At 56.7% G+C, this 57,671-nt stretch carries 49 protein-coding genes, 3 tRNA genes and 1 riboswitch (2 of these 53 running past the window's edge); of the genes, 27 read left to right on the top strand and 25 right to left on the bottom strand.

What is annotated here, in order from left to right; all coding sequences use genetic code 11:
- The 3 genes from U2949_RS03365 to rnr form a co-directional block, all read right to left on the bottom strand.
- Positions 1–998, bottom strand: partial view of a cystathionine gamma-synthase family protein gene (locus tag U2949_RS03365; RefSeq protein ID WP_321286145.1) — the 5' portion only. Its footprint begins 238 nt before the window's first position; only the first 998 of its 1,236 coding nucleotides appear in the window; it begins with the start codon at positions 996–998; the stop codon falls past the left edge of the window.
- Between the two features lie 158 nt (positions 999–1,156).
- On the bottom strand, positions 1,157–1,903 hold the full coding sequence (gene rlmB / locus U2949_RS03360; RefSeq protein ID WP_026483443.1) for a 23S rRNA (guanosine(2251)-2'-O)-methyltransferase RlmB: 747 nt from the start codon (positions 1,901–1,903) through the stop codon (positions 1,157–1,159).
- A 69-nt stretch (positions 1,904–1,972) separates the two neighbouring features.
- Positions 1,973–4,450, bottom strand: a complete 2,478-nt coding sequence (gene rnr, locus U2949_RS03355; protein WP_321286143.1) for a ribonuclease R — start codon at positions 4,448–4,450, stop codon at positions 1,973–1,975.
- Positions 4,451–4,558: 108 nt separating this feature from the next.
- On the opposite strand from rnr, the gene U2949_RS03350 reads away from it, so the two are divergent.
- Positions 4,559–4,643 (top strand) — tRNA-Leu (locus tag U2949_RS03350).
- A 498-nt stretch (positions 4,644–5,141) separates the two neighbouring features.
- On the opposite strand, the gene U2949_RS03345 is transcribed toward U2949_RS03350, so the two are convergent.
- From U2949_RS03345 to U2949_RS03335, 3 genes are all read right to left on the bottom strand, one after another.
- Entirely contained in the window at positions 5,142–5,396 is a 255-nt protein-coding gene (locus U2949_RS03345; protein WP_026483445.1) for a heavy-metal-associated domain-containing protein, read from the bottom strand.
- A 246-nt stretch (positions 5,397–5,642) separates the two neighbouring features.
- A complete protein-coding gene (locus U2949_RS03340) occupies positions 5,643–6,920 on the bottom strand; it encodes an MFS transporter (RefSeq protein WP_035274673.1) in 1,278 nt (425 codons plus the stop codon).
- A gap of 70 nt (positions 6,921–6,990) precedes the next feature.
- Positions 6,991–8,373 (bottom strand): M20 family metallopeptidase, encoded by a 1,383-nt coding sequence (locus U2949_RS03335; RefSeq protein ID WP_321286139.1) that lies wholly within the window; start codon positions 8,371–8,373, stop codon positions 6,991–6,993.
- A gap of 152 nt (positions 8,374–8,525) precedes the next feature.
- Here U2949_RS03335 and U2949_RS03330 point away from each other — a divergent pair, with 152 nt between their 5' ends.
- Complete coding sequence (locus U2949_RS03330; RefSeq protein ID WP_321286137.1) at positions 8,526–9,404, top strand: LysR family transcriptional regulator; 879 nt, start codon at positions 8,526–8,528, stop codon at positions 9,402–9,404.
- A gap of 133 nt (positions 9,405–9,537) precedes the next feature.
- Here U2949_RS03330 and U2949_RS03325 read toward each other — a convergent pair.
- Positions 9,538–9,622 (bottom strand) — tRNA-Leu (locus tag U2949_RS03325).
- 153 nt (positions 9,623–9,775) lie between these two features.
- Positions 9,776–9,869, top strand: a riboswitch (SAM-I-IV-variant riboswitch).
- 117 nt (positions 9,870–9,986) lie between these two features.
- Here U2949_RS03325 and U2949_RS03320 point away from each other — a divergent pair.
- Positions 9,987–10,331 carry a hypothetical protein gene (locus U2949_RS03320; RefSeq protein ID WP_321286136.1) on the top strand — a complete coding sequence of 115 codons (345 nt, stop codon included), beginning with the start codon at positions 9,987–9,989 and terminating at the stop codon, positions 10,329–10,331.
- Here U2949_RS03320 and U2949_RS03315 read toward each other — a convergent pair.
- On the bottom strand, positions 10,328–11,128 hold the full coding sequence (locus U2949_RS03315; RefSeq protein WP_321286134.1) for a siderophore-interacting protein: 801 nt from the start codon (positions 11,126–11,128) through the stop codon (positions 10,328–10,330). The genes U2949_RS03320 and U2949_RS03315 overlap by 4 nt on opposite strands.
- 2 nt (positions 11,129–11,130) lie before the next feature.
- The gene (locus U2949_RS03310; protein WP_022983141.1) at positions 11,131–11,703 is read right to left on the bottom strand and encodes a PadR family transcriptional regulator; all 573 of its coding nucleotides are present in this window, start codon (positions 11,701–11,703) and stop codon (positions 11,131–11,133) included.
- Between the two features lie 162 nt (positions 11,704–11,865).
- On the opposite strand from U2949_RS03310, the gene U2949_RS03305 reads away from it, so the two are divergent.
- Positions 11,866–11,950, top strand: a tRNA-Leu gene (locus U2949_RS03305).
- 332 nt (positions 11,951–12,282) lie between these two features.
- On the opposite strand, the gene U2949_RS03300 is transcribed toward U2949_RS03305, so the two are convergent.
- From U2949_RS03300 to U2949_RS03290, 3 genes are all read right to left on the bottom strand, one after another.
- Positions 12,283–13,356 (bottom strand): NAD(P)/FAD-dependent oxidoreductase, encoded by a 1,074-nt coding sequence (locus U2949_RS03300; protein WP_086061321.1) that lies wholly within the window; start codon positions 13,354–13,356, stop codon positions 12,283–12,285.
- Positions 13,357–13,366: 10 nt separating this feature from the next.
- Positions 13,367–15,346, bottom strand: a complete 1,980-nt coding sequence (goxA, locus tag U2949_RS03295) for a CTQ-dependent glycine oxidase GoxA (protein ID WP_026483453.1) — start codon at positions 15,344–15,346, stop codon at positions 13,367–13,369.
- Between the two features lie 199 nt (positions 15,347–15,545).
- Positions 15,546–16,226, bottom strand: coding sequence for a prepilin peptidase (locus U2949_RS03290; protein WP_407654154.1), 681 nt, complete (start codon positions 16,224–16,226; stop codon positions 15,546–15,548).
- A gap of 225 nt (positions 16,227–16,451) precedes the next feature.
- On the opposite strand from U2949_RS03290, the gene U2949_RS03285 reads away from it, so the two are divergent.
- Positions 16,452–18,485, top strand: a complete 2,034-nt coding sequence (locus U2949_RS03285; protein ID WP_321286130.1) for a DUF4139 domain-containing protein — start codon at positions 16,452–16,454, stop codon at positions 18,483–18,485.
- An 8-nt stretch (positions 18,486–18,493) separates the two neighbouring features.
- On the opposite strand, the gene U2949_RS03280 is transcribed toward U2949_RS03285, so the two are convergent.
- Positions 18,494–19,369 carry a LysR substrate-binding domain-containing protein gene (locus tag U2949_RS03280; protein ID WP_026483456.1) on the bottom strand — a complete coding sequence of 292 codons (876 nt, stop codon included), beginning with the start codon at positions 19,367–19,369 and terminating at the stop codon, positions 18,494–18,496.
- Between the two features lie 140 nt (positions 19,370–19,509).
- Between U2949_RS03280 and U2949_RS03275 the strand changes: the two genes are divergently transcribed.
- The 6 genes from U2949_RS03275 to U2949_RS03250 all read left to right on the top strand — a co-directional run bounded on the left by U2949_RS03275 (position 19,510) and on the right by U2949_RS03250 (position 26,313).
- A complete protein-coding gene (locus U2949_RS03275) occupies positions 19,510–20,586 on the top strand; it encodes a putative 2-aminoethylphosphonate ABC transporter ATP-binding protein (protein WP_026483457.1) in 1,077 nt (358 codons plus the stop codon).
- Entirely contained in the window at positions 20,573–22,381 is a 1,809-nt protein-coding gene (locus tag U2949_RS03270) for a putative 2-aminoethylphosphonate ABC transporter permease subunit (protein ID WP_321286127.1), read from the top strand. The genes U2949_RS03275 and U2949_RS03270 overlap by 14 nt, the downstream gene beginning before the upstream one ends.
- 46 nt (positions 22,382–22,427) lie before the next feature.
- Positions 22,428–23,258, top strand: coding sequence for a phosphonoacetaldehyde hydrolase (gene phnX, locus U2949_RS03265; protein ID WP_035274674.1), 831 nt, complete (start codon positions 22,428–22,430; stop codon positions 23,256–23,258).
- A 37-nt stretch (positions 23,259–23,295) separates the two neighbouring features.
- The gene (locus U2949_RS03260; protein WP_009458898.1) at positions 23,296–24,315 is read left to right on the top strand and encodes a putative 2-aminoethylphosphonate ABC transporter substrate-binding protein; all 1,020 of its coding nucleotides are present in this window, start codon (positions 23,296–23,298) and stop codon (positions 24,313–24,315) included.
- Positions 24,315–25,445, top strand: coding sequence for a TIGR03364 family FAD-dependent oxidoreductase (locus U2949_RS03255; RefSeq protein ID WP_257722704.1), 1,131 nt, complete (start codon positions 24,315–24,317; stop codon positions 25,443–25,445). Before U2949_RS03260 ends, U2949_RS03255 begins: the two co-directional genes overlap by 1 nt.
- Positions 25,446–25,770: 325 nt before the next feature.
- On the top strand, positions 25,771–26,313 hold the full coding sequence (locus tag U2949_RS03250) for a GNAT family N-acetyltransferase (RefSeq protein WP_321286125.1): 543 nt from the start codon (positions 25,771–25,773) through the stop codon (positions 26,311–26,313).
- A gap of 166 nt (positions 26,314–26,479) precedes the next feature.
- Here U2949_RS03250 and U2949_RS03245 read toward each other — a convergent pair whose 3' ends face one another.
- On the bottom strand, positions 26,480–26,722 hold the full coding sequence (locus tag U2949_RS03245; RefSeq protein WP_321286123.1) for a hypothetical protein: 243 nt from the start codon (positions 26,720–26,722) through the stop codon (positions 26,480–26,482).
- Positions 26,723–26,868: 146 nt separating this feature from the next.
- Here U2949_RS03245 and U2949_RS03240 point away from each other — a divergent pair, with 146 nt between their 5' ends.
- The 4 genes from U2949_RS03240 to U2949_RS03225 all read left to right on the top strand — a co-directional run bounded on the left by U2949_RS03240 (position 26,869) and on the right by U2949_RS03225 (position 29,380).
- Positions 26,869–27,531: a dienelactone hydrolase family protein gene (locus U2949_RS03240; protein WP_026483463.1), complete on the top strand. Its 663-nt coding sequence runs from the start codon at positions 26,869–26,871 to the stop codon at positions 27,529–27,531.
- Between the two features lie 6 nt (positions 27,532–27,537).
- Complete coding sequence (locus U2949_RS03235; protein ID WP_003799391.1) at positions 27,538–27,762, top strand: DUF3820 family protein; 225 nt, start codon at positions 27,538–27,540, stop codon at positions 27,760–27,762.
- 99 nt (positions 27,763–27,861) lie between these two features.
- On the top strand, positions 27,862–28,569 hold the full coding sequence (locus U2949_RS03230; RefSeq protein ID WP_009458889.1) for a glutathione binding-like protein: 708 nt from the start codon (positions 27,862–27,864) through the stop codon (positions 28,567–28,569).
- 319 nt (positions 28,570–28,888) lie between these two features.
- A complete protein-coding gene (locus U2949_RS03225) occupies positions 28,889–29,380 on the top strand; it encodes an OsmC family protein (RefSeq protein ID WP_321286120.1) in 492 nt (163 codons plus the stop codon).
- Positions 29,381–29,386: 6 nt separating this feature from the next.
- Here the strand turns inward: U2949_RS03225 and U2949_RS03220 are convergent, their stop codons facing one another.
- Positions 29,387–30,253, bottom strand: a complete 867-nt coding sequence (locus tag U2949_RS03220; RefSeq protein ID WP_321286118.1) for a pirin family protein — start codon at positions 30,251–30,253, stop codon at positions 29,387–29,389.
- A gap of 79 nt (positions 30,254–30,332) precedes the next feature.
- Between U2949_RS03220 and U2949_RS03215 the strand changes: the two genes are divergently transcribed.
- Entirely contained in the window at positions 30,333–30,980 is a 648-nt protein-coding gene (locus U2949_RS03215; protein ID WP_321286114.1) for an alpha-ketoglutarate-dependent dioxygenase AlkB, read from the top strand.
- A gap of 11 nt (positions 30,981–30,991) precedes the next feature.
- Here U2949_RS03215 and U2949_RS03210 read toward each other — a convergent pair whose 3' ends face one another.
- Complete coding sequence (locus U2949_RS03210; protein ID WP_026483468.1) at positions 30,992–31,780, bottom strand: deaminated glutathione amidase; 789 nt, start codon at positions 31,778–31,780, stop codon at positions 30,992–30,994.
- 1,188 nt (positions 31,781–32,968) lie between these two features.
- On the opposite strand from U2949_RS03210, the gene U2949_RS03205 reads away from it, so the two are divergent.
- Positions 32,969–34,141, top strand: a complete 1,173-nt coding sequence (locus tag U2949_RS03205) for an MFS transporter (RefSeq protein WP_051316259.1) — start codon at positions 32,969–32,971, stop codon at positions 34,139–34,141.
- A gap of 213 nt (positions 34,142–34,354) precedes the next feature.
- Here the strand turns inward: U2949_RS03205 and U2949_RS03200 are convergent, their stop codons facing one another.
- Complete coding sequence (locus tag U2949_RS03200; RefSeq protein ID WP_257722710.1) at positions 34,355–35,551, bottom strand: MFS transporter; 1,197 nt, start codon at positions 35,549–35,551, stop codon at positions 34,355–34,357.
- 96 nt (positions 35,552–35,647) lie between these two features.
- Between U2949_RS03200 and U2949_RS03195 the strand changes: the two genes are divergently transcribed.
- The 3 genes from U2949_RS03195 to U2949_RS03185 all read left to right on the top strand — a co-directional run bounded on the left by U2949_RS03195 (position 35,648) and on the right by U2949_RS03185 (position 37,952).
- A complete protein-coding gene (locus U2949_RS03195) occupies positions 35,648–36,412 on the top strand; it encodes an AraC family transcriptional regulator (protein ID WP_009458871.1) in 765 nt (254 codons plus the stop codon).
- A gap of 28 nt (positions 36,413–36,440) precedes the next feature.
- Positions 36,441–37,643: a benzoate/H(+) symporter BenE family transporter gene (locus U2949_RS03190; protein WP_051316261.1), complete on the top strand. Its 1,203-nt coding sequence runs from the start codon at positions 36,441–36,443 to the stop codon at positions 37,641–37,643.
- 120 nt (positions 37,644–37,763) lie between these two features.
- Positions 37,764–37,952, top strand: a complete 189-nt coding sequence (locus U2949_RS03185) for a DUF3008 family protein (protein WP_009458869.1) — start codon at positions 37,764–37,766, stop codon at positions 37,950–37,952.
- On the opposite strand, the gene U2949_RS03180 is transcribed toward U2949_RS03185, so the two are convergent.
- A complete protein-coding gene (locus tag U2949_RS03180; protein ID WP_026483473.1) occupies positions 37,953–38,711 on the bottom strand; it encodes a LamB/YcsF family protein in 759 nt (252 codons plus the stop codon).
- The gene (locus U2949_RS03175; protein WP_042481505.1) at positions 38,708–39,649 is read right to left on the bottom strand and encodes a LysR family transcriptional regulator; all 942 of its coding nucleotides are present in this window, start codon (positions 39,647–39,649) and stop codon (positions 38,708–38,710) included. Before U2949_RS03175 ends, U2949_RS03180 begins: the two co-directional genes overlap by 4 nt.
- A 143-nt stretch (positions 39,650–39,792) precedes the next feature.
- Between U2949_RS03175 and xdhA the strand changes: the two genes are divergently transcribed.
- From xdhA to U2949_RS03140, 7 genes are all read left to right on the top strand, one after another.
- Entirely contained in the window at positions 39,793–41,286 is a 1,494-nt protein-coding gene (gene xdhA, locus U2949_RS03170) for a xanthine dehydrogenase small subunit (RefSeq protein WP_026483475.1), read from the top strand.
- Positions 41,286–43,613, top strand: coding sequence for a xanthine dehydrogenase molybdopterin binding subunit (xdhB, locus tag U2949_RS03165; RefSeq protein WP_026483476.1), 2,328 nt, complete (start codon positions 41,286–41,288; stop codon positions 43,611–43,613). The genes xdhA and xdhB overlap by 1 nt, the downstream gene beginning before the upstream one ends.
- Entirely contained in the window at positions 43,610–44,578 is a 969-nt protein-coding gene (gene xdhC / locus U2949_RS03160; protein ID WP_321286108.1) for a xanthine dehydrogenase accessory protein XdhC, read from the top strand. Before xdhB ends, xdhC begins: the two co-directional genes overlap by 4 nt.
- Before the next feature lie 24 nt (positions 44,579–44,602).
- Positions 44,603–45,928, top strand: coding sequence for a guanine deaminase (gene guaD, locus U2949_RS03155; protein WP_321286106.1), 1,326 nt, complete (start codon positions 44,603–44,605; stop codon positions 45,926–45,928).
- Between the two features lie 191 nt (positions 45,929–46,119).
- Entirely contained in the window at positions 46,120–47,421 is a 1,302-nt protein-coding gene (locus U2949_RS03150) for a methyltransferase family protein (RefSeq protein ID WP_051316263.1), read from the top strand.
- A gap of 59 nt (positions 47,422–47,480) precedes the next feature.
- Positions 47,481–48,155 carry a response regulator transcription factor gene (locus U2949_RS03145; RefSeq protein WP_026483479.1) on the top strand — a complete coding sequence of 225 codons (675 nt, stop codon included), beginning with the start codon at positions 47,481–47,483 and terminating at the stop codon, positions 48,153–48,155.
- Between the two features lie 3 nt (positions 48,156–48,158).
- Complete coding sequence (locus tag U2949_RS03140) at positions 48,159–49,463, top strand: sensor histidine kinase (protein WP_051316264.1); 1,305 nt, start codon at positions 48,159–48,161, stop codon at positions 49,461–49,463.
- A 214-nt stretch (positions 49,464–49,677) separates the two neighbouring features.
- On the opposite strand, the gene rpoD is transcribed toward U2949_RS03140, so the two are convergent.
- From rpoD to U2949_RS03110, 6 genes are all read right to left on the bottom strand, one after another.
- Positions 49,678–51,900, bottom strand: coding sequence for an RNA polymerase sigma factor RpoD (gene rpoD / locus U2949_RS03135; protein WP_021446482.1), 2,223 nt, complete (start codon positions 51,898–51,900; stop codon positions 49,678–49,680).
- A 259-nt stretch (positions 51,901–52,159) separates the two neighbouring features.
- Positions 52,160–54,166, bottom strand: coding sequence for a DNA primase (gene dnaG, locus U2949_RS03130; RefSeq protein WP_026483481.1), 2,007 nt, complete (start codon positions 54,164–54,166; stop codon positions 52,160–52,162).
- Entirely contained in the window at positions 54,163–54,375 is a 213-nt protein-coding gene (gene rpsU / locus U2949_RS03125; RefSeq protein WP_003799344.1) for a 30S ribosomal protein S21, read from the bottom strand. Before rpsU ends, dnaG begins: the two co-directional genes overlap by 4 nt.
- A gap of 122 nt (positions 54,376–54,497) precedes the next feature.
- Positions 54,498–55,043, bottom strand: coding sequence for a phosphoribosyltransferase (locus U2949_RS03120; RefSeq protein WP_021446480.1), 546 nt, complete (start codon positions 55,041–55,043; stop codon positions 54,498–54,500).
- Positions 55,044–55,197: 154 nt separating this feature from the next.
- Positions 55,198–56,493, bottom strand: coding sequence for an adenylosuccinate synthase (locus U2949_RS03115; RefSeq protein WP_009455867.1), 1,296 nt, complete (start codon positions 56,491–56,493; stop codon positions 55,198–55,200).
- Positions 56,494–56,567: 74 nt separating this feature from the next.
- Positions 56,568–57,671: the 3' portion of an ATP phosphoribosyltransferase regulatory subunit gene (locus U2949_RS03110; protein ID WP_257722715.1), read on the bottom strand. 54 nt of this gene lie beyond the right edge of the window; the window shows 1,104 of its 1,158 coding nt (coding positions 55–1,158); its start codon lies beyond the right edge, outside the window; its stop codon occupies positions 56,568–56,570.

Below are 57,671 nucleotides of genomic sequence, written 5' to 3'. Positions count from 1 at the left end.
AGCACTACGCTCATCAGGCCCCCGAAGCGATTGCCGAACAATTGAGCCGTGCGCTCGTGCTGCGGGTGATCTTCCAGGCCGGGATACTGCACGTGCTTGACCTTGGGATGCGCCTTCAAATGGCGCGCCAAGGCCAGCGCGTTGGAACAGATACGTTCCATACGCAAAGGCAAGGTTTCCGAACCGACGGCCAGGCGGTGAGCCACGTCAGACGACAAGGTGCCGCCCATATCGCGCAAGCCCTTTTTCCGAATCTGTACCAAACCCCAGTTCTGCGTATTGCCCGTGCGGTAGACCTCGGCAATATTGGGGTAGGTCGTCCAGTCAAACAGGCCGGTATCCGTCACCATGCCACCCAGGGCATTACCGTGACCACCAATGTGTTTGGACAGGGAGTTGACCACCAGAGAAGCCTGGAATTCACGGCCGGGCGACAGATACGGCGAAGACAAGGTGGCATCGACCACATACAGCAAACCCTCGTCCTGACACCACTGCCCCACCCCTTTCAGATCAGCTACCTGTGTACCGGGATTGGCAATGGTCTCAACAAAGACCATCCGGGTATTGGGCTGCCGTGCGGCTTGCACCTGGGCCAGATCAGTTGCATCCACCAGCGTGGTTTGTACACCCAGGTCGCGCAAAGTCCCCAGCAAGCTATTGGTATTACCGAACAGGTATTTGCTGGCAATCAGGTGATCGCCCTGGCGCAGCAAGGTAAACAAGGTTGCTGTCAGCGCCGCCATACCTGTGGCAAAACTGACGCTGCCTATGCCTTTTTCCATGCGTGTAATCTTGGCTTCCAACGCCGCCGTGGTGGGCGTGCCTTGACGGGAATAGGTAAAGCCGGACTTGCCCTGAAAGACCGCAGCCAGCTCACGCGCATCCTGAAAACCGAACTCGGTCGATGGGTGCAATGGCTGATGGATAGCGCCATGCTGCGTGCCCAAGCGACGGTCAGAGTGCAAGGTAGAGGTAATAAAGCCGTTTTCTTCCATGATCGTTTCCAAGCCCATAATGCGTGTACACACCGTCAGCGCCGATCGGGTTTTGCCCGGCTGACGGCCAATTACCTATTATCTGGTGAAGCGGCGGATGAAACCCGCCGTTTTTTATACAAATAAGTAATTAAGCAAGTAACAAGACTTAAAAGAAATTAAGACTGGCTGCGTTGGCGCAAGGTTTCGTACAAGCAAACCGCACTGGCGACGCTAACGTTCAGGCTTTCAACTGCGCCCATCATGGGGATGGAAACCAGCTCGTCGCAGGTTTCACGGGTCAGACGACGCATGCCCTCGCCCTCGGCACCCATTACCCAGGCCATGGGACGGCGGGCATCGACCTGGTGGAAGGTATGCGTGGCCTGGTCGCTGGTGCCGACCAGCCAGACATCGCGCTCGCGCAGCATGCGCATGGTACGGGCCAGGTTCGTCACCGTAATGTAAGGCGTAGACTCAGCACCGCCGCAAGCCACGCGTGATACGGTGGCATTCAGACCCACAGCGCGGTCACGAGGCGCAATTACGGCGTGGGCACCTGCCGCATTGGCGCTACGCAAGCAGGCTCCCAGATTGTGGGGGTCTGTCACTCCATCCAGAATCAACAGAAAAGGTACCTGACCGGCCTCTTCCAGATCGTCCAGCAATTCATTGACATCGACGGCCAGTTCTTGCTCCAGAGCCAATGCCACCACGCCCTGGTGGCGAGTGCCCTTGGCCAGGCCATCCAGACGCTCGACCGGCACGGCCATGACTTTCAAGCCAGCCTGTTCTACCTGTTCGATAAAGGCCTGCATCCGTTTATCGCGCCGGGTCTGATCCACATAGACCTCGCGCACCGAAGCGGCGCTAAAACGAACTCGGGCAATAACGGCATGGAAACCGGCCAAAACCTGCTGAGGCATAACAATCCTTGGGGGAAATAAGAGCAAATAAAGAAAGCCGGGCAAAAAGCCCGGCTTGGCATTGTACGCCTATCGGCGTCGCCCTCTAGGGCTGCGCGTGGATTTTGCGGACTTGGCCGCCTTCTCCGTACTGCGTTTTTCATCGCGCTCGGCCTGCTTTTGCGAAGCACGTCGTTGGGATGCTGTGGTGCCCTTCAAGGCCAGCGGCTTGGTAGACGCTGCTTTCTTGATAGGACGCTCGGATGGCTCAGCCCCTTCCGCCGCTGCCTTGACCGCCTTGTAGCCCACACCCTTGACCAGACGGAACTCGATACGGCGCGCTTCCAGATCAACGCGAGCGACCTGGACTTGCACCGCGTCGGTCAGGCGATAACGCAGACCGGTGCGCTCACCACGCAGCTCGTTCGAAGTTTCGTTGTACTGGAAGTAATCCGCACCCAGCTCGGAGACATGGACCAGACCTTCCACATACAAGGTATCCAGCGTCACAAACAGACCGAAGCTGGTCACGCCGCTGATCTTGCCGGAGTATTCCTCGCCCACGTGCTCTTTAACAAACCAGCACTTGAGCCAGGCTTCCACATCTTTGGAAGCCTCATCAGCACGACGCTCGCGCGCCGACAACAAGGCACCCAATTTTTCCCAACGTGCAAAGTCGCGCTTGCTGGCTGGCAAGGCGGCATCGCCCGGATCTTCGTCGATAGCCGGAATGTAGCGCTCGCCCTTCAAAATACCCTTGATGACACGGTGCACCAGCAAATCCGGGTAACGTCTAATCGGCGAGGTGAAGTGCGCGTATTGCGAATAGGCCAGACCGAAGTGCCCCGTTTTTTCCGGACTGTAGATAGCCTGCTGCATGGAACGCAAACACATGGTCTGAATGACGGCGAAGTCAGAACGGCCACGGGCTGCAGCCACGACTTTGGCGTAATCAGCAGAAGTAGGCTCGTCGCCTCCTTCCAGGGTCAGACCTAAACTGCGCAGATACTCACGCAAGGCTTCCAGCTTGGGCGGCGTTGGGCCTTCGTGTACACGGTACAAACCGTTGCGACGGCTGCGGGCAATAAAGTCTGCAGCACAGGTATTGGCTGCCAACATGCACTCTTCAATCAGCTTGTGCGCATCGTTACGGACCAAGGGTTCGATACGTTCAATACGACCCAAGGGGTTGCACACAATCTTGGTTTCAACCGTATCGAAGTCAATCGCACCACGTGCAGTACGGCGCTCGGCCAGCAGGCGGTACAAGGAGTACAGGTTCTGCACAGGCTCCAGCACGTGCTGAATCTGGGTGGCCGCCGGGCCAGTGGGCTGCTGCAAGGCGCTCCAGATATCGGTGTACGTGGTGCGCGCGTGTGAATGAATGACCGCTTCATAAAACTGATAGGCCGACACGGTGCCGGATTTGGCACCATCGGCCAACACGACCATATCGCACACCATGACCAGACGGTCTACCGACGGATTCAGAGAACAAATCCCGTTGGACAGGCTTTCTGGCAGCATGGGGATCACGCGGCGCGGGAAATACACACTGGTGCCACGCTCCAGAGCGTCTTCATCCAGGGCATCGCCAGAACGCACGTAATGGCTGACGTCGGCAATCGCAACCAGCAAACGCCATGCCCAGCGCGAGCGCTTGCCCGTGCCGATATCGACGCGTTCGCAGTACACCGCGTCATCAAAGTCTCGTGCGTCTTCACCGTCAATAGTGATGAAAGGCACATCGCGCAAATCAACGCGGCCTTTGTATTCCGATGGCTTGACCTTGGCGGGAATGCGCGCAGCCTGCTTGAGCGCCTTCTCGGAAAAATCGACCGGCACTTCAAACTTGCGCACGGCAATTTCAATTTCCATACCGGGATCGTCAATTTCCCCCAGCACTTCAATCACACGCCCCAAAGGTTGACGATGGCGCTCGGGCTGCTGAGTAATCTCTACCGTCACAACCTGACCAGGCTCGGCCTCGCCCTGATCTCCGTTTGGAATCAGGATGTCGTGCTTGATGCGTTGATCTTCGGGCACCACGATGAACGTGCCACGCTCGCGCAGGAAACGGCCCACCAGCTTGCTGGTGTGGCGCGCGGTAACTTCTACAATCGAGGCATCTGGCTTGCCGCGGTATTCACCGACGATACGCACCATAACGTGGTCGCCGTGCAACACTTTGGCCATCTCTCGTGGCGACAAGAACAGATCAGGCTGCCCATCGTCGCGCTGCAAGAAACCAAAGCCGTCGCGATGGCCCAACACTTTGCCGGCGATAAAACCAGTTTGGTTATTTTTGCGAATTTTGCCTTCGGGGGAAATCAGCAGCTGACCATCGCGCTCCATTGCGCGCACACGCCGCTCGAAACCCACCGTAATTTCTTTGCCCAGGCCCAGCTTTTTCGCCAAAGCCTGCATGGTCAGGCCATCTGCATCTTCGCGCAGCCCCGCCAGGATCACTTCCCGCGTCGGGGTATCCGGGTCGAAGTCAGGCGGCAACTCATAACGGCCCGTTGATTGAATACGGTCCTCAGTACTGTCTTGATGTTTTTTATTCAAAAGGACACTTCCATTATTAATAAAGTATGCCTATAATCCTTTTTCTTTGCTGCTCACGCAGCAAAGTCGTTAAAGGCTTTTGGCACAGCCATAAGCATACAACGATATGCCCAGGTGGCGGAATTGGTAGACGCGCATGGTTCAGGTCCATGTGCCTTCGGGTGTGGAGGTTCGAGTCCTCTTCTGGGCACCAAATTCCAAAAAAGCCGATCATCGCAAGATGGTCGGCTTTTTGCTTTCCAGCCCAGAAAGTCAGGTGCTTGAGCACCTGACGTGAGGGCGAGAAAGGTCGGGCATGCAAGCCCGACCGGGGTCGCGCCCGTGTGACCGAGTCCTCTTCTGGGCACCAAATTCCCAAAAGGCCGATCATTTTTCAATGATCGGCCTTTTTTATTTTGTTGCTCCACAAATTTTTTATCCTTCAGCATCAATCCGATTACGTCTGACTGTGGCAGAAAACGAGCAGCAATACGACCCCCTTCTTTTTTAAACACAGCCATTTCCACATAAAGAATCACTACCGCATGATCGGCTGCTTTCTTTACAGGCCTGTGAATACCGCTTGCAGCAAGCACCTGAGGAGCCAAGGCAACACACTCAAAGCAAGACATCGCCTGCCCTGCTTTGTACAGCCATAAAAAAAACCGACTGTGCTTCTACAGTCGGTTTTCAGCCTCAGGATGCAGTAGGTTTAACCGCCGCAGCCACCGCAACATGCACCATCTTCACCATGCGCAGGTTTGGCGATTTGATAGCCGGCCCGCTCGACGGCAGCATGCAAATCTTCCAGCGAGACCTGGGTTTCATCAAAACGAACCGATGCCTTTGCGTTTTCGAACGAGGCATCTGCCGCTTGTACGCCTTCGATAGCCGCCAAGGCAATAGCCACTTTATCGGCGCATTCAGGGTGTTGCAGACCCGCCAGTTTCAGCATTCCAACTTGCATTTTTTATCCCTTTAACATGAGGTGAGGCAGTTGATGAAATCGCCACCGCCCATAAAGATATATATTAAATACATCTTATAAATACGGCAAGCTATCTGAACAAGAGCGGCCCACTAGCTTGGGCGCAGACAAAAAAGCCAGCTTGCCCGCTGACCACAAGCAAACCAGCTGAAAAATTGCTTTGTGGACAGGCCCCTCTACTTGTAAAGGTGCCTGCCTTCATTCCATATATTGCGCAACCCTAACTTACTTCATCCCCAGCTTGCGACTGGCTGCCAGCAAGGCCACGATACTCAACGTCGCGGCCAGAATCAGGTAGTAACTGGGCGCCACCGGAGAGCCGGTCAGTGAAATCAGACCCGTAGCAATCACAGGTGCAAAACCACCAAAGACAGTGACGCCGATGTTGTAGCTCAAGGACATGCCTGTAACACGGGTACGTACCGGAAAGACATCAGCCATCAATCCGGCCAAGGGGGCGAAGTACACGGCCTTGAGCAAAGCCATTAAACCTACAACCAGAATCAGCGCCGTTTGGGTCGCCTCGCTGTTCAACCACATGAAGGACGGGAAGATCACAATCGCATACAGTACAGCAGCGGTAAGCATGATCTTGATCCGACCCACTTTACCGGCGATATAGCCCACCACTGGCGTAGCAATAGTCAGAATCAAGCCTGCTGTTAAGGTTGCCAAGAATCCGGCGGATTGTGGAACATGCAATGTGGTCGCCGCATAGGACGGCATATAAGTAATCAGGTAGTTGGAGGCGGTAGACAAGATCAAGGTGCCCAAAGCAATCAACAGCAAAGCCTTTTGTGAACTCAGTACTTCTCGCACCGGCTGACCGCCCGGCTCACTTTCTTTGAAGTCCGGAGACTCATCCACCGTTTTGCGGATCCAATATCCTACCGGCCCCAGCAACAAGCCGAAGAAGAAGGGAACACGCCACCCCCAATCCAGCATCTGCTGTTCGCTTAAGGTGGACGTCAACACATAGCCAAACAAAGAAGCCAGCACGACACCAAAGCCCTGACTGGCAAACTGCAGACTGGCCACAAATGCGCGAGAGCGTTCTGGAGCATGCTCCATCATGAATGCGGTAGAACTGCCAAATTCGCCCCCTGCCGAAAAACCCTGAATAAAACGCGCAATCAAAATACCGATAGGCGCAATGAGCCCGAGCGTTTCATAACCAGGCATGACCGCAATCATGAACGTGCCCAATAACATCAAGAGGATGGACAGGGACAAGGCTTTCTTGCGTCCGTGTCTGTCCGCATAGGAGCCAATAACAGCGGCTCCAATGGGCCGAATCAGAAATGAAATCCCGAATGTGGCAAAAGCCAGAACCAAAGAGACGGTAGGGTCTGAGCTCGGAAAAAAAACACGACCAATGGTCAGTGCAAAGTAGGCATATACAGCAAGATCAAACCACTCCAAGGTATTCCCCACCACGGACGCGGCAACCGGCTTCCAGAACGAACGCGGTAAAGGCCCCACCGCTTTTTTGGTCTGCTCCATCTTCTATCTCCTCCTGCCCCCGGTGTTTCCGAAGGCAATGCGCCGTTACTTCTGAACGGCGTCTGTTTTTTTAAGTATTCTTGTTCAATTCGCCCAGTTCCCAGAAAACGCTGGTCATGATGTCCAGCCCCTCTTGGATAATGGGAGTCAGCATGTGCTCATTGGGAGCGTGCTGAGAGCAGCCGGGGTAGGAGTGTGGCACCCAGATCGTGGGCAGACCCAGTACATCGGCAAAAATATCGTTGGGTACAGTTCCTGCCAAATTCGGGATCACGGCAATTTTCTGATCCGTCACTTTGCTGATCGCATCCTTGATCAAGGCGATCCACTTGTTGCCCAGATCCAGCCTGGTGGCAGGCATGATCTGGCCCATATGAATACGCACCTGCTCGAAGCCATGCGCATCAAGGTGCTGGCGCAAGGTGCTTTCCAAGCCCTCTATCTGCGTTCCCCGCACAAAACGCAAATTGCAAAAAGCCTGAGCACGAGGCGGGATAGCATTGATTGGTTTTTGCGGATTCCCGGCATCCAGTGCCAGCACTTCCAAGGTGTTCCAGCCAAACAGACGTTCGCCGTAGCTAAGGCCCGGTTCGCCCCAATGCTCATTTAAGACCAGCCCCAAGGTATGCTGACCAATCTCCAAATCTGCAATGGCAGCCAGCACGTCCTCCGGTACGGGGCCTGGCGTCAGTTCGCGACACAACAGCTGTCCTTGAGGCCCCACCAGACAGGCCAGAGCGTTGGCCAGCACCACCGCGGGGTTCTCCATCACCCCGCCCCAATTGCCCGAGTGCAGCCCCCCTTCACGCGAAATCACCTCCAGCGAGAACAGCACAGTGCCACGCGAGCCCAAGAACAAGGTCGGCTGATTGGCGTTCAAGCGCGGGCCGTCCGAGGCCAGAAACAGATCAGCCGACAAGCTCTGTGCATGTTGCTCGCAAAACTCGCGCAAACCGACCGAGCCACGCTCTTCACCCGTCTCAAAGATGGCTTTGAGGTTGAAACCCAAACGCCCATCGCGAGCTTGAATGACCTGTTCCAGTGCGGCCAGATTGATGCTGTGTTGGCCTTTATTGTCCGCCGTCCCCCGGCCGTACCAACGCTCCCCTTCGATCTTCAATTCCCAAGGCGCCAAGCCTTCACGCCATTGATGGTCATGTCCGGGCACCACGTCGCCATGCCCATAGGTCAGAATCGTGGGTAGTTCATCGGATTCATGTCGGTGAGCCAGAAGGATGGGGCCTGCCCCTTTGGGATTGGCCAGGATACGGACCTCAAACCCCAGTTTCACCAAGGAAGGGCCCAGCTCCTGATCCAGGTAGAGCTGCAATTGATCCGCTTTCTCTGCAGTCTGGCTGTCACTTTGAATCGCGACACGACGGCGCAAGTCCTGCTCGAAACCGCCCTCCTCAAAATAGGCGCGCACCCTGGACAAGGCTTTACTTTTTCCCATTTTTGTCTCGTTGTCTTATTGATAGGAAAGAGGACTATAGAATTCGTCTTACCTTCTGTATATTTCTATCTTTAGAATAGAATGAGCTAATTTTTAGAATTCTTAAGTTAAGTCCTAAACTATCGATACGACGGGATTAGCTGAGCAAAATCATGGACTACAAGTACTTTCTGGCGGTGATGGAAACAGGATCACTGGCAGCAGCCAGTGCACGACTGCACATTGCCTCCAGCGCAATCAGCCGGCAAATCAGCCTGTTGGAGGAGTCCATAGGCGTTACGCTGTTCGAACGCAGACGGCGGGGAATGGTACTGACGGCAGCAGGTCAGGCCCTGGCCGAACATGCCCTGCGTGTGCGATTGGAGGAAGAAGCAATCTTGCAAAGCCTGCGGCAGAACGACTATGCCCAGGCACACTTGATACGAGTAGCAGCCACAGAAGGCCTGTCCCGCTATTTTCTACCCATGGTCATGGCTGAGTTTTCCAACCGAACCCCCTTGGCGCGGTTCGTCTTGAAGGTCAGCTCGCCCGATGACTGTGTGCAAATGGTCAGAAGCGGAGAGGTCGATATCGGGGTCATTTTCAGCACGGCCCCGATACCCGACATTGAAGTGAACTACTCCTGCCTTTCACCTATTTTTGCCATCATGCAACCTGGGCACCCCCTGAATGCGGCACGCAGTTTATCCTTGAACCAGCTGCAGCCCTACCCCATTGTGATGCCCGGGGAAGAGCTAACTCAAAAGCAGTTGTTTAATCATGTCTGCCAGATGGAGAAGCTGGTCTTCAACGAGGTCTTTACCTGCAATTACTCGGGAGTACTGCACGAGTTCGTCCGTCGTACCAACGCGATTGCCTTGGGGGCATCGATCAGCCATCGCAGCAGCATGGACCACGGTCTGAAAATCGTTCCCATACTGGACCCCCGCCTGGGCAGGGATCTACAGGTTTTAAGTATGGCAAAGCGGGCACTACCTCAAAGCGTCAACACTTTTCTGCAAGCCTTGATCCGGGAACTGAAGGAAGCTTGAAATAAAACGATGACTGAGCTTTCCTTTAGGTTGGCTGTAACAATGCTCTGCAGCTAGTTGCCCACGCCTCTTTTTGTGAACACACAAAACAAAAAGCCGACCATCTTGCGATGATCGGCTTTTTGAGGAATTTTGGTGCCCAGGAGAGGACTCGAACCTCCACACCCGAAGGCACATGGACCTGAACCATGCGCGTCTACCAATTCCGCCACCTGGGCTCTGACTGCTGGATTTGTTTTTCAACTCGTCTCTGCAAGACAGAAAAGAACTATAACATGATTTTGAAAGAGTGCAAACTATTTCTGCTTTTTTTCATGCCTGACAGAAATAAGCACAGCCCTTGCACTTCATAAGAATCGCTTTTATGCTTATTGCTATATCAAGAGTTGGGGTAACCCATGCCAACCTGTGTACCCGCACAAGGTGGATTCAAGATATGGCCATCTGGCAATCAATGGGATCATCAAGACACGAACCCGCTGCCAGCGGGTTTTTTTATGCTTGGTCGTTTCCAGGCAAAGGGTCCTTTAATCCAACTTGCTCACCCGGAAGTCCCTTCCAAGAGCTAAACAGGAGTGTTTCATGTCTGCACCGTTTTGCTATCACCTGACTTTAGAACAGCACAGCTACCGCATTATTCTGCACCCCGGTTGTTCCCGGCTGGCCGTCGTGTGCGAAGCGCATGCTGACAAGGTCGGAGATTACGAGCCGCGCTGGCTGGGTTCCAGTTGCCGCGGTGGCTATTGGGCCCGCTTCCAGCACGATATTGACAGCACCTTGTTGCTGAACATGGATGCCATTGCTCGCCTGATTGACGAGCACCGTCTGGCTCATCCCGATACGGTGCTGGATACGGATTTACAGCCCGTGTTGAACGTGGGCGGACGCTTGCGTGCCCAGCCCTACACTCAGCAAAAAGCCGCTTAGTCCAAGCGTGGGGCGTCGTCGCCCTGATCGCCTTGACGCCAGTAGCTGCTGGCCCGAATCGCGCCTTTATCCAGGCCGCGTTCTTGCACCCAGTACTCACGCAAGCTTTGAGCGATGGAATATTCTGCTGCGACCCACACATAGCCGGTGCCGCTCAACTCGGGTGCGGCACGCAATGCGTCCAGAATGCCATTCAGACCGGCCAGCGAAGGAATCCAGTTCACCGTGACATGGTCCGGTGCCTCCATCGCACCGACTGTCAGCAGATTACGTGCCAATACGTAAACCTGCACCTTCACATTGGAAGGCAGTTCTTTCACTCGTCGTGCCATGGCAGGCACTGCGGTTTCGTCGCCAATCAGAACTTGCCAGTCCAGGTCCTTGCTGACCAGGAAGGAGCCACGCGGACCGGCCACACCGAGCTTGTCGCCCTCTTTAGCTTGCGTGGCCCATTGGCATGCAGGGCCTTCACCGTGGACCACAAAATCAATATCCATCTCCTTTTCCTGCTCGCGGAACTCGCGAGGAGTGTAGTCGCGGATAGGTGGCTTTTCCTGACCTGCAGCAAAGACCATGCCACGCTCGCCCATTTGAGGCAGTCGCAATTCATTAGTGACAGGGTCCGGGAAAATCAGTTTGACGTGGTCATCAAAACCAGGGGTATGAAAACCTTCCAGATCCGAGCCTTCCAGGGTGATGCGCACCATATCAGGCCCCAGTTCGCGCCGTTTTTTTACGGTCAGCAAACGCAACTTCAAGGTATGAGCAACTTTCTGCGTTAATTGTTCGGACTGCATTCTTAAGACTCCTTGGGCAAGTTCCGTATGTCAGCGATGGCTTTTTCCAAAATGGCCACCACCTCTGCCTGTCGTTCCAGACTGGCTGTCGATTGTTCAAACATGGCCTGCTTCAGGCTGTGGCGTACCTGGACAAACTCCGGCAACCAACCTGTTTGTTCCTGCGCGGCCTTCAAATCCTCGTCGCTATTGTGTTCGGCCAGCATCTGCCGTATCCACACCAGCTTGCGCCCGCGATAGGTCAGGGACTGCATCAGGTAATCGCACTTTTCTTTTTGCTCTTCCAGATACGTGTGCCCTTCCTTGGTCAGGCTGTACATCTTGCGACGGCCTTCTTCTTCAATCAACACCCAGCCTTGCGTGGCGCAATACGCCAGGGCGGGATACACCGCACCTGCGCTGGGAACATAGCTGTTCTGGCTAAGCTGCGCGAAACGGCGGATCAGTTGATAACCGTGAGTACTGCCCTCTTTGAGCAGAGCCATCAGCATGAGCTGCATAGCCCGAGCAGAGTATTTTCGGCCCTGGCCCATATCCAGCAGCATCCGCTCGACATCCATCGTGTTGAATTTCATGTCCATACTCTTATGCTATATCACATGACACAATATAATGATAATGAGAATGCCAATCAACTATAAATTGAAATTAAATTTATTGAGTGGAAAATGCTTGCTTTCCCAAGGAAACTCACTTTATAATTGAATGCTTGAGACGGGCAGCAGCCTTGATCAAAAGCCCAGGTGGCGGAATTGGTAGACGCGCATGGTTCAGGTCCATGTGCCTTCGGGTGTGGAGGTTCGAGTCCTCTCCTGGGCACCACAAATTCCTCAAAAAGCCGATCATCGCAAGATGGTCGGCTTTTTGTTTTTTCCGTCTGAAAGCAAGCAGCTTGCCCCCCCCTGTTTGAAGACGAGGAAGTCAGATACGTAGATCCAATCAGTGTTGATATGACCGCGCCCCTCTTCCAGCAGTACGACCTTCCGAAAGATCAAACTCCTTTTGGACTGAAGGCAGACGGACTCGAAACACCTCCCTGACTTACCCAAGAACAATCAGCCATAAAAAAGCCGAAACAGCATGAGCACTGTTTCGGCTTTTTTGATTCTGGCGGTCTTACAGCAAGCTATTTCGTTGCCCTGCCCTCTTTACCGTCACTCCAAGGCGCGATGACGACGCTGCCAGAAAGGCTGCGCCGCGTAGCGTTGCTCCATGCCATACAGGGCATGTTGGGAATTCAGGTGACGCACCAAGCCCAACAAATAGTCTTTCTCATAAGCACGTGCCGGCTCCGGATTGCCTTGCGTCAGGGCCACGGCAGCTTGTGCCGATTGTGATCCGCTCCACAAGGCCGTTGCCAAGCCATTGGCAGCCAAGGGATCCATGGCCGCACCCGCATCACCGGCACGCAAGATGCGGCCTTCCACGAAGTAAGACACCGTGCAGCTGGCGGCAGCGCTGACTTTAGGAGTGTGATCCGCCATCTGGCTATCCAGACCCAGGCTTTCCATACGCACCCGTGCCGCGTCGGCACAGCCCAGCAAACCGGCCCATACCGAACCATCACGACTCAAGCCATCGGGCAAAAGATCCGAGTCCGAGAACAAGGCCACCATCAAACGATGGCCAGGCATGGGGGACAAATACCACCAACCCAATTCGACGGCTTCCACCAGCGAAGCGGCCAATGGCTCGGCCCCTTCGGGCAAATCAAAGACGTGCCAGGCAGCAACCAGCCTGTCCAGACGATGACGCTCGGCGGCCGCTCCGGCGGACAAGGCGGCACGACCCGTACAATCGATCAAGGCAGCAGCTTCCAGGCTGCTACCATCTGCCAGCCTGGCAATCACACCTTCAGGCTGGTGCTCCAGGCCCAGAACTCGTGTCTGGCGAATACTGACCTTCGCTTCTTTTTGCACGCGCTCAAACAGCGCCTGCTCCAGACGGGCCTTGTCCAGCAGATAGCCCTGCCCGTCCTCATCCTGCACGGTACGCAATCCTGCGCCACCCCATACCGAAAAACGCCCTTGTGAACGCAAGGCCACCGTCTCATCCAGACAGCTTGCCCAGCCCAGACTGGTCAAGACCACGGCCCCGCGTTCGGACAAGGTCTCCCCAAACGAGGGCTGGGGCTCCTGAGGAGCCACCAGCGTCACTTCCTGACCTTGCATACTCAGGCGACGCGCCGCCGCTAAACCCGCCACACCGGCGCCAACAACAATAATCATGCCTTCATCCTCAGGTTCCCGTCTGCTTTGTCAGCGGGACAATGTCCATGGAACCGCGTTGTACTTCCACATACAGCTCGGGCGGAACTCCCGCCAGCCCGACTGGCCCCGGACGTTTTACCACGACTCCCATACGAGTCCAAAGCTCGATCATGCGGCGCAGGCCATCGGTGTAACCCGCTTCCACGTGCAAGCCGATCCCCGAAGCACCTCGCGCCCAAGGCACACGGCTGTGATAGAAACGCAGACGCTCTTCCACGCTTAAATCCTTGTCCATCAATTGCGTGTAAAAAGCTTCAGGCAAGACATCGACCGGCAAGAGAGCTGGCCACCAGATAGGCGTGGGAAAACTGTCTGCCGTTTGCACAGCCTGACAACTGAAAGCATCCCCTTGCCATGGCACACCCATCCAGCGCGTCAGATCGCCCGGTGCTTGTGGACCGATAGGTGCCCCCTTTTCATCCTGGTCAGTCATATTCGGATTGCCCGCAAAGACATTGACCGGATTGAGCTGATAGCCCATGTCCTGCACCAAATTCTTGCGTGGCGACAAGGCCAGACGGAACGGCAAGCGGGTTTGGTCCTTGCCCTGGAACAGTTCGGGATGACGAATAGGCCAGGTAATTTCCACACCAGGGTGGAAGGCCCCGCCCGAGCAGGCGTCCAGAGCGGCCCGGGTCAAGGCCTCAGGTTGCAGCTCCAGCGGAATGTTATCCAGGGAGGTGTAGGCATCCATCTTCGCGTCGTGGAAATCGTTGTCGAACTTGCCTTGTGCCCACAAACTCAGAATGTTGTATTGCGTGTTGGTCAGCGTCAGCCAGGAGTGTGGACTGTCGGGATAGTTCACGCCGTCACCCAGCATCAAGGGCAAGGCATGGGCGCGGGTATCGTCACCCCCGGGGCGTCGGAAAGCTTCCAGCACACGCTGTCGTTGCGCGCGAGCCTGCTCGCCCGGTTCGGCCAAGGCTGCCAGGGTGTCCGGGTCCGACAAGTCGCCCACTTTCTGCCAGGCCGTGCCCAGGAAGGTGGCGCTGGCGACCCATTGCATCTGACCACTGCGGCGCAAGATAGGCAGCACATCGCGCCGGAAAGAAACCTTGTCGCTGGGTTCGGCTAGTTGGCCCAGGGAAATCATGGCTTCACGCGCCGCATCGTAGAGCGTGACAATGGGCTCCATTTGCGGGGCAAACTTGGGGCCGCAAGATACGACCCAGGCCGGTTCGCACTCCAGGGTTTTGCCGTCGATCTGCACCGTGGCTTTCACCCAGCCGTCGCACCAGTCATCGTGCCAGCCGTCGTTATTGGTGAAGTCCCGCACCGGGTTTTGTTCAATCGCTGTGCGCGAGACCCCGTCAGCGGGGAACACCAGCAAACGCCCTGCTTCGTCTGTGCGCAAATGCCCCAAAGGCACATCCAGGCTTTGCCAGAAACGTCCCTGCATGCGGTAGGCGGTATCGGCACCATCGGTATTTGTCGACTTGCCTTCAATGGAAACCGGGCCGGGATCAATCACCAGCATGTCGCGCCGCTTGTCGCCAGCAATAAAGGGATTGCGTTGAGCGCCGGGCACTCCGGGGGCGGCATCACCCCGGTCCATGGCGTTTACAAAACCGTACCAGGCCGCTTTGGTATTGGCGACGTGCACCGTCCACTTGGGGTTGAAGCTGGCGTCCAGCTCACGCACGACCCGCCCCTGATCGTCATAGCCATATAAACGAAAGCGCTGCGCCTGCTTCTTGATGCGACCTTGCGCATCCTTGAAGCCGCCCTTTGGCTCATCCATCAAACCAGGCACTTCAGGGGCATAAAACCATTCACTGGCATTGCCGACCCGTGCAAAGCCGATAGCCGGAAAAATGGCCACCCGGGCAATTTTAGCTCCTTTGGGCGCCAGCTCCTGAGCCTGCAACGGCGAGATGGCAGATTTAAACCAGATAGGTGAGCTCAGGCTGGCCGCAGCGGCACTGAACAAGAAATCGCGACGTTTCATAATGGTCCCCTTCGATCATCGCTATGGAGTCGACGTATCGGTGCGCGTAAACGTGATGGCAAGAAACAGAATCAAGAAGGGCCGGAGGCGTCTGGGCAGACTGTTCCTGAACCGGCTGTTCTGCTTCCCGCCACTATGACAGCAGAGGAAAAGCCGCAGTAATTTTTTTTAATAATTGTTGAAAATCTGAGACATATTTTTACAGAATGCGAGGCAGGGAAAACAGCATGACCCAGCCCCCCAGGACCAGATACGGACCAAAGTGAATGGCCTGCCCGGCCTGCAAACGCCCACCAAGGCGCAAGACCAGAGCCGCCAGCAAGCCCAATACCGATGCCGCCAGAAGAATTCCCGGCAAGGCGGTGGCCCCCAGCCAGGCTCCCAAAGCAGCCAGCAACTTGAAGTCGCCATAGCCCATGCCTGCACGCCCGGTCAGCAACAAGAACACATGGTTTAACAGCCACAGCAAGCTGTAGCCCAATGCCGCGCCAATCACCGCCAAGGGCAAGCTGCTAAAGGTGTGATCCAGATTGACCAGCAAACCCAGCCACAGCAAGGGCAAGGTGAGGCGATCAGGTAAATAGCCGGTTTCCGCGTCAATCCAGGCCAAGAGAGCAGTACCGGCGATAAACACACAGGCCGCCACTGCTGCAGGCGTCAACTGCCAGCGCCAACCGGCCCACAACATCAGGACCAGGGCTAGACTCTGGCATACCCATCCCCATTGACGATGAGCACGCGGCGAACGCCCGTCCAACTCAGGCTCCAGCTCTACAGGCAGGCTCCAGGACAGGTGTCGGGCTGGCCAGAAAAAACAGACCGCCAAGATCAGAGCAAGCCCCATTCCCGCCCAGGCATTGCCCCACGACGTCCACATCATATTGATCCTTCACCAGATTGATAAACGCGCGCTGGCACAAGCCACGCTGCCCAAATCCTAGCAGAGCCTTGCGTGCTTTTGATGACGTAAGCATTTTTTGCTCCAGGGGGAGCAAAGCGGGATCATGGCATTTTTTTGTTACCCGAATGACAGACAGAGCCCGGCAAGGCTAGGCATAATGCGCTTCAACCCTTTGTTTCGCTTACGGATGAATAAGGAAGCGCTATGAACCACTTTGTGCCCCACGCTGCGCGTACGCCTCGCCTGCGCTTTTTGACCGGCGCCTTGCTCCTGGTCTGGATGGGCTCGGCAGCCAGTACCGCCTGGGCCCAGCAGATCGAGTCCATTACCTTATCCAGTGCCGGTATGGCCGAGATCGAGCGACAAATCCCCATCTCTGACGCCGGCACTGCTCAGTTGCGTGTGCCTCTGACCCAGGTTGATGACATTCTGAAAACCCTGATGGCCGTTGATGGCAAGAACCGCATCGACTCCCTGACCCTGTCGGGTCTGGCCCCACTGAAAGAGAGCTTTGACAGCCTGCCCTTCTCGGCCAAAGACCTGCGCTCGCCCGCTACCCTGGCACAAGCGCTGCGCGGCCAGCAAGTCAGCGCCAGCTCGCAAGGTCGCCTGGTGCGGGGTGCCGTCCTGGGAGTGCAAGCGACTGCGGCCACCAAAGAACATCCCGCCCAGGCCATCTTGAGCGTGCTGACAGAACAGGGCCAGATCCAAACCCTGGAATTGGGCCCGGACACCAGCCTGGAAGTACTGGACAAGACCTTGCAACAGCAATTGCAGCAGGCCACCGAAGTGCTGGCCGGTCAAAGCAATCAGCAGTCGCGTGATATTCAACTGGTCTTGAACAAGACCGACACCAAAACAGCCCGCCTGTCCTACCTGATTCCTGCACCGGTATGGAAAAGCTCCTATCGCCTGATGATGCAGGACGGCAAAGCCCGCCTGCAGGCCTGGGCCATTTTTGAGAACACCAGCGGTGAGGACTGGAAAGATGTGAAGGTCACGTTAAGCTCAGGCTCACCTGTGATGCTGCGCCAGCGTCTGCTGGAGCGTTACTGGAACGAGCGCCCTGAGCTGCCGGTGGCGGTAGGTAGCTCCATCGCGCCGCAAGCCGACACTCAAGCCACTGTCAGCGCCAATCACGCCCGCAAAGCAGCAGGTGAGGCCATGCGGGCTCGCATGGCTCCAGCCGCCCCCGCCCCCATCATGATGGAAAGCGCCGCTTATGCGGCCGATGCCAGCATGGCCAAGCAGTGGGCTTCGGGCGGCGCCGGTGCCAGCGCCCAGGCACAGGAAGGTCAGACTCAAGTGCGCTTCAGCCTGCCACAAACGCTAAGCGTACCCACCGGCCAGACCGTTTCGGTGCCCTTTATCGACACGTCCCTGCAAGCGGAAGCCCTTTCGGTTTACCGCAGCGGTCAAGCTGGCAACTACCCCACAGCCGCCATCTGGGTGAAGAACGAACAGGCCAATAGCCTGCCGCCCGGCATTATTACCGTCTTTAATGAACAGGACGGTCACGTGGGTGATGCAGAGCTGGCCGGTCTGCCTGCTGGCGAGCAGCGCTTGATCTACTTTGCCCAAGACAGCAAAGTTCAAATCCGCGAAGAGCAAACGGATGAATACCGCCTGAGCAAAACCCGTGTGACTGATGGCGTTGCCCGTTCGGAATGGACGCGCTTGCAGAACTTCCGCTACGAGATCAAGGGTCCAGCCGATGAAGATCGCACCGTGCTGATCCAGTTGCCCCGTCAGGACGGCTGGACCTTCAAGTCCGACGCACATGATAGCGATACCGCCCAGGAGCACCGCCTGAAAGTGAAAGTTGCCAAGGGCAAGACGGTCACCGTGACGGCCCAACTGAGCCTGCAAGACCATATGGAATTGCGCCTGGAAGAAATCGACGAGAACATGCTGCTGCAGTGGCGTGGAAACGGCCAGGACAGCGCGCAACAAGCCAGGATGGACAAGCTGATCGAGCTGCGTCGTCAGCTGAGTCAGGCCCAGCAAGCGCAGAATCAGGCTGTTGAGTCCCTGAACGAAACCGTGGCTGAACAGGAACGCATCCGCGCCAACCTGGCTGCCGTCAGTGCACAAAGCACTTTGGGTCAGCGTTTCAGCGAGCAACTGGCCCAGCAGGAAGACCAGATAGCCAGCCAGCGCAAAGCCGTTCAGGAACAGCGCGACGCTGTACAGAAGGCCCGTCAGGCTTTTGAGAAAGGTCTGGCCGAACTGGCTTGATCCTGGCCTTATGCAGGTGCAGGCAGCTCGGCCTGCACCTGCTCCAGAAACGCGCGTATGGCATGGCCCTGCGCGCGTTCTTTCAAGCAATACACAAACTCGCTCAAATGAGCCGACACATCACTAAGTGGCAGGCTGATAATGTCCGGATGCGCAGGCACTTCACGCAAGGGTAGCAAACTGGCCCCCATGCCGCACACCACTCCCCACCCTATCGCCTCCCGGCTCCCTATCTCCAGCAACTGCGTCGGCTCCTGCCCCGCCTGTTGGAACACTTGATAGCATAGCTCCCGTGTCATGGACCCAGGCTCACGCATCAGAATGGGATGGCGGCACAGGTCCACAATACGCACACGCTGCCGGTTAGCCAAAGGATGATCCACTCGCAATACGGCCACCAAGGGATCAGAGGCCAGCAGCAGACGCACCAGACGCGGATCATCAACCAGCGCCGAGGACGCAATCACATCCAGTTGATAGTCATGCAAGGCACTCAAGACCCGTTGCGAATTATCAATGCTCAAACGCATCTTCACGCCGGGATAAGCCTGATGGAAATTCCGTAATACAGCCATGATGTAATACGGCCCGGTCGCGCCCACCCGCAACATGCCACTTTTCAGATCGCGCAGATCACGCAAACTGAAATCAATCTGGGCAGCTTGCTGCATCAGTTGCTCGACTTGGGGCAAGAGGCGTTCCCCTTGCTGGCTCAAGTACACCCCCTTGCCTTGCCTATAGAACAGCTCCACGCCATAACGGGTTTCCAGCTGTCGCAGATGCGAGGTCACGGTGGGCTGGCTGATCCCCAATTGCTGGGCAGCCTTGGTAATAGAGCCACAATGGGCCGTGGCGTGAAAGGACTTCAGTTCCAGAGCCAGCATGCTGCCGCTCTCCTCGGGGAAGAATCAAAGCCCAAATTATCCGATGCTCGTATTACAGAAATTAGTTGTACTGTCATAGTGCCGCCATATCCGACTCCCATACTGACGTTCATGACATTCATGACAAGTCGGAACCCAGGATGAGCGCCAAGCCCGCATTTTTAACCATACAAGGACTGCACAAGCAGTTCGGCTCCTTTACTGCCCTGGACCAGGTCAGCCTGGATATACAAGCCGGTGAACTGGTGTGTTTGCTGGGCCCCTCGGGCTGTGGCAAAACCACCTTGCTGCGATGCATTGCCGGGCTGCAACAAGCCGATCAAGGCATCATCGTGATGGCGGGCCGTGACATTACTCACCTGCCTCCTCAACAGCGTGATTACGGCATTCTGTTTCAGTCCTACGCCCTGTTCCCCAACCTGACCGTGGCCCAGAACATTGCCTACGGCCTGTCGCCCCGCAAGAACCTGGCCGCCCAAGTGCGTCAACGCGTCTCCGAGATGCTGGATCTGGTCGGCCTGTCCGGTTCGGAAAACAAGTACCCGGCACAACTGTCGGGCGGTCAGCAGCAGCGTGTGGCCCTGGCTCGTGCACTGGCCCCCTCACCCTCCTTGCTCTTGCTGGACGAACCCATGTCGGCGCTGGATGCCCAGGTGCGCGAGCGTCTGCGTATCGAGCTGCGTGCGCTGCAAAAGCAACTGTCCATCACCACCTTGATGGTGACGCACGATCAGGAAGAAGCCATGGTCATGGCGGACCGTATCGCCGTGATGGAAAAGGGCCGACTGGTGCAATTTGATCGTCCCCAGGCTTTGTACCGAGCACCTTCTGATCCATTTGTGGCGGGCTTTATCGGTGAAGCCAACTGGCTGCCCTTTACGCCCTTGCACGATTGCTCGGTGCTGGTCGAGCGCGTTCGTCTGGACTTGGGCCAGGAAGCGCCTACTGCAGCAGGACGTCTTTTCATCCGCCCTGAAAACATTCGGGTACTGGATAACAGCAGCCCGGCCACCACGACCAATACCTTTTTGGCCGACATCGTGGACGGCGTGTTTTTGGGCCGTCACTACAAGCTGATTCTGCGCCCCGAAGGCATGGACGGGCTCACTGTCCAGGCCATCGTCAACCCCGAACAAGGGGATCGCTTGCTTGACCCCTTGGCCGCACGTCGCTGCCGCATTCAGCTTCCCAGCGAGGCGCTGCATGCCCACCATTGATTCCACACCACAGCCTGGCGCGGCGTCCCTGCGCTCCACCAGCCTGTATGGCCTGCCCGTTGCTGAAACTAGCGTGAAGAACCATCCCCTGACCCGTCCCGTTTTGCCTGTCTGGCTAGGCTCGACGGCGCGACGCGCTTTATTGATTGCTCTGTTTGCCCTGCTGGTTCTGTTCCTGGCCCTGCCCATGCTGTTCATCTTGCTGCGCGCCATTCAGGACGGCGACGGGCAACTGGTGGGTTTGGGTCAGTTCTGGTCGGTGATCAGCGCCCCGGGCTTCATGTCCATGGTGGGCCGCAGCATTCTGGTGGGCGTGACCACCTTGCTGATCGTGATCCCCGCCGCCTACGCATTCGCCTTTGCCCTGCAACGCTGCTGCATACGCGGTGCCGGACTATTTCGTGCGCTTGGCCTTTTGCCCTTGCTGGCCCCATCGCTGATGCCAGGCCTGTCCCTGATCTACCTGTTTGGCAATCAAGGTTTGCTGCGTCACTGGTTGGGCGGTGAAACGATTTATGGTTTCTGGGGCATTGTGCTGGGCGAAGCCTTCTACACCTTCCCCCACGCCCTGATGATTCTCAGTACCGGTCTGGCCCTGGCCGATGCTCGTCTGTATGACGCTGCCCGCGCCATGGGTGCCAACTCCTGGCGTCGCTTCCTGACGGTAACCCTGCCCGCCAGCCGCTATGCCGTTTTTTCCGCCGCTTGCCTGGTCTTTACTCTGACCGTCACCGACTTTGGTGTGCCCAAAGTTGTGGGCGGTTCCTACAACGTGCTGGCCATGGAAGCCTATAAAGCCGTGGTCGGTCAGTTGCAGTTTTCCAAAGGCGCGGCCATTGGCGTGCTGCTGCTGATTCCCGCTGTGCTGACCTTCTTTCTGGACCGTCATCTGCGTGCTCGTGCCAGCGGTCAGGCTCAAGGCTCGCTCAGTGCCTACTCGCCCCTGCCACACCGTCAGCGCGACCGTTACTTCACTCTCGTTCTGGTACTGGTATCCCTGGCCATTCTGAGCATTGTGGGCATGGCGGTGTGGGCGTCCCTGATCAAGTTCTGGCCTTACAACCTGAGCCTGTCCCTGAAGTCCTACGACTTCAACAATATGGACGGTGGCGGCTGGCTGGCCTGGCGCAACAGCCTGACCATGGCCTTGCTTACCGCCATTCTGGGTTCGGCCCTGATCTTTCTGGGTGCCTGGGTACTGGAGAAACTGCCTGCCCGTGGTCAGTCCGAAAAAGGCTTGTACGGCGTGCTGCAAATGCTGGCGCTGGCCCCCATGGCCATTCCCGGTCTGGTGCTGGGCCTGGGCTACATCTTCTTTTTCAATCACCCCAACAACCCCTTGTCCGGTCTGTACGGCTCCATGAGCTTGCTGGTCCTGTGCACGGTGATTCACCTGTACACCAGTGCCCACCTGAACTTTGTGACGGCCCTGAAAGCCATTCCTGGCGAACTGGAAGCCGCTGCCGCCTCCCTGAAGGCTCCGCGTCTGTCCACCTTGATGGGTGTCACCGTGCCGTTATGTCTGCCTGCCTTGCTGTCGGTGGCGCGCTACCTGTTCGTCTCGGCCATGACCACCGTGTCTGCCGTGGTGTTTCTGTACAGCCCGCAAACCGTGCTGGCCTCGGTAGCGGTCATGAATATGGACGACGCCGGCTTTATCGGCCCGGCCGCCGCCATGTGCACGGTCATCATGCTCAGCTCCGGCTTTGTATGCGTCCTGGTTCACGTTCTGAGCCGCGCTTCCTTGCGCCGCAGCCAGGCCTGGCGCTCCCCTTCTTCTCTTTCCTCAACCTGATAGGACCGCAATGTCATCCCCAACTTGCGCGAATACATCGCTTGATATGCCAAATCACCAGACTCCACGCCTTGAAGCCCTGATTTTTGACTGGGCCGGCACACTGGTGGATTTTGGATCCTTTGCTCCCACCCAGATTCTGGTTGAGGCCTTCAAGTGCTTTGATCTGAATCTGAACCTGGACCAGGCCCGCAGCGCGATGGGCATCGGTAAATGGGATCACATCAAGGCCATGCTGGAGTTGCCTGAAGTGCACGCCCAGTTTGTGGCTCTGCATGAGCGCGAACCCGATGACAGCGATGTAGACCGTATCTACAACACCTTCCTGCCCATGCAGAACGAACGCGTGGGCGAGTTCTCCGCCGCCATTCCCGGTGCCCGCGAAACCTTGTCCTGGGCACGCCGCCAAGGCCTGAAAATTGGTTCCTGCTCCGGCTACCCGCGTCTGGTCCTGGACAACCTGCTGCAACACGCCCACCGCCAACAAGTACTGGTGGACTACCACGTCGCCTTTGACGAAGTCCCGCAAGCGCGCCCCTGGCCTGCCATGGCCCTGGAAAACGTCATTCGCCTGGAAATCAGGAATGTCGGTGCCTGCGTGAAGATTGACGACACCCCGGTCGGCATTGAAGAAGGCCGCAATGCTGGTATGTGGACGGTAGGTTTGCTGCTGTCGGGCAATGCCGCCGGACTGACCGAACTGGAATTTCTGGCTCTGGACGAAGAAAGCCGCCAAACCCTGCGTGATCGCGCCGCGGCCACCTTCGCCAACGCCCAACCGCATTACCTGATCGACACCGTTGCCCAACTGCCTGCCGTGGTTGAACAAATCACCGAGCGGATGGCCCAGGGCGAATGCCCTGGCGACTCTCTCTAACCCCACCCCCCTTTTGCTGTCACAAGGACACTTCTCCATGAAAACCATTGTTCTGAGCTCCTTGGCTGCCGCTTTGATGGGCGCCGCTTCCCTGGCTCAAGCCGCTACGACCTTGACCGTCTACACCGCTCTGGAAGCCGATCAGCTCAAGGCTTACCAGGCTGCTTTCGAGAAAAAGAACCCCGATATCAAGATCCAGTGGGTACGTGACTCCACTGGCATCATTACCGCCAAACTGCTGGCTGAAAAGAACAACCCCAAGGCTGACGCTGTCTGGGGTCTGGCCGGCTCCTCGCTGGGCTTGATGGCCAGCCAGAACATGCTGCAGCCTTACGCCCCGCAGGGTCTGGACAAGATCGACGCAAAAATGCGCGATCAAAACAACCCACCCAGCTGGGTTGGCATGGACGGTTTTGCCGCCGCCCTGTGCGTGAACACCGTTGAGCTGGAAAAGAACAAGCTGCCCATGCCCACGTCCTGGGAAGATCTGACCAAGCCCGAGTACGCTGGCAAGATCGTCATGCCCAATCCCGCTTCTTCGGGCACCGGCTTTCTGGACGTGAGCGCCTGGCTGCAACTGTTTGGTGAAGAAAAAGGCTGGGCCTTCATGGACGGCCTGCACAAGAACATCGGTGCCTACACCCACTCCGGCTCCAAGCCTTGCAATATGGCTGCCGCTGGCGAATACACGATTGGCGTGTCCTTTGACTACCGTGGCGCTCGCCTGAAAGAAGAAGGCGCTCCGCTGGAACTGGTGTTTCCCAAAGAAGGCCTGGGCTGGGAAATTGAAGCCGCTGCCATCATGAAAGGCACCAAGAACCTGGAAGCCGCGCAGAAACTGGCTGACTTTTCCGCCAGCGAAGAAGCCAACCACTTGTACAAGACCAACTTTGCCGTGCTGGCCATCCCTTCTATCGCCACGGCCAACCCGCACCTGCCAGCAGACCTGAACCAGCGTCTGATTGACAACAACTTCGTCTGGGCCGCTGAAAACCGCGAGCGCATCATCGAAGAGTGGACCAAACGTTACGACGGTAAATCGGAAGCCAAGAAGTAATGAGCACACAACACTACGATGTCATCGTGGTGGGGGGCGGCATCCTGGGCATGGCACATGCCTGGGCGGCTGCCCGCCGCAAGCTTAGCGTGGCTGTGCTCGAGCGCAGCCACCAGGCCCAAGGCGCCACCATACGTAATTTCGGTCAGGTACTGGTGACCGGTCAGGCGCCGGGCATAATGATGGAACTGGCACGCCAAAGCCGAGGTCTGTGGCTGGATCTGGCGGCACAAGCGGGCTTTCATGTGCGCAGCAACGGTTCGCTGGTCCTTGCACGCAATCATCTGGAACTGGAACTGCTGGAAGACTTTGCCCAAGGCCGAGCCAAGGACGAAGGCGTGGCCTGCCAGATGCTCAGCGGCAAGGAACTGGCGACACTATTTGAAGGCCGTCTGGGGCATCACCACGGCGCGCTGCAAGGTCTGGATGATTTGCAGATCTACTCGCGCGACGCCCTGCCCGCCATTACCAGCAGCCTGCAAGCCATGGGCGTGGATGTGTATACCCAAGCGCATGTGCACTATGCCCAAGAGGGGCAGGTACACAGCAGCGTGGGCAACTTCACCGCCAACAGCATTTTTGTGTGCCCCGGTCACGACTACAACAGCCTGCATCGCGAACTGCTCGATACCGTCAAACCGTCGGTGACACGTCTGCAAATGCTGAAAGTGCGTGCACAGGACGCAGGCTGGGCCTTGGACCGACCTTTGCTGACAGGTTTGTCCTGCCTGCACTATGGTGCCTTTAGCGATCTGCCTCTGGCAGACACACTGCGCGAGCAAGTACAGCAACGTCATGGCGTCCTGCTGGATCAAGGCATTCATTTGCTGATTAGCCCCACCCCGGACGGGGATCTGATTATTGGTGACTCGCACGACTACGGCCAGCAAGCCAGCCCCTTCAACCAGGAAGAAACAGACCAGTACTTGCTGGCTCTGGCAGAAACCGTGCTGGGTTGCCCGGTGCAGGTGCTGCAACGCTGGCAAGGGGTATACGGTGCAAAGGGCCCGGCTCCATTTTCTGTCTTGCAGGCAGATGGCAGTACGCAAGTGACGGTCATGCACACGGGCTTGGGGATGACCACGGGTCTGGCCATTGGCGAACGCAATATCGCCGCTCGCTACGATTGATTGCTGGACATGGATGCTTAGGCAAGCAGATCCGCCTTGACCTGGACAGCAAGAGTGCAAAAAACGCGCAGCCCACGCTGCGCGTTTTTCTTTTCCTGAAGCACGGGTCTGGATGCCAGAACCCAGGGCTTCAAACCAGGGGGAATCACGGCATTTTCTTAATGGGAATTTCCCATGAGAAACCCAATAGAGTGGAATAAAATACGCCACACGATAGGCCAGAGCGAGCGCTCTTGAGCTGTAGCAATCCATACACCCGGACCGCCAAGTACCTCGTCGCGACTGGCGACGAAGCCCTGGTCTTCCCCCTGACAGGAAAGGATCAATGAAAGACAGCGAAAGCGGCTTGCGTTTTATAGACTGCAATGAAGAGCAGCATGCAGCCGCTATTTTGGCAATTCTGAACGACGCCATCGTGAACTCCACCGCGCTATACGACTATGTGCCACGCCCGCCCGAAGCCATGGTGAGCTGGTTTGCCACCAAACGCGCCAACGGCTTTCCCGTGGTCGGCGTCATTGACGATGCAGGAACCTTGATGGGCTTTGCCAGTTGGGGCACCTTCCGCGCCTTTCCCGCCTACAAATACACCATGGAACACAGTGTCTATGTGCACCCGGAGCACCGCGGCAAAGGGCTGGGCAAGATTCTGATGCAAGAGCTGATCACGCGTGCCCGTCTGGCCAATGTGCATACCCTGGTAGGCTGTATTGATGCCAGCAATGCGGGCAGTATCCATCTGCATCAAAGCCTGGGCTTCACCCATGCGGGCACCTTCAAGGAAGTGGGGTTCAAATTTGGCCGCTGGCTGGATGTCGCCTTCTACTTGCTGACGCTGGATACGCCTGCCAAGCCGGTAGACGGCTGAAGCACAAAAAAAACCCCACGCTACGCTTTCGGCTTGCGCTCCACCTCGCGGCTTGTATGCCGCTAGGATTCGCTAGGGGCGCCGAGCCTTGGGGCGGCCCGGCGACAAAAAAAACCATCGCAGGCAGCACGCCGCGATGGTTTTTCATCAAACGTTTGCTCCTAACTCAGGCGCTGGCTTTCGGCTTTTCGTAGCACACGACAAAGGCGATCAGGCCCAGCACGATGCTGAAAATGCCCACACCGACTGCCACCCCAGCCACCAGACCCAAACCTACTGCAATAAACACACCGGGAAAGGCGTAGTTTCGCAACCAGGAAGGTTTCTTGGGAACAAGAAATAGCCCTAAAAACAAGAACCAGGGCATCACAATCGTCCAGAACAGACTGTCCATTAGCACGTCACGCATCATTATTCCATTGAAGTAGGAGGGGCTTGGGCGAGAGCTAGACACCCCCGCCGTTCTGGGTGGATTGTAAACGTCCTGAGGCTGGCCTCCCAGTACGGGCGACTGTTATAAGAGAGAATTATTGTTTTACAGCTAAAGGACACGCCATGAGTACGCTTAGCTTGACCAGCGCAGACCAGCACCGTTTCGAAGCCTATGCCGCAGGCGATGAACAGGCCGAACGCGGCTTGATCGTGTTGCAGGAAATTTTTGGTGTCAATCAACACATACGCAACACCTGCGAACGCTTTGCCGAGCAAGGCTACCGTGTCCTGTCTCCCGCCCTGTTCGACCGGCAAGAGAAAAATGTAGAGCTGGGCTATACCGCCGAGGATGTGCAAGCAGGTCTGGCACTGCGCAACGGCATTGCCCAGGATGAGACCCTGCTGGATATCCAGGCCTGCGTGGACGCCTTGGGTTCACGCAAGATTGGTATTGTCGGCTATTGCTGGGGTGGCTCCTTGAGCTGGCTGGCCGCCTGCCGCTTGCAAGGCCTGAAAGCCGCCAGTTGCTGGTATGGTTCGCAAATTGCCCAGAACGCCCAGGAACAGCCTAGGATTCCGGTTCAAATGCATTTTGGTGCCCAGGATCACTCCATTCCTGCCAGCGCCATTCAGACGATTAAAGACGCGCAAAAGGATGTGGCCATTTACGTGTACGAACCTGCTGGGCATGGTTTTGGCTGCGATCATCGCCCCGATTTCCACGAAGCGTCCTACAAACTGGCCCAGGAACGTACACTAGCCTTTTTTGCCGAACATCTGCGTTAAGCCCCCATGCTTGAATCCAGCGACGACCTGCTTGCCCTGCTAAATACCACCATGCCTTACGGCAAATACAAAGGTCGCTTGCTGGCCGACCTGCCGGGGCATTATCTGAACTGGTTTGCCCGCGAAGGCTTTCCTTCCGGGAGACTGGGTCAATTGCTGGCCCTGATGCACGAGCTGGATCACAACGGCCTGAAATCCTTGCTGGACCCCTTGCGCCCGCGCAGCCGCTAAGTGGAACAAATACCTTACCAGGCAGCGGGCTGCGGCGGTATGTCACCGTACAGCTTGCTACTATCAAGACTTCCTCTACACCCCATTGTGAAGGACGTCATGACAATCGATCTCTCCGCATTCCCCATCACCGGCAAATGGCCGGCCCAGCACCCCGAACGCCTGCAACTGTATTCCTTGCCTACTCCCAACGGCGTCAAGGTATCCATCATGCTGGAAGAAATTGGCCTGCCTTACGAGCCGCATCTGGTCAGCTTTGAGCGCAACGATCAGCTCAGCCCGGAATTTATTTCGCTCAGCAGCAACAACAAGATCCCGGCAATTCTGGACCCCAATGGCCCCGGCAATAAGCCGCTGGCCTTGTTCGAGTCCGGTGCCATCCTGATCTACCTGGCAGAAAAAACCGGCCAGTTGCTCTCCGCAGACCCGGCCCAACGCTATGAAACCCTGCAATGGCTGATGTTCCAGATGGGTGGCGTAGGCCCCATGTTTGGTCAGCTGGGCTTCTTCCACAAATTTGCTGGCAAGGACTTTGAAGACAAGCGCCCCCGCGACCGCTATGTCAACGAATCCAAGCGCCTGCTGGGCGTGATCGACAAGCATCTGGACGGCAAGGACTGGATGGTGGGCAACAGCTACTCCATCGCCGATATTGCCCTGTTCCCCTGGATTGCCAACCTGATCGGTTTTTATGGCGCAGGCGAGCTGGTGGAGTACGAGCAGTTCAAGAATGTGGCCCGTGTTCTGGCCCAGTTTCAGGCCCGCCCGGCAGTACAACGCGGCTTGAACATTCCTGCCCGTGATTGATGGATAAGCAGCGCCAATCAATGCTTATAAGCCAATTTGCAATAGCCCTGCTATCAAACTGGTCTTGTTTGTTTCGCTTGGCGCCAGTCCGTACAATTGGCCTCCTAAACATTCTGCGCAAGCGGTATTATTCCGTTTGCCCGGCTTGCTCATCAATCAAAAAACCAGTCTGCTCATAGAGCGGATACAGGCAAATCCACCAGCCTGATGAGCAAGCCTTCAAAGCCCTGGATTCTTTCCAGGGCTTTTTTTTGTTTGTACAATTTGGCGCCCCCGCTGCTACTCTTTTTGCTCCTTGCCACTTTGCCTGAGCAGAGCCATGAAAACGCACCACTATGAACTGTTGATCAGTTGGACCGGCAACACCGGAAGCGGCACCCGCACCCTTCGCTCCTACTCACGTAACCACGACGTGATGGCAGTTGGCCTGGAGACCATTGCTGCCTCCTCAGACCCTGCCTTTCGAGGCGACCCAGCCCGCTGGAACCCAGAGCAGCTTTTCCTGGCATCGATTGCTCAGTGTCATATGCTTTGGTACCTGGGAATAGCGGCAGAAGCCGGCATTGTGGTCACGGCCTATGAAGACCACCCTACCGGCATCATGATTGAAGAGGCCAACGGGGCTGGGCAATTCGAGAGTGTTACCTTGCGCCCCTTCGTCACGATCACACCGGACAGTGACCTTGCCTTGTCCAAATCGCTTCACGATCGCGTAGGTGAATACTGCTTTATTGCCCGCTCCATCAACACTCCGATTCACCATGAGGTCACGGTCCACGTGCAAGGTCAAGCACCTCCACCATCGACGTAAAGAGCATTACACCGCAGGTAAAGGGATAAACTGCTCATCGTCCAGTGGTGGCAGGCTGATGCGGCCATTGAGCCAATCGTCCTTCGCCTGCTCGATACGGTCCTTGCGCGAGGACACAAAGTTCCACCAGATATGGCGTGGTCCCAAAGGCTCGCCGCCCAGCAGCATCAAATGACTGTTTTGCTCGGCAAGGATGCGAGGGCTGTCGCCTTTCGCGAAGACCAGCATCTGACCGGCTCGATAGCGTTGACCGCCTACCTCCAACCCGCCCGTACAGATATAAATGGCGCGCTCTTCATGGCCGGTTGGCAAGGGGACAGACTGGCCCGCTTGTACGCGTAGTTCCATATAGAACAAGGGTGAGGCCACACTGGCAGGACTGCACAGGCCCAGCGCCGATCCGGCTATCAGGCGACCTTCCAGGCCCGTGTCCTGAATCAAAGGCAGTTGTTCGGCTTCGTAATGCACGAAATCCGGGTTCTGCTCTTCCCTGTGTTCCGGCAAAGCCACCCAGGCCTGAATGCCATCCATACGGCCTCCTTGGGTACGCATGGGCTCAAAGCGCTCGGAATGGCTGATGCCTGAACCAGCGGTCATCCAGTTCAAGGCGCCGGGCGTAATCTCTTGCTCCACCCCCAGGCTGTCGCGGTGTGTCATGGCACCTTCAAACAAATAGGTAACGGTAGACAGGCCGATATGCGGGTGTGGCAGCACATCGTTTTCTGTCCCTACAGGTGCCGTCAGCTCTTGTGGCCCCATACGATCAAAGAAGATAAAAGGCCCCACCATACGTCGTTGGCGAAAGGGCAGAACGCGCCCCACTTCAAATGCACCAATACTGTGTTGACGTTGTGGAATAAGCAGCTCGACCATAGACACCTCTACTGGGAAGTCGCAAAAATACAATCCCGATTACTATACTCTGGTCCCTGATTTATTCGCCCTATCGCGCATGTCCACGCTCTCCCTCTTTGATCCCGTTCCCGGCAAGGTCCTGACTCTGAATACCGGCCTGATCGCCCTTCCGGGGCTGGCCCTGCCCTATGCCGCCAGCTTGGCACAGGCGGTTCAAGAACTGGTGCATAGCGCTCCTTGGCGGCATATGCAGGTTCCCTCAGGGCATCGTATGTCGGCCGCACAAAGCAGTTGTGGTGATCTGGGATGGATATCGGACGAACACGGCTACCGTTACAGCCCCACGGACCCGCAAAGCGGTTTGGCCTGGCCCGCCATGCCTGCTGTATTCAAGGACTTGATAGCGCACATTGCCCAGGAGTCGGGCCAGGGCCCTTTGCAACCCGATACCTGTCTGATCAATTACTACGACGAGCAAGCCCATATGTCCTTGCATCAGGACAGAAACGAGCGCAACTTGCAGCACCCGATTGTCTCGGTCTCCCTGGGACGTGAGGCCTTGTTTTTATGGGGCGGCGCAAAACGCAGCGACCCGGTGCGTACCCTGCGACTGCGCGATGGTGATGTGCTGGTCTGGTGGGGGCCATCCAGATTGAATTTCCATGGGGTACGCAGACTGGAGGGCCCGGCCCATCCGCTATGGGGCACAGGCCGGGTCAATCTGACATTCAGAAAAGCAGGCTGAACCCCGCTAGATCAGCCCAGTTCGGGCGGAGCAAAGCGACGGTTTTCCAGTACGGGCAAAATGCGGCGGGCATACGCCAAACGCTCCCGATCCAGATCAACCAACAGTAAAGTGGGAGTTTCTGCCGCCTGGGCCACGATCACACCCAAGGGATCCACCACCAGACTTTGGCCAATATTGCGTTCACCACATTCACCGACGGCCACCATATAGGCCGTATTTTCCAAAGCGCGAGCCGTCGTCAGCACACGCCAGTGGTGTTCCTTCAAGGGTCCTTTCAGCCAGGCCGACGGCGCCAGCAAGACTTGCGCCCCATCCACGCACAAGCGTCGGGCCAGCTCAGGAAAGCGCAGGTCGTAGCAAGTCATCAAACCTACTTTGAAACCGGCCACATCAATCAAGGCGGGGATTTCTGTACCTGGCTGTACATAGCGTGATTCTTGTACCGAGAAGGCATCGTACAAATGAAGCTTGTTGTAATGCGCCAGAACCTGGCCATCGCGCAGCACCACCAAGGTGTTCCAAACCTTGCCTTCTCCGGCCGGGGTATGAATGCAGAACACCACGGTTAAATCAGTATCACGGGTGGCAGCGCTCAGTCGGCTGACAAACTCCCCATCCAGGGCTTGTGCGGATTTCAGGACCACTTCAGGGTCGGCCACATTTCTGGCCAGCACACCTTCAGGCAAAACCAGTAACTGCGCGCCGGAGCGCAAGGCTTGTTCAATCAAACCCAGGCAAGCGCTCAGGTTTTCCTGCGAGTCTTTGGATACGGCCATCTGGCCCAATGCAACTTTCATGACCACCTCCTTTGCGGTGCTGCCTAAGTGATTCTAACGCAGCCAACTGCCTAGGCCAGCCAGCAAACAAAGCAGAGAAACTGATCACCAGGCGGTCAGAGATCAAAGCACACCCGTCGTTCAACCCCAACAGATGAGCTTCTCATTTCCCCACTTCCCATCATGTAAAAATTCGGACACAAACTGCAATTAAAAATAAATTTTAATCAGGTCAACACCTTGAATGCGTTTAACCACGCTAAACACCCGAATCAAATCAAAGGATATTTCTACCCCAACAGACAGGCAATTAAGCGATCAATCTCTGAAACAAAGCGCCATCTGCATAGCAGCAAACCCAAGCATCAACACAATCAGTTTGAGCTGTCTATTTTGCCTGGGCAGTTCAATCCTATTTATCCCTATTAGCTCGAAACTCAATTGAGTTCGAGTTTTAAGATCAGCTTTAATCAGCAGATATATGATAATGAGATATAAATAACTCTTATATTTGCAATATCACAAACAATATGCAAATCGGCAAAAATGATTCTTTTATTAAGCCGGACAAAATCACATGGAACTTGCAAAGCAACTTCCTTAACCTACCAAACTGCTCTGCAAAGATCCATTATTTATAAGGGTAGAATTCCATTTTAAATATGACCGGACATAATCAAAAAAGCGGAATCAGGATTAAATAAAAACAAATTAAAACTGGATAAAAACGAGCCAAAAATAATGGGCCAGGTGCTAAGCAGCACCGGCCCATTCATGAATTATTTCTGCAACTACACGTCGCCCGACAGGGCCACCCATCAAGCTGGCAAGCCGCTTTGGCATTGGACTTTCAATGCACTAATGATTGAAATCCAAAATAATCAGAATAAAAAAAACCCCCGATTTCTTGCAAAATCAGGGGAAAGCTACCACAGGAAAATGATTGGATACAAAACACCCAATACCGAGATTCTATATAAAAAACTAAAAAAAATCTGCATACGTTGTTTAGGGCTGACGCTATAGCTTGATAAATTATTTTGTGCTAGGACGTAATAAAAATTAAAAACTTAAAAAAACCTTCAATTCCCTACAGTTACATGACCCTATTGCGTCCTTAGAAATCTTGAGCCTTGCCCCATGACTGCGCGACAATAAGGCCTCTTACGGGTTGGGCACACTGCCCTTCTTGATTCTCAGGCGTTTATCTTGTCTTCTTCACACTCTTCCTTATCCTCCCGCCAAGTTTTACTGGCCATTCTGGCCTTGGCTGTGGGTGGTTTTTCCATCGGCACCGGCGAATTTGTCATCATGGGTTTGCTACCCGATGTCGCCCAGGATCTGGGTATCGATATTCCCACCGCGGGCCACTTGATCAGCGCTTACGCTTTAGGCGTGGTGATCGGCGCTCCGGTACTGGCCGTGCTGGGCGCACGCTGGCCCTGGCGCCGTCTGTTGATTGCCTTGATGGGCGCGTATGCCGTGGGCAATTTCCTGACCGTGATCGCCCCCAGCTATGAAACCGTATTGATCACCCGCTTTCTGGCCGGCTTTCCGCATGGCACCTACTTTGGTGTTGCCGCCCTGGTAGCCGCTCGTCTGGTGCCGCCGCATCGCCGCGCACAGGCCGTGGCCTACGTCATGCTGGGTCTGACAGTCGCTACCTTACTGGGCGTACCCATTGCTACCACCTTGGGACAATGGCTGAGCTGGCAGGCGGCCTTTACTTTCGTCAGCCTGATCGCCTTGCTGACCATGGGACTGGTACTGCGCTTTGTGCCCTTCATCCCCGCCAATACGCTGGCCAGCCCCTTGCGCGAACTGGGGGCCCTGAAGCGCAAGCAAGTCTGGTTGACGCTGGGCATAGGCGCAATTGGTTTTGGTGGCATGTTTTCGGTGTTCAGCTACGTAAAATCCACCTTGATGGAACTGGCGGGCCTGTCGGTCAGCGCCATCCCTGTCGTGCTGGCCTTGTTTGGCGTTGGCATGGTGCTGGGCAATTTGCTGGGCGCCCGCTATGCGGACCGCTACCTGGATCGCAGCATTCGCCTGGTTCTGATCTGGGCTACCGGCGTGCTCTTGCTGTTCATGATCACGGCCCACCACCCTATTCTTGGCCCCTTGAACATTATGCTGATCGGCACCCTGGTGGCCTTGGGCCCCGCTTTGCAGATTCGCTTGATGGATGTGGCGGGTGATGCACAGACGCTGGCGGCTGCGCTGAATCACTCGGCTTTCAATATGGCCAATGCGCTAGGTGCATGGTTGGGTGGTTTGACGATTGCCGCTGGCTGGGGCTGGACTTCGACCGCCTGGGTAGGTGCCTTGCTGGCCTTGGGTGGCCTGGCCTTGCACACCATTTCGCTGCGCATTAAAGAATAGTCAGACCTCAGAACGGGTGACTCGGAGCAGGCAATTTTGTCGTAGGCGACAGACGCTGAACACAGGAATAGCCTTTGCAAAACTGAACTCTGCCAGTAACCCAAAAAAACAAAACGGCCTGTAAGTGGATGCCCCTAAGGGTATTTCAATTACAGGCCGCTTTCGTTTGGCCCTCTCTCGAAGGTCCGACTACCTGGCTTTCAGCAATTCAGCTCAGGCTTTGCTTGCTGCTGCGGGGCGAGCCGCCAACCAACCGGCGTAGCCCATTCCAAAGCTGACCAGAATGCACAAGCCCAAGGCCCAGCCCCAGCTATTGAACAGGTCATGCAAACCGCCCATGGCGGGAGGCCCAAACGCGGCCAGCAAATAGCCCATGCACTGTGCCATACCCGACAGGGACGCCGCCTGCGAGGTAGACGTAGAACGTACCCCAATCAAGGCCAAGGCAATCAGGAAAACGCTGCCACTACCAAAGCCAAACAGCACCGCCCACAACAAGGACCAGGACGGCAAGACCAGAAAACCCAAAAAGGTCAGGGTCTGCAGCAAGGCACCCGCCAAGGCCACCGCACGCTGGTCGTGCACACGGCTCAACACGGGCATCAGCAGCAAGGCCGGTACGGCGGTAGCCAACTGCATCAAACCATGAATCTGGCCCGCATGATCCGGCTCGAAGCCATAGTTCACCAACATCACCGGCAACCAGCTGGCAATCATGTAGTAAGCCACCGAGTTCAAACCCATATACAGGGTGATATGCCAGGCCAGGGGTAAACGCCACACCGAGGAGCTGGTCGCCGCGCCAGCAGGTGCATTTTGTGCCGCACGTCGATCCGCTCCCAACTGGGTAGCCCAGACAACTACGCTAGCCAATGCCATCACACCGACCACCATCAAGGACGACCAGCGCCAGCTTTGGCCTGTCCACTCCGCCATAGGGACCGCCATCGCGGAGTTGAACGCCGCGACCAGACCCATGAACAAAACGTACAGCGACGTTACAAAACTGATACGCATGGGGAAATGGCGTTTCACCAGAGAAGGCAACAGCACATTACCCAAGGCAATCCCGACAGCCAACAAACCGATACCGGCAAACAGCTCTATCGTGCCGCCCAGGATACGTACCACCACACCTACCGCAATCAGTACGGAAGCAATAAACAGGGAACGGGACAAGCCCACCACCCGCGCCATGGAGGCGGCCAGCAGGGAGATCACCGCAAAAATGAACAAGGGCATGGCGGTCAGCAAGCCAGCCTGCGTGGACGACAGAGACAGATCTGCCTGGATCAGCTCCAGCAAGGGGGCGATACCCGTGATCGGGGCTCGCAGATTGCCGGCAATCAGCAAGACACCAATCAACACCAGTAAGGGGTGAGAGAGCCAGGAGAGTCGAGAGAGGGACATGAAATGTAGCCAGTAGGTGAAAACCCTACTCTATCCTGTTTCGATGCCGACGCAAACAGGATATTATGACAACTTATACCTCAAACCAGACAAAGCATGAGTTTTAGCTCCAATCCGCAAGGCGGGCCTATTTTCAGCATCAAGATGGCGATGGGCAGCAATACTGAAAATCCATTGCATACCCATCCCAATGGACAGCTGATCATGACGCAATATGGCTCCGTCACCCTGCAAACCGACCAGGGCTACTGGATGGTGCCGCCGCTGTGCGCCGTCTGGGTGCCGGTGGGTATCCGTCACCGTGCCCGCGCCGACGATCAGGCCCTGATTCATTTCCTGTACATACAGCCCGGTCTGGATGAACTGCCCGATCACTGCAGCACCCTGGACCTGAGCCCCATGGTGCGCGAGATGATCATTCATTTAAGTGATCTGAATCCCCATTACGAGCCGGGCAGCCAGACACATCGCCTGGCACTGGTGCTGCTGGAAACCTTGAATCAAATGCCCACCCGTCAGCTGCATGTGCCGGTGCCCGAGGACAAAGTTCTGCAAACGATTGCGCAACATATGCTGCAACAGCCCGACTCGCGCCCTACGATGGCTGACTGGGCAAAAGAACTGGCCATGAGTGAGCGCACCCTGGCCCGACATATGCTAAAACACACAGGGATGAGCTTCGGGCGCTGGCGGCAACAATTCATGATTATGCTGGCCCTGCAAAAACTGGGTTCGGGAATGTCCGTAAAGAGTACAGCCAGGGAACTGGGTTACACCTCTATCAGTGCCTTTATTACCGTTTTCAAATCTATTTTGGGCGAAACCCCCAGCCGTTACTTGAGCCAAACCCATTCTTCTTAAGTCCCTACTACCCTCACCACACGCATCCATGTCTTCCACACACCTGTCCCGCCCCGGATATCTGCAGCGCTTATTGAGTTGGTTCCAGATTTCTCACATGTCGGCGGGGCTGATTGCCGTGCTGGTGGGCTACACAAGTTCTGCTGCCATTGTTTTTCAGGCCGCTCAAGCGGCCGGTGCCAACACCGCCGAGCTCGGCTCCTGGATGTGGTCTTTGGGTATTGGTCTGGGCCTGTTGTCGGCAGGTCTGTCGCTGCGCTACAAGATTCCAATTCTGACTGCCTGGTCCACACCTGGCGCAGCGCTGCTGGCCACAGGTCTGGTGGGCCTGCCCATGTCCCAGGCCGTGGGCATTTTCCTGTTTTCATCCTTGCTGACCACTATTTGTGGTCTTAGCGGCAGCTTTCAGAAGTTGATGCAGTACATGCCGCGTAGCATTGCCGGTGCCATGCTGGGCGGCATCTTGCTGCGCTTTGGCCTGGACCTGTTTGGTGCCATGCAGACTCAATGGCTGCTGTGCCTGAGCATGTTCATTGTGTTCCTGGTGGTGCGCCAATGGTCGCCCCGCTACGCCGTGCCGCTGGCACTGGTGGCCGGTGTCACGATTGCTGCCATGCAAGGTTTGCTGAAAATGGAAATTCTGAGCTGGACACCCGCCACGCCGGTGCTGGTCTGGCCCGAGTTTTCCTGGACGGCACTCATTGGTGTCGGCATTCCCTTTTTCATCGTCACCATGAGCTCGCAGAACATTCCGGGCGTGGCTGTATTGAAGGCGCATAACTACGATGCGCCCAACTCCACCGTCATTAGCTGGACCGGGATTGTGGGCCTGATCTTTGGCCCCTTCGGTGGCTATGCCTACAACCTGGCCGCCATTAGTGCCGCCCTGTGCATGACTCCGGAAGTGGATGCAGACCCGCGTCAGCGCTATCGCGCCAGTGTCTGGGCCGGGATTTTCTATTTTGCCGCCGGTATCTTTGGTGCCACCGTGGTCAGCCTGTTTGCCGCCTTCCCAACCGAGTTGATTGCTGCCATTGCCGGTCTGGCCTTGCTGGGCACCATAGGCAATAGCATTCACATGGCGCTTGAAGCCCCAGACACCCGTGACGCCGCCCTGGTCACCTTTCTGACCACCGCGTCAGGCATGAGTCTGCTCAATATCGGCAGCGCCTTCTGGGGTCTGGTTTTTGGTATGGCTATATATCTGATTCAGAAACGAAAAGTGTCCTGATCCGGCTATCCCCCCGGCGTCTGTTCAAGACGGCAAACAAGCCTCACATTTGCTTGCTTTGCCGTCTTTTTCATTTGGCACACTAAAGGCGTGACCACTTTTCTTTAACGGAGGTGCTTCATGCCTGCTTTATCTCAAGCCCAACAAAAAGCTGCCGGTGCAGCCTTGTCCGCCAAACGCGGGGAAACTCCCGTAGCCAGTCTGAAAGGCGCATCGCTGGAAATGTACAACACCATGAGTACCAAGGAGCTGGAAGAACTGGCCAGCACTGATACCGCGCGCCGCAACCTGCCTGAACACAAGGAGTAATCAGACAGCTTGAACGCGCACGCCGCTTTGCTCGAAGGCTTGATGCAAACGCTGCGCAAATTCGGCCGCCCCCGCCTGATCCCCATGCAGGCACAAGGTATCGGCAGACAAAGGCACCGTTTTACCCGACAGACTGGTAACGGTGCCTTGCTCTATCATCTGCATCACTTGCTGCACGGACTGATCGGCATCGGTAATCATGGCGCCAGCTTGCTGACGAGGGGTCAGGCTGCCATCGTCCTGATAGCTGCGATCGGCAAACACCTCTTGAGCCACCGTCAAACCCGCCTCACGACCGGCCTGCACTTGCACACTGCCTGCCAGCGCATACAGAATCAGGCTGCGATCAATATCGGCCACAGCTTGGGCAATGGCTTTTGCCAAGGCCCCATCACGGGCGGCCATATTGTAAAGAGCCCCATGTGCCTTGACGTGATGCAAAGCAGCACCCTGGGTGCGTGCAACGGCAGCCAGGGCTCCCACCTGCACCACCACCATGTCATACACCTGCTCGGGGGTAACCGCCATCACCCGGCGACCAAAACCAGCCAGATCCGGCAGGCCGGGATGTGCGCCCAGTTTCACGCCATGCTTTAGGGCCAGGGCCACCGTCTGACGCATGGTGCCCGGATCTCCGGCATGAAAGCCACAGGCGATATTTACCGACGTCACCCACGGAATCACCTGCTCGTCATGGCCCATGACCCAGGGGCCAAAGCTCTCGCCCATGTCGCAGTTCAAATCAATACTCAAGCTCATGGAGTTCCCTCTGATAATCCATCCAACCTGCCTGCGGCCTGGGCAATGCAACGCCGGAACCACAGCAGTTCTGCCGCATTATGCGTGCGCGGATGCCACAGCTGGTAAAAACGCATCAGCGGAAAATGAACCGGACAAGGCAACACGGTAATTGGCAGAATGCGGGCATAGTACTCGGCAAACTGACGGTTAGTGGTAAATACCATGTCCGTGCGGCTCAAAATACCGGGCACCAGGCCGAAATACGGCACCACCATCTGTACCTGACGGCTGATGCCCTGCTCGGCCAGGCAGCCGTCAATAAAGCCGCGCTTGTCGGTCACGTGGGCAGACGGAGCCAGATGGGGCATTTCCAGATAGTGCTGCAAAGACAACCCGCGCTGCGCGAGCGGGTGATGGCGGCCCAGCATACAGACCACCTCGTCATCAAACAGACGCGCCAGGTGCAGCTTTTCCGGCGGCTCCAGCCAGTTGCCGATCACCACATCCAGCTCGCCCTCCTCCAGGGCCTGCACGTAGTCCAGATCGGGATTGATGGTATGAACCACCAAGCGGGCCTGGGGCGCCTGACGACGCACCCGCTCCGCAATATCCGGGATAAAGGCCCCGTCCAGATAGTCCGGTGCTCCCAGGTTGAAAACCCGGGTAGACTGACTGGGATCCATGGGTTCCGCGGTAGCAGAAATTCGCTCGATCGCTTGCAGGGCTTCCGTGGCATGTGCCAGCAAAAAGGGGCCGCGCTCGGTAGGCACCATTCCCTTTTTACCGCGCAACAAAATCGGATCGCCCGTGATTTCGCGCAAGCGCCGCAGGGCATTGCTAACGGCTGGCTGGGACATGCCCAAGCGGATAGCCGTACGCGAGACGCTGTGCTCCTTGAGCAGCGACTGCAATACCCGCAGCAAATGCAGGTCTAGTTGTTCTCGTAATTTTGGCATGGTTTAAATAATACAAGCGCTGGCCCGCCTCGTTGATCGGTGTAGACACTCATACGCCTATATAGTGAACATCATTCCAAGCAAATGTTCGCATCCTGAGCAAATGCTATCTTCGATCCGTAAAAAACCAGTCGAGTGAGATCATGGAGACAAGACCAATTCGTTTTATTTATCGCGGCGAAGTACAGGAAGTGGCTCAGGCCCCAACCACGCGAACCGTTTTACAGTATATCCGTGAGGATCTGCACTGCACCGGCACCAAAGAAGGCTGTGCCGAGGGTGACTGCGGCGCCTGCACGGTCATGATTGGCGAACTGGACCAGAACAATCAACTGCAATTGCGTGCCGTAAACGCCTGTATCCAGCTGCTGCCTACGCTGGACGGCAAGGTGCTCTACACCATTGAGGATCTGCGCCAGGACGATGGCACCCTGCACCCCGTACAACAGGCCATGGTGGACTGGCACGGTGCCCAGTGCGGCTTTTGTACGCCCGGCTTCATCATGTCGCTGTGGGGCCTGTACATGACGCACTCGCCCGAAGACGGGCCGGTTTCCCGGGAACAGATCGACGATGTGCTCTCGGGCAATCTGTGCCGCTGTACCGGCTACCGCCCCATTATTGATGCGGCCAAGGCCATGCACAGCTATCCGGCTGTCAGCATGGATCGCCAATCCATTGAAGACAAGCTGCGTGCCATTCGTCAGGACGGCATGCTGGCCTATGAATACCAGGGCCAAACCTTCCACGCCCCCCGCACGCTGGACCAGTTGGCCCAGTTGCGCGAGCAATATCCGCAAGCCCGCATTCTGGCTGGCAGTACCGATATTGGCCTGTGGGTGACCAAGCAATTCCGCGATTTGCCGCATCTGATCTATATCGGTCAGGTGGCCGAGCTGCGCGAACTGAAAACCACCGAGGGCGATCTGTATATCGGTGCAGGCGTGCTGTTGAACGACGCTTTTGACGCCTTGATCAAAGACCACCCCGAATTGACAGAACTGCGCCAGCGCTTTGCTTCTTTCCCTATCCGCAACGCCGGCACCCTGGGCGGCAACGTGGCCAACGGCTCGCCCATTGGCGACTCCATGCCCGCCCTGATTGCCATGCGTACCCGTGTGGTGCTGCGCAAAGGCGCAGTCGAGCGCGTGCTGCCTTTGGAAGATCTGTATCTGGCCTACCAGAAAACCGCCATGGAACCGGGCGAGTTCGTGCAAGGCCTGCTGGTCCCACGCAACAAGGGACAATGGCAATTCCGCACCTACAAACTATCCAAGCGTTTCGACCAGGACATTTCTGCCGTGTGCGCCGCCTTTGCGGTGGAACTGGATGGCAGGATCGTCAAACAGGCTCGCATCGCCTTTGGTGGTATGGCTGCCACCCCTAAACGCGCCAGCCATGCCGAGCACGTGTTGCAAGGCCAGGAATGGAACGAGGAAAACGTACAAGCTGCCATGCAGGCGTTGCAACAGGACTATCAGGCCCTGAGCGATATGCGTGCCAGCAGCGAATACCGTAATCAAAGTGCGGCCAATTTGCTGTACCGCTTCTTCCTGGAAACCCACCCTGAACACGCTTTGAGTCCCGCCCAGCTGAATGTCTTTCACCGAGCTCAAGCCAGCCTGGAGACTTTGTGATGAAAATTGACAGTATCGACCACCTGAACACCGCCACGGCTCAACGAGTCGGCGTGTCCTTTCTGCACGAGTCGGCAGACCTGCACGTTAGCGGCACGGCCACATATACCGATGATTTGCCTGAATTGCAGGGCACGGCCCATATTGCGCTGGGCCTGTCGGAAAAAGCCCATGCCCGTTTGCTGGACGTGGATCTGGAAGCCGTGCGTCAGGCGCCCGGTGTCCTTGCCGTCCTGACGGTTGCCGACATTCCCGCCGCAAATAATTGTGGCCCTATTCTGCATGACGACCCCATTCTTGCCGATGGCGTGGTGCATTACTTTGGCCAGCCCATTTTTGCGGTTATTGCGAAATCCCACGACCAGGCACGCCGTGCAGCGCGTCTGGGCAAGATCACCTATGAAGAGCTGCCTGCCATCTTGACTCCACAAGAAGCCAAGGCCGCAAACGCCGGTGTTCTGCCCCAGATGAACTTGAAACAAGGCGATGCCAAAAAAGCACTGGAATCAGCGCCGCACCGCCTGCAAGGCACCTTCCAATGCAATGGTCAGGAACAGTTTTATCTGGAAGGCCAGATTTCCTACGCCGTGCCCAAGGAATACGGCGCCGTGCATATCTGGTGTTCGACGCAACACCCTTCGGAAATGCAGCAGCTGGTTGCCCACTGTCTGGGCGTTGGCGCGCACAAGGTACACGTTGAATGCCGTCGCATGGGCGGTGGTTTCGGTGGCAAGGAATCTCAATCGGCCCTGTACGCCTGCGTGGCGAGTGTGGCTGCCGTCAAGCTGCAGCGCCCGATCAAGCTGCGCCTGGACCGCGACGACGACTTCATGATTACCGGCAAGCGTCACGGTTTCTACTATGAATACGATATTGGTTACGACGACGAAGGCCGCCTGCTGGGTGCCCGTCTGGACATGACGGCCAACTCGGGTTTTTCCGCCGACTTGTCCGGCCCGGTGGCAACCCGCGCCATCTGTCACTTTGACAATGCCTACTACCTGTCTGATGTAGACATGAGCGCCTTGTGTGGTCGCACCAATACCCAATCCAACACGGCCTTTCGAGGCTTTGGTGGCCCGCAAGGGGCCTTGGTCATGGAAGTGGCGCTGGACACGATTGCTCGCCGTCTGGGCAAAGATCCGCTGGATGTGCGCCGCATCAACTTTTACGGTAAAGAAGACCGTAATGTGACGCCTTACGACCAGATCGTGGTCGATAACGTCATTCACGAGCTGGTGGCCGAATTGGAGGAAACCAGTGAATACCGTCAGCGCCGTGAACAAATCCGTGAATTCAATGCCAGCAGCCCGGTACTGAAAAAGGGGCTGGCACTGACCCCGGTGAAATTCGGTATTTCCTTTAACGTACCCGCATTCAACCAGGCTGGTGCTCTGGTCCACGTCTACCGTGACGGCACGGTTCTGGTGAACCACGGTGGCACGGAAATGGGACAGGGTTTGAATACCAAGGTCGCCCAGGTAGTTGCTCATGAGCTGGGCCTGAACCTGGAGCACATCCGGGTCACGGCCACCGATACCACCAAAGTGGCCAATACCTCGGCCACTGCCGCGTCCACAGGTACGGACTTGAACGGTAAAGCTGCCCAGGATGCGGCCTACCAGATTCGCCAGCGTCTGACGACGGTGGCGGCCCAGTTGTTCTCGGTTGAAGAATCCAGCGTGAAATTCGAGCGAGGTCAGGTCGAGATCGGTGGCCAAACCATGCCCTTTTTCCAACTGGTTGAGCACGCCTATCAGGCCCGCGTCCAGCTGTGGTCCGACGGTTTTTACGCCACCCCCGGCCTGCACTGGGACTCCAAAGTCATGAAGGGGAATCCCTTCTACTACTTCTCCTACGGCGCTGCCGTCGCTGAAGTGCTGATCGACACGCTGACTGGGGAATCTCGCCTTCTGCGTGCCGACGTGCTGCACGATGTGGGCAAATCCATCAATCCGGCCCTGGATATTGGCCAGGTTGAAGGCGCCTTTATTCAAGGTATGGGCTGGCTGACAACAGAAGAGCTGGTTTGGAACGCTGAAGGCAAGCTCACCACGCATGCACCGTCGACCTACAAGATCCCGGCCATTAGCGACTGCCCCATGGACTTCCGCGTCAATCTGTTCGATGGCCGCAACGCCATGGATTCGATTCACCGCTCCAAAGCCGTGGGCGAACCGCCTTTGCTGCTGCCGTTCTGCGTCTTTAACGCGATCCGTGATGCGGTTGCCAGTGTAGGCAACTACCAGATTGAGCCCGTGCTGAACGCACCTGCGACTGCGGAAGCCGTCATGCGGGCTGTTGCGGCTATTCGCAAAGCGAAATGAGTAGCTGGCCATCTCTTGCCCTCGCCCGTGTGAAAGCGGGCGAGCGGCTGGTTTTGTGCTCGGTGGCGCTGGCCAAAGGCTCCACCCCGCGCACCACGGGCACCGCCATGCTGTTCAGCCAAACTGAGCAGTGGTTGACCATTGGTGGCGGGCACCTGGAATGGATAGCGGCAGAACAGGCACGTGTCATGCTCAGTCAGTCCTCCGGACCCGGCTGGAGCATGAGCCGCCTGCCGCTGGGCCCCAGTCTGGGCCAATGTTGCGGCGGGGTCGTTACCTTGCTGTACGAAACCCTGAGTGCCGAGGATCTGGGCTGGCTGGAAGAGCTGGATAGCGCCGTGCGGGCCGGTCAGGCGACCAGTCGCCGTTCGCAATTGCTGTCGGATGGCAGCAAGCAGGTTGATATCCAAAGCCCTTCAATTGTGGACGAGTCCCGACTGGAGTACGACGGCTCGCAAGGCGTCTGGATGGAAGACCTGCCGCCCCCGCCATTGAGCATTTTGCTGTTTGGGGCCGGTCATGTGGGCGAGGCACTGGTGCAGATTCTGGGCACCCTGCCATGCCGGGTTCTGTGGATTGACGAACGCCCCGAACTGTTTCCCGCTCAGGTACCCAGCAATGTCAGCCTGGAAATTACCGACATCCCCGATGCGCTGATCGAACAAGCCCCGACCAATAGCTATTTTCTGGTGATGACGCATAATCACGGCCTCGATCTGGCTCTGTGCCAGAAGATCTTGCGCCGCCCCGATACGGCCTATGTCGGCCTGATCGGTTCCATGACCAAACGCCGTCAATTCGAGCGCCGCTTGCAGCAACGCGGCATGCCCGAATCCCGTATTCAGGAACTGGTCTGCCCCATTGGCGTGCCAGAGATCAAGGGCAAGGCCCCCTCGATTATTGCCGTGGCTGTCGCCGCCGAATTGCTGGCCCACGCCTATGAAATGGGCCAGCTCAGTCGCTGATGCGACCTCGACTTCAAGGACACTATGACTACCTCTTTACACTCCGCCTGCGCCTACCGTGCCCAACTGCTGTACTTTGTAGCGGACCCCGCCACGCTGGAAGATCCTGCCGAAGCCGTGCGCTATCACAGTGACGGCCTGCTGCTGGTCAACGAACAAGGCCAGATTCAGGCCTGTGGCGACTGGGCCGAACTGGCGCGCAGCCTGCCTGCCGATACAAAGACCGTGGATTTGAGCGGGAAAATCATCATGCCAGGCATGATCGACACCCACCTGCACTTTCCGCAAACCGACATTATTGCCTCTCCCTCCAGCGGCCTGCTGCCCTGGCTGGAAACCTATACCTTCCCAACTGAAGGCCGTTTTGGCGATAGTGAACATGCCCGGGAAGTGGCTGGCGTGTTTCTGGACGAACTGCTACGCAACGGCACGACCACCGCCCTGGTCTATGGCAGTGTGCACCGCCAATCCGTGGATGCCTTCTTTGAAGAAAGCCACGAGCGCAATCTGCGCATGATTGCAGGCAAGGTGATGATGGACCGCAACTGCCCGGACTATCTGCAAGATACCGCCGAGTCAGGCGCACGCGATTCGGAAGACCTCATCAAGCGCTGGCACGGCAAGGGCCGCCAACTGTACGCTCTGACACCCCGTTTTGCGCCCACCTCCACCCCGGAGCAATTGGCCGCCTGTGGTGAACTGGCCCGCGCCTACCCCGATGTTTTTCTGCAAACCCATGTGGCAGAAAACAAGGACGAAATCAAATGGGTAAGCGAGCTGTTCCCCAAGAACCGCAGCTATCTGGACGTGTACGACAGCTTTGGTCTGCTACGCCCCCGCGCCATCTACGGCCACAGTATCTGGCTGGACGAGCAGGATCGCGCTCGCATGCACGATACCGGCAGTATCGCAGCCCACTGCCCCACCTCCAACCTGTTCCTGGCCTCTGGCTTGTTCGATTTTCAGTCCATTCGCCAAAGCAAGGTGCTGCACACCCTGGCCACCGATGTGGGCGGCGGGACGTCGTTCTCCATGCTGCGCACCATGAACGAGGCCCACAAAGTGGCCCGTCTGAACAACTACCATCTGACCGCCGCATCCATGTTCTACATGGCCACCGAAGGAGCCGCGCGGGCACTGGACATGCAAGGTCAAATCGGCACGCTGGCTCCTGGTGCCGAGGCGGACTTTATTGTGATGGATCCCAAGGCCACCCCCTTGATGGCCCGCCGCAGCACCATGCTGAATTCGCTGGAAGAGCAATTATTCATGCTGGCCCTGCTGGGTGACGATCGCTGCATTCAAGCCAGCTACAGCGCAGGCCGCTGCGTGCATCAGCGCGACCACTAAACACAACTGAAGCCGGTTCCTGGCGGGCAACTCCAATCATTAAAACCGCCGCCAGGGACTCTTTTCCATCTACCCAAAAAATATCTGCACGCATTTTTCGATTTAACGCGGATTTTACGGTGCCAACGATACATTGATCCCGTCAGTAGGGAGCCAGCCCCGGTTCCCCCTCTTCTTGGCGAGATTTGATTATGTCCGGCACATCGACACTGGTGCAACGCAACTCCCTGTTCTACCTGCTGACGCAGGTTGTGGGAGTGACCTTTTTGTTTCTCTGGCTGGCCAGCCTGACCCAAGACTGGTCCCCGCTCAATCCCTTGTTGGCATCAAGCCAGCAACCTGGCCATATGGCCCATGAAATGAAAGAGGCTCAAGGTCTGCTGACCGGCCTGATTGCCGCCGCGGGTTTGTTCCTGGCGGCCTGGAAGCTGCGCCAGCTGCGCGGACAAGAGGCCATGCCAGGCAAACGCATCCTGCTGCTGGGCACCAGCCTGTTCCTGGCCGTGCCTTTGCTGATGCTGCTTCTGCAACACTCCGCCGCCTCCCCAAGTCTGGAATCGCTGTATCACCGGATACCCGAGATCAAACCCTTACTGGAAGTGGGTGCCATCGTCGCCGTGGGCGCTGGCTTGCTACACCTGTACTTTGCCGGTTGGGCCTTGAACCAGGCCCGCCTGCGCTGGGGTGGCCTGCTGGCCGGTTTGCTCTGCGCCTTTTTGCTGGGTTTGCTGGAAGCCGATCAAGAGCGTATCAATCTGACTCAAGTGTTTGCCTCGCTGGCGCTTGTCTGGTTGCTGGGCAGCATCGCCTTCTACCCCTTGATCGTGAATCCCAAACGCTGGTCAGCTTCCCATAGCGAACGCGCCACGGTTGCAGAAGCCTGGGAACATCTGGCCAGCATTCAAGTGCAACGTCGCCGCAGCCTGGGGGTGTTTGGTGGCCTGATGGTCGTGATTCTGCCTTTCTTCGCCTCTACCTGGGCGGCCGACTCGCTGGTCTTTCAATTCACCCGCATGGCCGGTCTGGGGCTGGTCCTGATTGCCGTCCTGGGCCGCTGCTGGTGCATGTTGTACCTGGGCGGTCATAAAGGCTCCAGCCTGATCAGCCAAGGCCCCTACTCCATCAGCCGCAACCCGCTGTATCTGTTTTCCCTGTGTGCCGTCACCGGCATGGGTGCACTGTCCGGCAGCCTGCTGCTTGGCCCCATACTCGCCTTGTTTGTCTACGCCGTCTTCAATAATGTGATCGACGAAGAGCAGGTTCTGCTGCACAAAGTTTTTGGTCAGGATTATCAGGACTACTGCCAGCGCGTGCCCCGCCTGATCCCACGCCTGAGCCTTTGGAACAGCCCGAACGAACTGCAAGTTTCCCTGACAGGATTGGCCCGCACCTTGCGCGATGCCTTGCCTTACTTCCTGATCTGGCCTGTCTTTGCCCTGGCGCAGTGGTTGCAGATCAATGGCTGGGTACCCGTACTTCTGCGTCTACCCTGACCGCCCCCAAGTGCAGTAAGCTGCACAAGAACTGTCCCAACCCTGTGGAACAAGCTGCCATGCGTGTCCTGATTGTTGAAAACGATACGACCATTGCCGAAAACCTTTATACCTATCTGGAGCTGAAAGGCTTTGCTGTGGATGCCGCCTACGACGGCAATGGTGCACTGACACTGCTGCAAGAACAGGATTTTGATGCGCTGGTGCTGGATCTGGGCCTGCCCGGTCTGGATGGTTTTGGTGTACTCCAGGCCCTGCGCCAGTCCAGTCAAACACCCATCCCGACCTTGGTACTGACAGCCCGCAGCCAGCTGGAAAGCAAGCTCACGGCCTTTGACCTGGGGGCGGACGACTATCTGATCAAACCTTTTGCCCTGGCTGAAGTCGAAGCCCGGCTACGCGCTCTGATGCGTCGTGGCCCACCACAAGTGCAGCACGGCTCACTGCATTGGGGCCGTCTGGAATACAACCTGGATACGGCGCTGGTTAGCGTCAGCGGTCAGGAACTGCACCTGAGCTTCAAAGCCCGCCAGTTGCTGGAAGCCCTGTTACGCGACCCGCAAGCCATTCTGACACGCCGCTCCCTGGAAAAAACCCTGTGGCCCCAAGGCGCTCCGTCGCCAGAAGCCTTGCGCAGTCAAATCCATATCTTGCGCCGCGCCTTGTCCGAGGCTGGCGCAGGCACCATTGAAACCTTGCCCGGCATGGGCTGGCGTTTGCAACAGGAGAGCTAAGGGATGGCCAAAGCCCCGCGCCGCAGCCGCTTCATGAGCACCCTTACCCAGCGTGTATCCTGGGCCCTGACCCTGATTGCCGCCTTGCTGGTCATCATTATGGGTGGGCTGGCCTATGTCGCCTTTGCGCGCATGGAAGACGAGATGGTCAACGCCATGCTGGTCTCTTACGCTCGCAACCCCACTCTTTTACCCGACAGCGCATACGACCGCAGTGAAGCCCTGGGCGCAGAGCTGGACAGCTATTGGTTTTTGCCGGGCCAAACTCTGGACAATCTGCCCGAATTTGCCCGCGTTCCTAAACCGGGCATTTACGAATTCCATCTAGGCAGCGACACCTGGCACGTGCTGCGCCAGGACAAAGAGCAAGGCCATCTGTATCTGGTGTATCGCGCCACCCCTCACGAAGACCGGGTACGCGAGTTTGGCCTGATTCTGCTCCTGATCGGGTCAGCCACGATTTTGCTGGTGTTTTTACTCGGGCGTCGAGTAGCTCGCCACGCTGTGGCTCCCATGCTGACCCTGTCCCGCCATCTGGAAAACTGGGCACCCGGCCGCTCCGGCCTGCCCGAACATCAGGATGATGAAGCTGGCCGGCTGATCCGAGCCTTTAATCGCATGCAGGAGCAAGTTGAGGAACTACTGACGCATGAACGCGAGTTCGCCGCCAATCTGGGCCACGAGCTGCGTACAGGGCTGACCGCCATACGCAGCGATTGCGAGCTTTTACTGCTGCAGCTGCCCGAAGGCGCGCAACAACAGCGCCTGCAACGCATGATGGTCCACGCCGATGCCGTCACCGCCAGCCTGGATGCCGCAGAAAGCCTGGCTTACACCGCAGAGCGCCATGTGCGCGAAGTCGAGGTCCACGAGCTGGCTCAACAGACCTGGCAGGCCGTCGCCCTGCTAGATGCGGATAGCCAGCAAGTACGCTGGAGCAACTTGGTACCTGACACCTTGCTCTACACGCTGGACCCCTATGCCCTGTCCATGTTGCTGCGCATCCTGATGCGCAATGCCATCGACCACGCCGCGCCCTGCAAGCTGCAACTGAGCTGGATTGCCCCCTCAGTCCTGGCTTTGCAAGACGACGGCCCCGGCATTGCCAAACAAGATCAAATCCTGATCTTTGAGCGCCACTACAGCCAGGGGAAACAACTGACGACAGGACTGCGTGAAGAAGGCCACAGAGGCATAGGCCTGGCATTGGCACGCCAACTGGCGTTGGCGCAAGGCTGGAGTTTAAGTGTACAAAGCGGGCCGAATGGCAAAGGCTGTATATTCAAGCTGGATCTGGATCCGTCTTGATATCCTGAAACGGCAAGCTTATCTGCACGAACGGTGTCGCCAAGAGCTCCAAAAACTCATTGCGACAGGCAAGACCAAAGTCCAAGTAAGTTTTTATCAACTGCAGCGCCTAACCCTTGAAAAGAGATTTTAAAAGGCAGGGCAATGAGCAAAAAAAACCCGGTCTTATTCAGACCGGGTTTTTTTATCTTGCTCAAGCAGACTTGCTAAAGACTTACTGGCTTTCCAGGAAGCTCTTCAGTTTGTCGGCACGGCTAGGATGACGCAGCTTGCGCAAAGCCTTGGCTTCTATTTGACGAATACGCTCACGCGTAACGTCAAACTGCTTGCCCACCTCTTCCAGAGTCTGGTCAGTGCTCATCTCGATACCGAAACGCATGCGCAGCACTTTGGCTTCGCGTGGCGTCAAGGAATCCAGGACATCTTTCACCACATCGCGCATGGAACCGTGCAAAGCGGAATCCGATGGCGAAACGGTGTTGTTGTCCTCGATGAAATCGCCCAGGTGGGAATCGTCATCGTCACCGATAGGCGTTTCCATGGAGATAGGCTCTTTGGCGATCTTCAAGATCTTGCGAACCTTGTCTTCGGGCATGTCCATCTTCTGGGCCAGGGTTGCGGGATCGGGCTCAACGCCGGTTTCCTGCAGGATCTGACGATTGATACGATTCATCTTGTTGATCGTCTCGATCATGTGAACCGGAATACGAATCGTGCGGGCCTGGTCAGCGATCGAACGCGTAATGGCCTGACGAATCCACCACGTAGCGTACGTGGAGAATTTGTAGCCACGACGGTATTCGAACTTGTCCACCGCCTTCATCAGACCGATATTGCCTTCCTGAATCAAATCCAGGAACTGCAAGCCACGGTTGGTGTACTTCTTGGCGATGGAGATCACCAGACGCAAGTTGGCCTCGGTCATTTCGCGCTTGGCTTTACGTGCCTTGGCTTCGCCCGTGGTCATGCGTTTGTTGACTTCTTTCAGGTCCTTCAAAGGCAGCACAACGCTGGTTTGCAGGTCGATCAGCTTTTGCTGAACTTCCTGAATGGCAGGGATGTGGCGCTCCAGAATGGAGCTGTAAGGATGGCCTGCTGCCACCTCCTGCACCACCCAGTCCAGATTGGTTTCGTTGCCGGGGAAAGCCTTGATGAAGTGTGCACGTGGCATATCAGCACGATCCACACAGATGTTCAGGATTTCGCGCTCGTGCTGACGCACGATGGCAACCTGCTCACGCATGGTATCAGCCAGCTTTTCCACCATCTTGGCGGTAAAGCGAATGCCCATGAATTCGTTCAGGATGGTTTCCTGGGCTTGCACATAGCCTGCGCTCTTGTAACCTTCGGACTCGAAGGACACACGCATCTTGTCAAACCATTCGCCAATGATGTCGAATTTCTTGAGCGACTTGTTGCGCAGGTATTCAATCTGCTTGCTGCTCATGCCGCCAGCGGGACCTTCGTCCTCGTCGTCAGCGGTTACACCGGAACCGGCGTATTCTTCGCCATCATCGTCCACCAGACCGTCAACCACTTCGTCGATCTGCATGACGCCTTCGCGTACACGCTGAACGTAGGCCAGGATCTCGTTAACCGTGGTTGGGCACGCGGCGATAGCCATCACCATGTGCTTCAAGCCATCTTCGATACGCTTGGCGATTTCAATTTCGCCTTCGCGGGTCAGCAGTTCCACCGAACCCATTTCGCGCATGTACATACGCACAGGGTCAGTCGTGCGACCGAAGTCAGAGTCCACCGTGGTCAGAGCCGCTTCAGCTTCGTCCTCGACATCGTCGTCGCTGGATGCCATGGGCGCGTTATCGCTCATGAGCAAGGTGTCAGCGTCGGGAGCCTGGTCGTAAACCGAAATACCCATGTCACTGAAGGTGCCGATAATGCCATCAATGGCTTCGACATCCACCAGATCATCGGGCAGGTGATCGTTGATTTCACTGTAGGTCAGGTAACCGCGATCCTTACCCAGCTTGATCAGGGCTTTGAGACGATTGCGGCGGGCTTCCTGTTCTTCAGGGCTCAGTTGGCCACGGACACCGAATACATCTTTTTCGGCTTTGGCGCGCTTGGCACCACGCTTGGCCACCGGCTTGAGATCAGGAATGACCTCTTCTTCGCCCATTTCGTCGTCATCGACAAAGTCGATACCGTCGTTATTGGCATTCTTTGCAGGACGTCCACGGCGACCACCGGTAGCGGCTTTAGCCGCTGTTTTCTTGGCAGCCGCTTTTTTGGCTACCGTTTTTTTAGCAGCCGCCTTTTTAGCTGCCTTTTTGGCAGGCGCTGCGCCTGGCTCTCCACTTTCGTGAAGCTCATCGAGCTCTACCGAGCTTGATGCCCCTGATTTTGCTGTCGCGGCCAAGGTTTTCTTAGCAGACCGAGAGACCGTCGTCGAGGTTTTACCAGTCGTTTGAGTCATATTTTCTTCCATAGACGCCATTTACCCCTGTGGCACTAAATATGTAGCCACCGAGTCGTACAGGCAAGAGCCTGATAATGAGCGTGTTCACAGCCGGCTTGCTCCTGGGCGTGTTGCGCGAGCGAACCCTAAGTCATTTAATCCCTGGCTCATGGGCTCAAGGCATAAGGTGGTTCACAATCCGCTAACCCGCCGCATTTGCTCGCGTACCAGTTTTAACCCCCTGGCCGGCCACAAACACAACACATAACCCAATATTTTACTTCACTTGCCGAGTATAAGCAGCATTCAACAAAGCAATACGGCGTGTCAATTCTTGATAACGCTGACGCTGTTCGGGCTCTTGCAAGCCCGTGGCCACCAACGCCGACTGCTCTGCCTTGATCGCATCCAGTTCGATGCGATGCAGCGCATCACGCCATTCGCCTTGGGGATCAGGCAATTCTTCCTCGCCCAAAAGCTCCGTGGCCAGCGCTTCGAGCACAGGGGCCAGGTCGGACTCGGGGTCCACGGCCTCCAGCAACGCACCTGCGTGACGCGCCGAGCTGACATTGCTTAAGGCAATCAGCTCTTGTACTAAACGCAAGTGGGGACTTTGCGCCAAAATTTCAAGTTGTTGATCGCCCAGCCCGCCCACCAGGGTTGGATGTCCAATGAGCAAGCGCAGCAATCGCTTGGCCATCGGAGTCACGGCGCGGCTGCCACCCAGGACAGCGCGCTCTTGCCGTTGACGATTATTCTTGCCACCCTTGCCGCGACCTGATGCTGGCCGCTCCTGATATTGCTCCTGAGGCTGCCAATCGGGCTCATCCTGCCAGCCGTCCATAGGCAGGCTGTCAGCAAACGAACCATCAAAACCGTCCTCAAACGGCTCCATGCCATCTGAAGACGGTGCTGGCTGCGCCGGAACCGGTGGTCTGGCTACCAGACCATCCTGAGCAGGCGCTGTATCCACAGCAGGCCGACGAACCGGCTCTACGGTACTGAGGCGCTGCGCCAGCTCGTCCGGCGTCAGCAGCACCATGCGGGCAAATTCGTGCTGAATCTGCACCTTCAAGGTACTGTCAGCCAGCTCCAGCAGCAAAGGCAAGGCCTCGTGCACGCAGGCCGCGCGACCTTCGGCCTCGTCCATGCGATGGCGGGCCGCCAGCTCGTCCAGGAAGAAGCGCGACAAAGCTGCTGCTTCCTGGGCCTGCTCGCGAAACGCGGCAGCGCCGTGCTCACGAACAAAAGAATCGGGGTCGTGGTTATCCGCCAGGAACATGAAGCGGATGGACACATCATCACGAACCAGCGGCAAGCAGGTATTCAAGGCACGCCAGGCGGCCTTGCGCCCTGCCCCGTCACCATCAAAGCAAAACACCAGCCTGTCGCTGGCGCGCATCAATTTGGTGATGTGGTATTCGGTTGTCGCGGTGCCCAAAGTCGCTACGGCATTGTGCAAGCCATGTTGCGACAGCGCCACCACGTCCATATAACCTTCAACAATCAGGACAAAGCCTTCTTTGCGTATGCCCTGACGTCCTTCCCACAAGCCGTACAGCTCGTGTCCTTTGGAAAACAGCGTGGTTTCCGGCGAATTCAGGTACTTTGGTTCGCCTTTTTCGATCAGACGGCCACCAAAGCCAATGATATGGCCCTTGGTACTGCGGATCGGAAACATGATGCGTGAACGGAAACGGTCGTAGCGACGACCATCTTCGGACTCGATCACCAGGCCGGACTCAACCAGCTGCTTGTCTTCGTACTGCGGAAATACAGCCGATAAGCCGCGTCGCTCCGTACCTGTCCAGCCCAAACCGAAACGGGCAGCCGTCTCCCCATCCAGACCACGACGTTTTAGATAGTCGATGGCAATGGGTGACTGTTTTAGCTGACGTAGGTAATGCCCCTGTGCCGTTTCAAGAATATGATGCTGACGCGACAACTCGTCTTTACGACGCGCATCGGCAGCACGTTGGCGTGGGGTGCGATCTGCTTCGGGCACAGTCATTCCGACGGAACCAGCTAAGCTGCGTACCGCCTCGGGGAATGAAGCCCCGGTATGTTCCATCAGGAACGAGATAGCCGATCCGTGAGCGCCACAACCGAAGCAATGGTAAAACTGCTTGGTGGGACTGACTGTAAATGAAGGGGATTTTTCGTTGTGAAAAGGGCACAGGCCAAGCAAGTTGGCCCCGCCTTTACGCAACTGCACGTACCGCCCGACGACATCTACGACATCGACACGGGCGAGCAGTTCCTGAACAAAAGATTCAGGGATCAATACAAGCGTGGAGGCAGTTGCTGGCTGCGGATGCGTTTGTAGTGACGCTTCACGGCGGCAGCGTGCTTGCGCTTGCGCTCAGCCGTTGGCTTTTCGTAGAATTCGCGCGAACGCAGCTCGGTCAACAGACCGGTTTTTTCAATAGTGCGTTTGAAGCGGCGCAGAGCAACTTCAAAGGGTTCGTTTTCTTTCAGGCGAACAATGGACATGTAATCCCTGACCTTTGTAAAAAGAGTTAGCGTAACAGATAGCCCAATATGGTAGCACGATTGCTGGCATACACCAAGCAAGGCGCAATTAGGCTATCCACCAATTATCTGAATGCCAGCGATCAAGCCTGGCCGGTACCCTTACGGATCCAGGCGTCCAGCTGATGAGGGCGAATGCTATCGTAGTCCTCAAAAGGCTGATGAATCCAGGGATTTGTGGGCAACTTGGACACGTAGTAGTCTGGGTCGACCTGGGCGTGGCCTTTCCACCACAAAACGGCGGTTTTCAGCTCGGTGATCGCGGGAAACTGTGCACGCAGGTGATCACGTACACGCATAAAAGTCTTGCCCGTATCGACCATATCATCGACCAGCAGCACATTGCCATCCAGGGTGCCACGGGTAATGGTGATGTATTGCGCAATATCCAGATCACCCTGTTCGGTACCGGCGGCTTCGCGATAGCTGCTGGTGGCCAAAATACCCAGGGGTACATCATAGATGCGCGAAATAACGTCTCCCACTCTCATGCCGCCTCGGGCCAGGCAAACAATTTTGTCGAATTTCCAGCCTGATTCGTGAATGCTCAGGGCCAATTGTTCAATCAGGCGATTGTATTGTTCCCAGGAAACCCATTCATCAGTATCGCTATTTGGGGGCAGACTCATATGTATTCCAGATATAAATGCACTAGCTGCGCTTTGGTACCTGCAAAACAAGAGTCTGGTAGGCCAACGCAGCGTCCAGAACGACAAAGCGGCCCTTCAGGCCGCTCTGTACGCACCGTACAACGGTGCAAGGCATTATACCGCGATAAATCGCTTATTTGGTAAACGGATCGCGCAATACGATGGTTTCGTTGCGATCTGGCCCTGTGGAAACCATGTCGATAGGTACATCGCACAGTTCAGCAATGCGTTCCAGGTAACGACGAGCGTTGATAGGCAGCTTGTCGTAGTCGGTCACGCCCACGGTGGACTCGGTCCAGCCGGGCATTTCTTCCAGAACGGGCTCGGCTTCGGCAACCGCGTGTGCGCCGTAGGGCAGGACGTCCAGGAACTCGCCCTTGTAGCGGTAACCCACACCAATCTTGATCTGCTCAACGCCGTCAAGCACGTCCAGCTTGGTAATGCACAGACCGGAAATACCGTTAATCATGACCGAACGCTTCATGGCCGCCGCATCAAACCAGCCGCAACGACGTGGACGACCGGTTACGGAGCCGAATTCCTTGCCCACCGTAGCCAGGCGCATGCCAGTGTCATCCAGCAACTCGGTCGGGAATGGACCCGAACCCACGCGAGTGGTGTAGGACTTGGCGATACCGAGCACGTAGCTCAATTCCTGAGGACCCACACCCGAACCTGCGGAAGCGGCACCGGACAAGCAGTTGCTGCTGGTCACGAAGGGGTATGTACCGTGGTCAATATCCAACAATGCACCCTGAGCACCTTCAAACAGGAGTTTCTGCCCTGCTTTCTTGGCCTGGTACAAGTTGTTGGATACGTCAGCAACCATAGGAGCCAGCTGTTCAGCGTGCTTCATGGCCAGGTCGCGAACCTGTTCAGCGGAAACAGCTTCAGCGCCCAGGTACTGGGTCAGCACGAAGTTGTGGTAATCCAGCGCTTCGGACAGTTTTTCGTCAAAGATTTCGGGATCGTACAGGTCCTGAACACGCAGGGCACGGCGTGCCACCTTGTCTTCGTAGGCAGGGCCGATGCCGCGACCGGTCGTACCGATCTTGCCATCACCTTTACGCTTCTCACGAGCCTGGTCCACGGCGATGTGGTAGGGCAAAATCAGCGGGCAAGCAGGCGAGATCTGCAGGCGCGAACGCACGTCCAGACCGGCAGCTTCCAGTTCGGCGATTTCAGTCAACAGGGCCTCAGGCGACAGCACCACGCCATTGCCAATGTAGCAAGTGACGTGCTCGTGCATGATGCCCGACGGAATCAAGCGCAGAATGGTCTTTTTGCCATTAATCCACAATGTATGGCCAGCGTTATGCCCACCCTGGAAACGAACCACGCCATGCGCGGACTCGGCCAGCCAGTCGACGATCTTGCCTTTGCCTTCGTCACCCCACTGGGTGCCAATCACCACAAGGTTTTTGCTCATGTCTAGTATCAGAATAAAGGAGGCCGGCACGGTGCCGGACCAATAACAATCACCAACGCTACAAGCCGCCTGGCTTACAGCGCCCTAACTTGCCACTGACCGTCCGACGAGACCAGCTCGCGATCGATCACGAATTCATCCAGATTCAGCTCCTGACCGGGCAGCATCTGAATCACAATTTCACCGTTTTGACGCAGCTGCTTGACCGCTGCAGTCAGGGCCGCGTCACTACCCCAGGGAGCACGTACTGCACGAGCTGCCTGAGCCGGTGCCAAGCCAGCCGAGAGCTTGCGCAAATCCAGGCTGAAGCCGGTTGCAGGACGAGCACGACCATACATGCGGCCAATACCGTCAAAGCGTCCGCCCTTGACCAAGGCATCGTGCCAGCCTTCGGCGTACACCGAAAAGATCAGGCCCGAATGGTAGGCATAACCGCTGCCGATGTCGGCCAGGTCCACCGTAATTTCGTGGCCAGGCAAGGCATCAATGAAGCTGCGCAGGCTACCAAGAGCTTCGCGCACTTCCGGTTCGTCCGGCAGAACACTGCGGGCACGCTCCAGTACGCTGCCATCGCCATACAGCGAGGTCAAAGCCAGCAGATAGCGGGTGGTTTCAGGCAGACAGCCCGACTCACGACCCAGGGCGCGCAGGCCCGACACATCTTTGGCGTTCAGAAGCTCACACACTTCTGCCACGCGGGTTTTCAAAATAGGATCGCGCTCGATCAGGAAGCGTCCCAGATCGGGGTAGTTCAAGTCCAGGCGAGGATGATGCACCCCTGCCCGACCCACACTTTCCAGCGCCAGTTGCACCACTTCCAGATCGGACTCAATACCGGCATGGCCGAAAATTTCCGCGCCAATCTGCAGCAATTCACGATCCGACAACAAACCAGCCGGACGGGCATGCAAGACCGAACCACAGTAGCAAAGCCGAGTGACGCCTTCGCGGTTAAGCAAGTGAGCGTCGATACGTGCCACCTGGGGGGTCATGTCGGCGCGTACGCCCATGGTACGACCCGAGATTTGATCGACGACTTTGCTGGTACGCAGATTCAGATCTGTGCCAGAAACCGCTTGCAGGGATTCCAGATACTCCACCAGAGGTGGAGCTACCAGTTCGAACCCGTAAGTACGATACAAGTCTAGCAAATCGCGGCGCAGTTCTTCGATGCGGCG

The organism is Alcaligenes phenolicus (assembly GCF_032063905.1).
Classification (GTDB): Bacteria; Pseudomonadota; Gammaproteobacteria; order Burkholderiales; family Burkholderiaceae_B; genus Alcaligenes; species Alcaligenes phenolicus.
The sequence above is the reverse complement of the archived record's forward strand: the minus strand, read 5'-3'. Positions and strand labels throughout refer to the sequence as shown.

Coding starts and splice junctions, on each gene's coding strand:
- rlmB (WP_026483443.1), bottom strand. CDS start 1,903: ATGCCTCAGCAGGTTTTGGCCGGTTTCCATGCCGTTATTGCCCGAGTT.
- U2949_RS03345 (WP_026483445.1), bottom strand. CDS start 5,396: ATGCAAGTTGGAATGCTGAAACTGGCGGGTCTGCAACACCCTGAATGC.
- U2949_RS03340 (WP_035274673.1), bottom strand. CDS start 6,920: ATGGAGCAGACCAAAAAAGCGGTGGGGCCTTTACCGCGTTCGTTCTGG.
- U2949_RS03335 (WP_321286139.1), bottom strand. CDS start 8,373: ATGGGAAAAAGTAAAGCCTTGTCCAGGGTGCGCGCCTATTTTGAGGAG.
- U2949_RS03330 (WP_321286137.1), top strand. CDS start 8,526: ATGGACTACAAGTACTTTCTGGCGGTGATGGAAACAGGATCACTGGCA.
- U2949_RS03320 (WP_321286136.1), top strand. CDS start 9,987: ATGTCTGCACCGTTTTGCTATCACCTGACTTTAGAACAGCACAGCTAC.
- U2949_RS03315 (WP_321286134.1), bottom strand. CDS start 11,128: ATGCAGTCCGAACAATTAACGCAGAAAGTTGCTCATACCTTGAAGTTG.
- U2949_RS03310 (WP_022983141.1), bottom strand. CDS start 11,703: ATGAAATTCAACACGATGGATGTCGAGCGGATGCTGCTGGATATGGGC.
- U2949_RS03300 (WP_086061321.1), bottom strand. CDS start 13,356: ATGATTATTGTTGTTGGCGCCGGTGTGGCGGGTTTAGCGGCGGCGCGT.
- goxA (WP_026483453.1), bottom strand. CDS start 15,346: ATGAAACGTCGCGATTTCTTGTTCAGTGCCGCTGCGGCCAGCCTGAGC.
- U2949_RS03290 (WP_407654154.1), bottom strand. CDS start 16,226: ATGATGTGGACGTCGTGGGGCAATGCCTGGGCGGGAATGGGGCTTGCT.
- U2949_RS03285 (WP_321286130.1), top strand. CDS start 16,452: ATGAACCACTTTGTGCCCCACGCTGCGCGTACGCCTCGCCTGCGCTTT.
- U2949_RS03280 (WP_026483456.1), bottom strand. CDS start 19,369: ATGCTGGCTCTGGAACTGAAGTCCTTTCACGCCACGGCCCATTGTGGC.
- U2949_RS03275 (WP_026483457.1), top strand. CDS start 19,510: ATGAGCGCCAAGCCCGCATTTTTAACCATACAAGGACTGCACAAGCAG.
- U2949_RS03270 (WP_321286127.1), top strand. CDS start 20,573: ATGCCCACCATTGATTCCACACCACAGCCTGGCGCGGCGTCCCTGCGC.
- phnX (WP_035274674.1), top strand. CDS start 22,428: ATGCCAAATCACCAGACTCCACGCCTTGAAGCCCTGATTTTTGACTGG.
- U2949_RS03260 (WP_009458898.1), top strand. CDS start 23,296: ATGAAAACCATTGTTCTGAGCTCCTTGGCTGCCGCTTTGATGGGCGCC.
- U2949_RS03255 (WP_257722704.1), top strand. CDS start 24,315: ATGAGCACACAACACTACGATGTCATCGTGGTGGGGGGCGGCATCCTG.
- U2949_RS03250 (WP_321286125.1), top strand. CDS start 25,771: ATGAAAGACAGCGAAAGCGGCTTGCGTTTTATAGACTGCAATGAAGAG.
- U2949_RS03245 (WP_321286123.1), bottom strand. CDS start 26,722: ATGCGTGACGTGCTAATGGACAGTCTGTTCTGGACGATTGTGATGCCC.
- U2949_RS03240 (WP_026483463.1), top strand. CDS start 26,869: ATGAGTACGCTTAGCTTGACCAGCGCAGACCAGCACCGTTTCGAAGCC.
- U2949_RS03235 (WP_003799391.1), top strand. CDS start 27,538: ATGCTTGAATCCAGCGACGACCTGCTTGCCCTGCTAAATACCACCATG.
- U2949_RS03230 (WP_009458889.1), top strand. CDS start 27,862: ATGACAATCGATCTCTCCGCATTCCCCATCACCGGCAAATGGCCGGCC.
- U2949_RS03225 (WP_321286120.1), top strand. CDS start 28,889: ATGAAAACGCACCACTATGAACTGTTGATCAGTTGGACCGGCAACACC.
- U2949_RS03220 (WP_321286118.1), bottom strand. CDS start 30,253: ATGGTCGAGCTGCTTATTCCACAACGTCAACACAGTATTGGTGCATTT.
- U2949_RS03215 (WP_321286114.1), top strand. CDS start 30,333: ATGTCCACGCTCTCCCTCTTTGATCCCGTTCCCGGCAAGGTCCTGACT.
- U2949_RS03210 (WP_026483468.1), bottom strand. CDS start 31,780: ATGAAAGTTGCATTGGGCCAGATGGCCGTATCCAAAGACTCGCAGGAA.
- U2949_RS03200 (WP_257722710.1), bottom strand. CDS start 35,551: ATGTCCCTCTCTCGACTCTCCTGGCTCTCTCACCCCTTACTGGTGTTG.
- U2949_RS03195 (WP_009458871.1), top strand. CDS start 35,648: ATGAGTTTTAGCTCCAATCCGCAAGGCGGGCCTATTTTCAGCATCAAG.
- U2949_RS03190 (WP_051316261.1), top strand. CDS start 36,441: ATGTCTTCCACACACCTGTCCCGCCCCGGATATCTGCAGCGCTTATTG.
- U2949_RS03185 (WP_009458869.1), top strand. CDS start 37,764: ATGCCTGCTTTATCTCAAGCCCAACAAAAAGCTGCCGGTGCAGCCTTG.
- U2949_RS03180 (WP_026483473.1), bottom strand. CDS start 38,711: ATGAGCTTGAGTATTGATTTGAACTGCGACATGGGCGAGAGCTTTGGC.
- U2949_RS03175 (WP_042481505.1), bottom strand. CDS start 39,649: ATGCCAAAATTACGAGAACAACTAGACCTGCATTTGCTGCGGGTATTG.
- xdhA (WP_026483475.1), top strand. CDS start 39,793: ATGGAGACAAGACCAATTCGTTTTATTTATCGCGGCGAAGTACAGGAA.
- xdhB (WP_026483476.1), top strand. CDS start 41,286: ATGAAAATTGACAGTATCGACCACCTGAACACCGCCACGGCTCAACGA.
- xdhC (WP_321286108.1), top strand. CDS start 43,610: ATGAGTAGCTGGCCATCTCTTGCCCTCGCCCGTGTGAAAGCGGGCGAG.
- guaD (WP_321286106.1), top strand. CDS start 44,603: ATGACTACCTCTTTACACTCCGCCTGCGCCTACCGTGCCCAACTGCTG.
- U2949_RS03150 (WP_051316263.1), top strand. CDS start 46,120: ATGTCCGGCACATCGACACTGGTGCAACGCAACTCCCTGTTCTACCTG.
- U2949_RS03145 (WP_026483479.1), top strand. CDS start 47,481: ATGCGTGTCCTGATTGTTGAAAACGATACGACCATTGCCGAAAACCTT.
- U2949_RS03140 (WP_051316264.1), top strand. CDS start 48,159: ATGGCCAAAGCCCCGCGCCGCAGCCGCTTCATGAGCACCCTTACCCAG.
- rpoD (WP_021446482.1), bottom strand. CDS start 51,900: ATGACTCAAACGACTGGTAAAACCTCGACGACGGTCTCTCGGTCTGCT.
- rpsU (WP_003799344.1), bottom strand. CDS start 54,375: ATGTCCATTGTTCGCCTGAAAGAAAACGAACCCTTTGAAGTTGCTCTG.
- U2949_RS03120 (WP_021446480.1), bottom strand. CDS start 55,043: ATGAGTCTGCCCCCAAATAGCGATACTGATGAATGGGTTTCCTGGGAA.
- U2949_RS03115 (WP_009455867.1), bottom strand. CDS start 56,493: ATGAGCAAAAACCTTGTGGTGATTGGCACCCAGTGGGGTGACGAAGGC.